Consider the following 57671-nt stretch of genomic DNA (forward strand, 5'->3'; position numbering starts at 1 on the left):
ATGACCGTAGATTTGGGTGGTGTCAAAGCTGGTGCCGCTACCGCCGCAGGCGTCGCCGGCAAGGCCGAACACGGCCCCCTCTAGCGTTGGGGGGCATGTTCCCGGTTGATGTACCCACGGCTGCCGGTTCGGAATCGTGGCTGAAACTGAGTTAGGTGGAACCAAACTGCCGATCAGCCAAAGTAGCGCTATCGTGCTAACCAGCGAACCAGCGATCCGGTCGAGTTTTGGCGAGATGTATCTTAACTGCACGGATGATCCCCTCCCCTGCGTAAGTGACGCATATAGTGTAAGGGGAGGAGTTTAATAGCTTTTGAATCTTTTCCAAACTTTGGTGAAGATTATGTCATTGTTAAGCGCCTCGTCATGGCTGATTCGGCGCCAAGGCTACGATTGCGCCGTCAACACTGCGCCAGTACAACACGCCATCATGAAAGATGGGGCCGCGCACCGGGGGATGCCAGAATTGATCGTAGACGTTTCGGTTGTGATAGTACAAATAAAATCCCGGATCCAGCAGATAGGTGTCTTCTGGCGCTTGATGCGCTTCCGGGCAATAGCGCAGCACGCTGTTACGCTTTGGACATTGCCCTTGGGCAAGGGTATTGGTCATCAACAGGTATTCAGTGGTGGGAATCGGATTGGCAAACGTATCGCCGCCAATTGTGCGATCGGTAATCCGCAGCGCGGCGAGAGCCATCCAATGTGAGTGGAACAGGACATTTCCCACCATGGTGATCGCGCTTTGTTCATCGGTGGGCAGCCGGATCATCCCCTCATCCTTGTGGTCTTGCACGTAGCGAATAACGCCGGTTGTGAGATTCATTTCGCCGAAGGTCGTGTCATCTAATCTAACACAACTCGGTGGCGAGCACGCCGATCGGTTCCTCCAGTGCAGATACGCTACGTCACTTCCATCGGGCAAACGTTTGACGACGACGGCTGGTGGTGATGAATAGAAATAACCGCCATTGCCGATCCCGCCGCCGAACACGGGTGCCGTGAATCGGCGAGCACCATCATCGAGATCAAGCACAAACAACGATTGATGGTTCGGATTCTGCTCAAGGAATCGCCGGATTTCGTTTTGATCCACCGGCGCACCTTCTCTGATTGTCCACTGGAGGTGCCAATCGAAATATGAGCGAACAATCACCACGTCAGCTTGTTCAGCAACGACTGGGTAGACATCGGGAAAGCGCCGCGCTGGCCGTTCTGGCGTAGTTGCTGATGCAGCCCGGTATGGACGGAGCGCTGCGTTTACCGCTACCCGCCATACTCGTTGGCCATCGACGGCGCGCACCGCATGGACAAACCCATCTTCTGATGGAAAGATGATCAGGCCGCCGTTTTTACTGGCATAGGCCGCAGAAGCGCTAATCGCAGCCCCGGCGTTGTACATCCAGCGCTGCTGCAAGGTTTGGCTATGAAGCGCGTACAGCCGTCCAATCATGTTACCGATATAGACTGTGTCATTGACGAGGAGCACCGCCTGCTCGATCGAACCGCCGGTGTCAAATTGATTGAGGATTTCGCCGGTTGTAGCGCGCAGCCGTGCAATCCGGCCATTGGTCGAGGCAAAAAAGACAGAGTCGGTTAGCGGATCATACGCGCCGGTATCGCGGATGATCCCGCCGATCGTGGTGCTCCATACCACTTGGCCATTCGCGATATTAATGGCCCGTACAATGCCATCGCTATGACCAACGTATAGCCGGCCGTTACCAGCCACCGGCGCGACGCCATCGGGAAGGCTTAGATGATCTGGCGTTGCGCCACTGTCGCCATTCGGGCCGTTCCAAATCCAGCGGATGCTCCAGTCTTGATACATTGCGCCCCGCCGTGGGGGTAAGGTGGCTTCGACGTATCCGGTGCGTTGGGGATTGCCGCCAAGCTGATTCCAACCACTTGCGCGCGAAGGGCTAAAAATGATCGGAATGTTGACGACGATAGGTGTTGGGGTTGATGCAACGTTGATCGTAGGTGTTGGTGAAGAAGTAACTAACGCGGCTGGCGCAGTGACGCCGAGGCCGCAAGCGCTACTGAGCATAGCCAATGCGATTAGGAGGCTCAAAATGCGTCCCATATATATCCCTCCTCGGTCGGGCAATTATGGTCTTGCTAGAATCTCAAAGCTTAGAACCGGCACTGGGTCTGATCCAGCCATTCTAACAAACTCGCCATCGCCCCCCGATGATAGCGCTGCACCCAGTTCGGGTTGCTCCAGTCGATCGGGCCATCACGAATATCGAAGAGGGTATGCTCGGCGCCTTCGGCAATGTAGAGACTTGCCCCGTAGGGCCAGCGCGCGTTGTGGGCGACGACGGCGTCTGGGCCGATGTGTTGCAGATCGGGTTCGCTGTCGGCCACGATCACGTGAATAGGTGCAGCAATGGCAGTAATCTCATCGGGGCCGAGCAAATTTGAGAGCAGTGCTACCCCGCAAGGCGACGTCGCGGCGACATACTCAGCGAACGAGGCCGCGACATAGCGCGTGCCAATACTCTGCGCCACAAGAAACACCCGCCGCTGGTTGATGCCGGGTTGGGCCACCGCTGCGCGATAGGCGGCTAGCGCGTCTGCTGCTTCACAACAGCCATACGCGCCACCGCTCGCACCTGTGCCGCGTTTGTCGAAACGAAAGACGGCATAACCGCGCGCAACCAGCAGCTCGGCCAGATAGCCGTAAGCGTCACGATCAACCGGCCCGGAATGGTGAATGATCACCACCAATGGTGGCAGGGCGGGTTGGTGTGGTAGGGTCAACTCGCCGGCAAGGGTGATGCCGTCATCAGCACTGAAGCGCACTTCGCGCCGCTCGGCACTGATCGGGTCGAGGTGAGGGGTTGGCCGGGCCTCCGGGCGGGCGGTGGCGGTGCAGCCGGCAACGATCAACAGTGTGAACAGCCACCACACGACGCTACAGAATCGTTGTGCTCTGTGGGGCCAAAGCGATAATCGCGCTATCAACACGCTTTCGAGCGATACCGTCGCGCTCATTCATTGCTAGGCGGTAATGAGCGGAATTGATGCATGTTCATAACAGCAACGCCTATTTCGTAAGAGCTTCGGTTGAGAATGGCAATAGCGAGTTGGGAAGAGAGAAGTATGCTTATAATAACCGCCTATGTGTGATATTTGAAATAGTACTATAGTACTTATTTGATGTTGCTAGAGGATGAGATTGATAACGAGTTGGTAGTTTATATAAACGATACTCGTTCCATTCCTGTCGTCTTATCACTGCAATGCTATTGCCAATACTGATATTCATCGTTTTCGCTGATAGATAGCTACTGATCCTTGATTAAAAACGAGTGTTAATTCTGAGTTAGTTGCTGCGTTAAATTGTTCGCGGTTAACGTCCTGCTCGCGGACAATAATGTATCGTACATTGTACATACTCAAAATCGTATTACGTTCCGCAGATGGTGTATTTGGATCGAGTACTTTAGCTACCATGTCAATCTTAGCATAGTAATCAAGACTGCCGGCCCAATGAGCGAGAAACGCATGGGCATCCGTCCATGGTGGTACATGTTGGTTAATTTCGAGCACACCTAGTACCACATCGTCTTTAGTGGTATGGTTGGCCAGCCATTCTAGCGCTGCAACCTCGTCGCTACTCAGAAAGTAGGGTTGCTGATACCGGCCAAGATCAATGATCCGCCATGCGACAAGGTATATATTTGTGATCATAGCGAGCGTGAGAATCGCCGTTGTTGTAGTGATGACCCCCATCTTGCCAAACCGTTGTCGTGCCCAAGGCCAAAGGTTGGTGTGGATGAATCGAGCGGCTAACGCTGCAATCGGTACTTGCCAACCAAGGAGAAGGTGGATCTGAAAACTAACCGGTAAATAGGCCAATACAAAATGAACTAAAAACCAAGCAGTAAACAGTAATTCAGCGTTGTCTTGACTGCGCAGCATCCGTGGACGAAAGCTGGCAAGGGCCAGCAGGAACGGTACTCCTAACAAAATGGGTAGATGCAACAGGTTTGGCGTCCACGCGCCGGCATTATCAAATTGGGCTAGCTTACCGCCCCACGTGACATCGTTAAGCACCAGCCACGATAGATAGGCGCCCGGCGGAACTGTGAACATAGCGATGATGATCCCGCATTGAAAGAGAAACGTGGGAAACCGGCGGTCTCGCCACCAAATGAGTATGCCAAATGTGCCGAGCACGGTAGCAATGGTCAGTATGTCGTAGGCATGTTGTAATCCGATGAGGAAGCCGCAGATACCGGCAGCGACTGCGTAGCGTAGTTGCTGCCGTTGGTAAGCAAGCAATGTGAAACCTATTACCCCTATGATCAGCGATAATGCAATGGCAAAGTGGGGAAACGCTAGGGCTAAAAAGAAACTATTGGGTTCTGATGTGTATATGTCAAACGGAAACGGCGCTTCTTCTAGCTGTTGGATGTATTTGATAACAACCCAAATCATACCTAGCCCACCGCCAGTGGCAAAGAGTATGAATGCAAGTTTACGTTGAACTGGATGGGTTATGGTGAAACGAAAAAAGAGGTATCCGGTTATAAGTAAGGTGATCCCGCCTATAATGCGGAGAATATTGAACATTACACTAAAAGATAAATTGAATAGAGCGCTGAATTTACCACTTACCCACCATAACAGATGGAATAGAGCTGGTTCATTTGGTTCAGCCGTTAATCGATTGGCGGCTAAATGTTGGTGTTGAAAATCGCGCAGCCATGCAAAATATTGATTGTGGTCGGGAATGTTATAGACAACACCGGTGAAAAACCGATCATCCGGTGTGGTCATATAGGCGAAGATCGTTGGAAGTGCAGCGATGATGATAATGCATGTGATAAACATCGTAATATACGTAATTTCTTGATCCCAGAATCGTACTTTCACGACGGTGTGTATATCTGATTGGAGCGGTTTGCTCTGCATGCTCATAGTGTTTCCCTGTCAGTTACTGTCTGGTTAATCGCCAGCGGACAAATACGATGAGGCTAATGAGTGCAATCGGTATCAGCAGTGAGCTGCCAATCACGATAAGCGCCGCGCTTTCCCAGATGGGCCTGCTTGTCATAGGTGGCGCTTGCGTAATGTTGGCCGGCAATGGTGTCGCAGTCGGTGCGGGGGTTGGTGTAGCTGTGATGGGGATTTGGTTGAAAATCGTTGCAGTCGGTGTAAAGGTCGGCAGCGCCGTCGCTGCTGGTATGTTCAAACTACGCTGGCTGTACCAAACGCGGTACTTTGACCGTTCGCTGGTGAAGATATCGTCTCGGTTGCGCGTAAACCAAACGACGTGCAACTGATTGCCGTTGCTCGTGATGATCTTTGGGTATTCAGGGTATAGCTCATTCTGCATAATGACTTCACGCATGCTCCAGCGCTGACTGCTCCAGACCAGATGCCATAAGGTGGGTGGCGTGAAGGTGTCGATTTGTTCGTTCGCTTGGTAGGCGCACGCCGCAAGGTGGATATTGCCGGCGTTATCAGTAGTCAGCGAATAATTGTCATACGTGGTTGCTCGTGCCACAAGACCGATCAGTTCTTGCGCCGGTAGCCAGTTGCGTCCGCCGTCTGGTGAGAATTGGCTGAAGATACGGTCGTAATGCGCGCCACGGAAGACGACCAGCGGGTTGCCTTGGTTGTCGACACCGAGTGCAGTTTGTACGACTGCTTTAGGATAAGCTAAGGTCGTTGGTGATATGCCGGCGCTTGCCATTTGTCGGAGCAGCGCATTGTATGCCGACGATGGCAGCTCGAAGTAGTATCGATCAACCCACGAGTTGCCGCCGTCATCAGATCGGATGTACACGCCGCGATGGGGTTGGCCGCTACCTACAAACGTATCTATTCCTTCGTTCCAAACGATGTGAATCCGATCGAATGCGTCAATCTTGATTTGCGGATGTGTGATCCCATCGGGTGATTGAGATAGGTTGATAGGGGTTGACCATGTTTGCCCACCGTCAACCGATCGCCGGTAGAAAAGATCACTGCATCCGCTACATGCCGTGTTTGGCTTGCTAGGATCGTCCGGGACATTTTCCGAGTAGATGACATGTAACCCTCCCTTACTATCCGTCGCCGCCGCAACATAGTAGGTTGGGTCGCTCCCGCTGATCCGTTTTGGTTCGCTCCACGATTGGGGGAAGCGGGCCATGGCAAATGGCGCATTGGTGTACACAATCGCCATCCCTAGCCGGTAGAAGAGATGTAATTTGCCATCCCGCCCAGCAAGGATGCTGTGACGCACGGTGAGTCCACCGGTAGCTGGGGCAAACAGTTCTATTGGGGCTGTCCATTGCCCATTCCTGTATTCCCGATACATCAAGAGATCGAGCACGCCCCCTTCTTTGGGATCAATCGCGATGCCACTGTACCACGTGACCGCCAGCCGGCCATTATGGTCGGTGGTAATGTCAGGAAACCACGATGAGCCATAGCTCCGCGTTTGGTCCGTGTTGGCGGCTGAATGAGGCGGCGACAGCTCGATAGGTGTGCTCCAGTTGCTACGCTGAGCGGCCACGGAATGTGTTATCCAGAGTATGAGTGTGAAGCATGTTATACACAGGGTTTGAAAAATGTTTTTATTCATGATTGCTCAAGAGACAACTTGTCGATTTTCTGCCTTATACTGATCAAAAGTCCGACAAAGACCCAGCTATGCATCGTGTATTTGAAGCCGCCTACCGTTTGGTTGTAGAGGAATGGGAGTACCCAATCACCTAGCATCATTGAGAATTGAGCGGCGGCCCAGCCGGAAGTTGCTACGATCGCAGTCGTGCGCAAGATACCCGGCGGTGCAAGCTGAATCGTGCGCCAGCCGTACCAGAGGCTGGCGATGGCGAACCAGATCCAGATGCTAAAGCCAACCACACCAAATTGCGCCAAAATATCGAAGTAGTTGTTGTGGGTTGAACGAGCATCTTCCCGATAATAGGTCATATTGTAGGGGGCATAGCCGGCAACACCGGTGCCGAATAGCCAATGCTGCTTTACAATCGAAAGGTTTCGCTCCCAAATTTCGAGCCGGCCTAACCCTCCCTCCTCAATGTTATCGTTGATCACTTGATCAATATAGACTTGGCCCGGTCCAATCGCTACATTCAAGATAACAATCGCTACTAAGATGAAGAAGATGCGGCGAGAGGCAAAGAAGGCCATCGCCAATAAGCCCACGATTGTCGGCAACCAGCCTGAGATCCAGAGCGAATTGCGCACTGCTGCTAGCCAGAGATGCCACATTAGGAAGGCGCTGCCAGCTAGTCGCCAACCCCAGTGGACGTTGGGTTGCAAGTAGATGATGCCGGCGAGCGACAGGGCAAACCATAATCCCCAAAGACCTTGGGCGACGAGGAGGTATTCATTGATCCCAAAAATGAGGAATATGGTCATTAATCCGCCACAGACGATAAACATGCCCAAATAGGCTTTGATTTGCCATTCATGCTGGATAAAGCGACCAACCAAGAGCGGTATGCTCAGTAGGCCGAGAAATGATAACAACGATGCGATCTGGGCAAAGCGAAAGTTGCCCATAATCCGCCAGTTGAGAATAGGGTCGGCCCATAAGATGCCCCATAGTACAGAGAAGATGCAGATGAACATGAAAGCCAGAAGTGGTTTGTTGAGCGGCGACGGCGCAAGTAGCCACGTCCGCCGTGTGATCATGGCTAAGATCCAGATACCGCTGAGGGCAAGTGTTAGCAACATACTGATCGGTAGCTCACTACCGTTGCCTGCCGGTACAGAGATTGGCCGCATGGCGAGGCCAGTGAGCGGTAAGATCAACACAAACCATTCAAACCGGTAGAGGAGGAGGGTGAGGCCGATCAGTCCAAGCGGTAGCGCCAACAACGCTAACCCAATCAGTTGCCGATTGGTACCGAACATCGCACCGATGGCGAGGCTGTACACGGCTAATCCGCTGACCACGCCGCCGATGATCAGCGGGCGCGGCAGGCGTTCGAGCCAAGGCGGGGTTTCGATATGACGGAGGAAAGAAAGCATAGCTATTAGGTACGGTCTTAATTTACTATGTTGTCCTTGAGCGCCACCGGATGTGCCAAAGACATCTTCTACGCTCCCAATTGTCATTGCGCGCCGAGCAATCGATCCCCGTTCCCCAGCGGTGAGTGGCACCCCCTCCTAGCAGGGGAAGGCTGGAGCGAGGGCTATGCGACAATGCCCTTAAAACTGCTCCGGTGCAACCGGTTGCTGCACTCGCCGCCCAATCGCAGCCCACAGCAGGCCGCCATCGCGCACAAATTGCTCGCCGGTACGATGGTGGCCGCCGCCGGTAGCAACCAAGACGCTGCCAATCGCGACTTTGCCGAAAAAGATGATTTGCAATCCTATTCCTAACAGCAACGCCGCAGTTTGGCCGTAGTGTTTGGCGAAGAAGCGCAGTTTGCTGAAGTACAGCTCGGCTTTCATGCGCGTGACCGCTTGTTTGCTGCTCTGGCCGCCGAAATGGATGATCGAGGATGAAGGAAGGTAGCAGATCTGCCAGCCGGCCCGCTTGATCCGGTAGCACCAGTCTACCTCCTCAGTATACATAAAATAGGCTTCGTCCAGCAAGCCGACCTGTTTCACGACCTCGCGCCGCAAGAGCAAAGCCGCACCGTCAAGCCAGTCGGTTGCGTATGCCGTCGCGCCGTCTTTAGTGGGGTACCGCCGCCGCCACCGGATCTTTTTGCCAGTCAGTTCGGTGAGGAGGTTCGGGAACATGGCCCATGACGGCTGCAATGATCCATCAGCGTTGAGTAATTGCGGCCCAACCACGCCAACTTCGGGGTGAGCGTCGAGGAAGTGTACCAGCCGGGTGATCGATTCAGGTTGGGCAATGGTGTCGCTGTTGAGTAGGAAGACGTACCGCCCGCTGCTAGCCCGGATGGCCTGATTGTTGGCGGTGGCGAAGCCACGGTTGTCGGGGTTGGCAATGATGAAAACGTCGGGGAAGGCAGCGGCCACCGCTGCAACGCTGCCATCACGCGAGCCGTTGTCAACCACCCAGACCTCGCTCTCGATGCCGGCGGTAGCCGCCGGTAGCACTGCTAGACAGTCGAGTAGAAGTTGGCGGGTATTCCAGTTGACAATAATGATGCTGATATCAGGCACGGGCCATGTCATAGCGGAGCTTCCTTGGTTGGGCAACTTCTTCCAGCATATCGTTTAAGCGTGGCACAATCACCCGCCAATCGTAGCGCACTGCTACCGCCTGCCGTCCAGTTTCGCCGAGCCGGCGGGCGAGCGGCGGGTCGGTGAGCAAGCGGCTCGTAGCGCGGGCAAAATCCATCGGTGTATCGGCCAGCAGCAGGTGTTTGCCGTCAATCAGCTCTAGCCCTTCCGCCCCTTTGCTCGTACTCACCACTGGTACCCCTAACGCTAGCGCCTCGAGGATCTTGAGCCGTGTGCCGCCGCCCTCCCGGATTGGTGTCACTTCCACCGCATGGCGCGCAATCACGTCACGGATGTTGTCCACGTAGCCGGTATACTCAACCCCCGGCATGTTCGGCAGTGCTGCGCGCTGCTCATCGGTGACTCTGCCGGTGATGCGGAAGCGCGCTTGCGGATGACGGGCACGGATCAATGGCCAGATAGAGCGCAGGAAATAATCGACTGCGTCGAAATTGGCGCTGTACGAGAGCGCGCCGGGGTAGATCAGCGTGTCAGGTTCGGGCCGGTAGCCGTAAGCGGCACAAGCGGCGCTATCAACCCCGTTGGGAATGACCGTGATGACCGGACGTTGTGATCCGACAATCCGGCGGGCAAGTTCTGCTTCTCGTTCGGAAACGGTAGTAACAGCCGCAAACGCCGGCAAGATGGTTGATACGTAGCGGCGATGCTGGGTAGCCGTCAGCAGACTGCGCAACCGGTCCAAGCCCGATTGGTGGCGATAACTTTCGAGGATGGAAGCAAGTTCCAATTCCTCCAGCACTAGCGGAGTATTAGGTACGAGGCAGGCATATGCGGCGACATCAATCTGCATCGCTAACACCACATCCGGTTGCCAGCGCTTTGCCGCTGCTACCACTGCCTCGGCAAAGGCTGTGCTCCAGCGTACCCGCACCGACGCCGGCTTCGAGCTGGTGATGCTGCCTAACCGATCGCTCAAGGTCAAGGGTCGATCGGGCCGCTCAAAGGCTTGCCATGATCGGCACAGCCGGCTGATTTCGGTTGTTTGCACCTTAGTGGCTGGCCCTTGGCTGAAGGCTAGCAGATGCAGTTCGTGCCGAGCGGCTAGTCCGCGCAGAATTGCCATCGCCCGCAAGCGCGAGCCGTTGTCGTCCGGTTCAGGCCACCACGTTGAAAGGATGAGGATGCGCATGGGATTGTCCTCGATATCGATCTGACGCTAGCTGCGGGTGACACCACCTTAGAGAGAACCTTCTTTGGGCAAACGTGCGCTGGGTTGACTTGGGCGGGCTGTGAGCAATGAATGGTATAGTTCGATGACACGCTGAGCGTTTTGTGTCCAAGAAAATTGCTTAACTCGTGCAAATCCTCGTTGGCGTAAGGTTTCAGCGGCCTCAGGATTAGTCAAGAGTTCAACCAGCAAGTGGGCAAGTGCCTGATCGTCTTCTGCATCGATAATGTATCCCGCTTGATCGACTACCTCAGGAATTGATCCTCGATTGGAGGCAATAATGGGTGTGCCACAGGTCATTGCCTCTACGAGTGGGATGCCAAAACCTTCGATCCACGATGGAAAGACAAAGACTGTAGCCATGGTGTAGAGCGCACTGAGATCGGAATATTGTGGTCGAACGAACATGCGTGCAAATCCAGCCCGGATGGCTTTATGCACGATTGGTAATACATCTGGCGAGCGAGAAAAGAAGATGATTTCATATTGGTCTCGGATAGGTTGTGGCAGTCGTTGCCAAGCTCGGATTAAGACCCCCGGATTTTTGAAAGCATCTGCGACAACGAATGGTTTGTTGAGATTCAATCGTTGCCGGACATCACGTAAGACTACGGGATCTTCAATTCGTTGAATGTCACGCGGACAGGCATGATGGACGACTGTGATTCGTTGCGGTGAGATGCCAGAATAACGAATAATTTGTTGGCGCGAATATTCTGATGCCGTAATGATGAGATCGGCTTTTTGCACCGCTGCCCGTGTCATGAGATGGAGATACGTCATCATGGCGATGACCCGCGGTGTTTTTCTATGCCCGGCAATAATTTCTCTCAGTGGCAAGAGGTTAATCTCATCGTGGAGCGTAATCACACAATAGCTTCCTTGTGGACCGAAACCGTAATTGCTGGTAAAATGTACGATATCTAGATGGTCTTGCTGCATGTACTTTTTGAGAAAAAGATCGTAATAAATACTCGATTGCGGCCCATGCCAAGGCAACAAACGAACTGTTACATTATTTGGTAGATTTTGTAACTCAAAAGGCGCTTTTGTGTCAGCATAAAGTACAATATCATGCTCAGATGCCACATGGACGAGCGTTTCCGTGAATTGTGCTACATAGTTACGCACGCCACCCACTAATCTATGGGACAAGTACCGTACATCAAGTCCGATTCGCATAGAGCGTATCCTTTGGCGATGATCGCGTGTCTGATCGATGATTGCCCAATTCGAGGTACCGGTGATATGCTGTTGGTGCCGGCCCAAACCTTCCTCGCCAGAAATCGAACCACCCCAACCCCATCCCGATCCGGCCTTTGCGTGTCCGCCACTTGGGACGGAGCCACAGACTGAAGTAGGTGCGTAGGTCTTGCAGCATGAGCGCATCCAGCCACGTGCGCCAGTTGGCCCGCGTGGCTCGCAAGAAGAGCAGCCGGTTGCGCGTCATGTAGTAAGCGAGATATTCGCGGTCAAAGCGGGCGTTGAGCGGGATCTTGTGCCAGACCTTGGCTGCTGGGGTGAAGGAGCAAGCGTACCCGGCCCGCGTGGCTCGTACACACCATTCGGTCTCTTCAAAGTACATAAAAAAGCGTTCGTCGAGCAGGCCAACCTTTCCTAGCACCGCCACCCGGATCAACATCGCGCAGCCGGTGATGAAATCAACCGTGCGAGCCGGATATTGGCCGCGATCCTCCTCTTCGCCAGCCATGCGGCAAATGCCGCGCCGCCAGTCGATGTAGCCACCCGCCGACCAGACCCGCTGCGGCGCGTCGTAGTAGTAGATGATTGGCCCCACTGCGGCTATCGCTGGATCAGCCTCAGCGGTTGCTACCAGATGTTCGAGCATGTCCGGTGCCGCTTCGGTATCGTTGTTGAGCAGCAGTGCGTAGTCGTACCCATGCGTTTGCGCGTAGCGTAAGCCAACGTTGTTGCCGGCGGCAAAGCCAAGGTTCGCGCCGTTTTCGATCACGATCGCTTGTGGGAACGCGCTACGTACCTGTGCTGGAGTGCTATCGCGTGACGCATTATCAACCACTACTACTTCGTACCGCTCAGAGGGATAATTCAAGCGGTAGAGCGAAGCGAGGCAGGCTAAGGTGTCGGCGATGCCGTTGTAGGTCAGCACAATAATGGCGACACGCGGCTTCATCAGACTCTTCCTCGCTCTACGCCGCGCCGCTCGAATAGCGCGGTGTAACGCTCCAACAACGCATGCATTTCGTCGTCAATCGATGGCGGGGGCTGGATGCCATCCCGCAATCGCTGTAACAAGCCCTTTTCTGTCCGCAATCGCTGTAACTGGCGGGCCAAATCGCGGCTGTCGTTCGGCGTGAAGTGCAAACCATCAACGCCATCGCGCACCAGTTCGGCCATGCCGCCTAATCGCGACGTAACCACCGGTCGTCCGGCGGCATGCGCTTCAATAATGCTGAGCGGGCTGTTCTCGTACCAGATCGATGGCACGACTACCACATCAACGCTACTCAAGACTGTTGGTAATTGATCGTGACGAAACTTGCCGGCCAGATGGATGTGCGGGTTGTCGCCGATCAGTCGGCGCAGATAGCGGGTATACGCTGGGTGTTGCTCAGGATTGCCAAAGATGGTCAATTCAGCGGTCACATCATTGTATGGTAGGCTATTCAATGCGGTAATGAGCAAATGCACGCCTTTATGCGGCGCGATCTGGCCGATATAGCCTAGTCGCAATCTGTTTCCCGTTTGTATTGGCGAAACGAGCGCAAAACGCGAAGTGTCAAAGCCATAGCGTAAGATGGTTAACCGCTCTGGTGCTATTATCTCACTAAATAAGCCGGCCAAAAAACGCGAAGGCGCGATGATCATATCCACCTTGGCCAGCGCAGATCGTAATGTATCGCGCCGCGCCTGTTGTTCATCCCTGCCATCCTTGCCGGCCAGTTTGATCCACGCCCTCCCAGCCCAGCCCCCGCTGATCTGTTCCGGCAAGCGGTAGCGTCGCCGGTCGAGTTGCAAACACCATGCGCATGCGGCAGGGTCGTCCGGCGGTTGCTGGCAGAGCGAACCATCGCCGCGCAGCAGGGTGATGCGCGGGCAGAGAAACCAGTAGTCGTGGAGGGTTACGACAGTAGCGATGCCCAACGCATGCGCCGCCGTGATTGCGCCGGTGCCAATGAGATAACCGCCGTGCAGGTGCATAATGTCTGGCTGCCAAATGCGCATCCGTTCGCGCAACCATGCCTCAATCGCCGGGTTGGCGTAGCTCCAGTTGGCCGGTGCGTCGCGCAGGCCAAGGTGTAAGCGCCATACCGGAATCCCTTCGTAGCGATCCGGTTCGGCTCGCACCCCGAAGGGTTGGGTGGTCGCGAGCGTCTCGACACAAACTACTTCGGCCTCGTGACCACGCCGCAACAGCTCGCGCGCCAATTGCATTGTGTACAACTCGGCGCCGGCGCTGTACTTGGGAGGGAAGTGATGAACAGCTAACAAAATACGCACAGACCCTCCTTGCTTACGAAACGGTTGTTCTGCCGACAGCGGTTGTTTGTTTCAGCGCCGATCGCTCCTGCTGAACAAGATCCATCAAGGCCCAAAATTGGTGCGAGCTGAGATTCCAATCAAACAATTTCATTAACAATGGATGATCCCAACGCTGGCGATCGGCTATGTCGAGCAAGCGATCAATAAATTGCTCGGTGACAAAACGTTTGATCATTGTGCGAATCCGTGGTTTTGATGAGTGAGCTATGACGCTCAGGTCAACAAGTTCAGGATGTTTACGCGCCATTATCAGTGTGATTTGACTTGATAAGATCGCTCGTCGCCGCGCACTAACGTAGCTGGTTGGATGGTAGTGACGCGCGAGCAACTCGCGTCGAAAGATGATGCGTAGGCCGTGACGGCTAAGACGGTAGGCAAGTTCCGTGTCTTCGCCATATGCATACGGAAATTCTTCATCGAATAAGCCGTAGCGAAGTAAGAACTGGCGGCTTAATGAGATATTGCTCGTATAGAAAAACTCGTATGAGACATTGTTTGGGTCGTGAATGTCATAATATCGAAATTGTTGAAAGGTGCCGCCACTTATGAGATAGCGCATTAAGGGTGTGATCTCTTCATCTTCCCCCCACGGCGTATACCCAAGCACCGCAATATGTTCTCCCTGTACTTCTTGATGAACCTGTAGATGCTGTTCAAGTAGGTTGGGTGTCGCCACAATATCATCGCCCAACAGCACAATCCAATCTCCCTGCGCTGCTTGTATCCCTACGTTGCGCGCTGCGCTTGGCCCGGCATTACGCGGTTGGCGAAAGAAGCGAATACCCGGTCGCTGGCTCATAACCACTGGTGTCTGATCGGTCGAATGGTCATCGATCACGATCAATTCGTACTGTGCTCGGGGTAGGGTTTGTTGTTCAAGCGCTGCAAGGCAACGCTCAAGGGTTGATAGCCGGTTGTAAGTGGGGATGACCACGCTTATTGCAATCATAACACCCTCTACGTAATGGTTACTTTGTGCTTGCTACTGCCCGTTTACGCAGCGCTTGCGCAATCGTATTGACGATAATCTGCACTTCGGCGATTCGTAATCCACCGGTAAGAAAAGTGATGCCGAGATAGGTCACTGCGGCCAGTGGTATGGTCAGGAAGATGTCGAGATGGTGGTTAAGCCAGAGCACAAGGATCATCGACCCCGCTGGAATGATGGTATTGCTGAAGGTGGAAATGATATTTTTGATCGGGATCTTGTCATGTAATAACCACGTATACTGGACAAATCCAACAAATTCAGTGATAACTGTCGTGATAGCTGCACCAATTACTCCGAAATGCGGAATAATGAGGAGATTAAGAGTAATGTTGAATAAAGCGTTGATGAGATTGATGCGAGCAGTTGCGCGTTCAAGGTGAAGAACCGTGGTGATGGAACCGCAGAGTGCGGTGATGTTGAGAATCGGTAATACCCAAATCAGAATGTGTAGAATGCGTGCAGCATTTAAATATTCACTGCCGTATAGGAGTAGAACAATCTTTTCGCTTTCCATCGTGACGCCCACTGATATGGGCAACGAGATAATCCATAGGATTTTGACAGTTTGTAGAAAGAATTGTTGAACGGCTTGCACATCTTGTTGATAGTGGCGCGATAACGATGGCACTAGCGCGCCGATGAAGCTGGCAGAAAGGCTGATGAGGGCAAAAATAAGGTTATACGCGGCGTTGTACCAACCTATCTCGGTGCTTGGTCGCCATAATGAGAGTAATACGGTGTCAACTTTAAATGATAACATGGTTGCAAAGATCGTGACCGCGAACGGAAAGCCAGCCAACAGCAGTGCATACCATTGCTTTTTATCTATATTGATTGATAGCTTGGTTAGTTTTGTGGTTTTATTCCATGCGATAACTGTCACAATGATGGTGGCAATGTATGATGCTATGAAGACGCCAACCACCCCCCAACCTTGCCAGAGTAAGACGCTGCCAATCAAAATAATGATAACTTGGTTGATGATCGTAAGCTGAACAGATAGATCAATTCGCTCAAGACCTTGCAAGATTGCATCGAGCGGGCCATAAAGCGCATAAAGAAATAGCCCAATACTGCCGAGTGCGATGTAGAAAATGATCGTTGAATTATAACCAAGTATATAACCGGCAAGGATGTTGATAAAAAAGACGGCTGACCCAAGGATTAAGCGGAGCACAATCATATTGCCGAACAACTTGCTGATGGCGTTGCGATCCTTGGCTACTTCGCGCACAACGTAGTTGGCCATGCCAAGATCAGCGAGGATAGTTAAAATCCCGATGAGCGCCAGTGCGGTGGAATACTCGCCAAAATTCTCATCGCCTAATTGCCGTACAATTGCAATGGTGTAGCCAAATGAGATAAAACGCAGCGTAATCTGGCCGATAACGCCAGCGATGGAATTTCGTGCAATCTGTTGCCCAATGCTCTGCTGCATAAAACGGCGCTTCCTATCGTGTGCTATAGCGTAATGGTCACATTACTGAATTGTGAATATGGCTTCGGATACGCCACCATCCACTGCACCAATGTTTCCACTCGCATCAACCACTGATCAAGCGTAAACCGCTCCTCCATTAACTGGCGTCCGGCCTGCCCCATTGCCTCGGCACGCACTGGATCGTCCCAGAGGGTGGTAATCGCAGTAACCATCTGTTCAACGCTGCCCGGTTCAACAAGCAGGGCGGTCTCACCCTCAACCACATATTCGCGCAGCCCCGGACGGCGCGTGGCGATGACTGGTCGTCCCATTGCCTGCGCCGCTTGCACCGAGGTGCAGCCGGCGCTCCATTGCGTGCTGGCCTTGATCGGCACCACCACGATCCGGCTTTCTATGTAACAATTGCGTAACCTTTCCGGTGGCACAAATGGTTGTAGGCTGATGTTGGTCGGTAGCGTCTCGTTTTCGTATCCTGCTTTCCCGCTCACCCAGCTACTCCCCACCCGCAGGTGGCAAGGAATGTGTGGCAGCCGCCGCATCGCCTGAATCAAGGTTGGGTAGTCGCGATGCGAGAGACCAAGGCTCTGCACAACACTGGCCGGCGACGTAGCCGGTTGTGGCCGGTAAAAATTGGTGTCAACCGGGGTATGCAAGGCTACTACTCGTTCCGCCGGCATCTTCAGCGCCTGTCGCATCCCTTCTGCCTCGGCTTGGCTAATCGCTGCTATCACATCCCAGCGTCGTTGTAAGCCCAATCCCTTGATCAAACGCAATTTATGCTCCGACATGCCGTGGTGGAAGATGACCAGATGGCGCACGTTCCTAGGTAGTAAGAGTGCCAACGGTATCCCTACTCGCTCGGAAAGACTAATGACCGCTTGGTATCGTTCACGTCGCACCCGTTGCAAAACCTGCCATGCCAACCGCAAATCCATTCGTAGCCACGCCTCTAGCCGTTGTAGTATCGGGTTGGCGCGGACGATGCCGTAATCGATGTGCCGACTGCCAAAGCGAGTTGATAGTTCGAGGTAGTCAACCCGCTGGTGTTTACCATCGCGCACTGCTGCCGCTAGCTCTGGCATCGACGTATTGGTTGCGATAATTAATGTACGTGGCAGTTGATCGCTCATCGTTTATACCCTATCACTATCGGCTGACAGCCTGCTAAACGAAAAGCAGTGGCCAGATGACGCCATTGTCATATCAGCCTGTAAACCTCCTTCTATAGCGTATGGATAAGAGCTGGACTGTGACTATCAAGCTATAGCAATCCACGTGTGGTACCGCCAGTCATCGCTGCTCAGAACGGCTACAATCGCTTTGTGTGTTAGCGAGCAGTAAAGTGCTTCTTTACAGGTAGCTTAACACCCGTGGATACCGCTTGCGCTGCCGGCGGTACCAGTAGCCAAGCGGCACCAGCACGGCTAGCCCAACCAACCACGCGCTGTAGCCCCAGATGATGCGCGGCCCGCTCAGCGGTAGTTGGTTCATAACGAGGGCGACGAGGTGGTAGATGATGATGTGGGTGACGTAGAAGAAGAGCGAGACTTGACCTACCATCGGCAGCCAGCGCAGCCAGCCGGTGGTGAAGAGGCGCGGGGTGGCATACATCCAAGCGAGGATCAGGGCCGCAATGCCAAGGTTGAAGGCGAAGTAGCTCAGGCTAGGGGGCGCTTTGCTCATGATCAACCAGTGAGCGGGGGTGCCGCCAATCGTAGCAACCGTGCCGAGATCGCCAAACCCGCCGATGAGTCGCAGCACGAGCCAGAGGATGAGCAACCCTACCCCAATCTGCGCCCAACGTTGCGGCTGGCGCAAGGCTGGCTGTTCTTGTCCATGCCCCAGCGCATAGCCCAACCAGAGCAGCGGCCCCCACCCTAAGACGGCAAAGCCGATCGCTGGGTTGGTGTCGTAGCTATAGGTCAGCCAGAACGCTTGCCAAAAGGGTTGCGGCGCATTCGCCGTGAGGTCGCTCGCCATTAAGCCAATCCATGCTTGATGAATCAGCAAGGTGATGATGGCGACGAGGCCGATTTGGCGTGGCGTTAAGAAGTGCCGCAAGCCGGCGAGGATGAACATCGCCGCGGCGATGCTGGTCAACACATGCACGTAGGGCGTGGCGCCGCTCCAGAACCACGCGCAGACCGTCAGATCGAGGGCGAGAATGACTAGCGCCCGGATGAGCATAAATCTGGTGGTAGCTTGCGGCGGTTGTCCGCGCCGGGTCTGGGCCGCAGCGTAGAGCGCTAAACTATACCCCCCCAGAAAGAAGAAGATTGGCGAGGCGAGATTGGTAAGCAACCCGCTCAACCAGTAAGCGGGACTTTGCAACACTACCGGTAGGCCACCATACGACTCGGCCTGTAGCCCGGCCCCCACAAAGAAGGCGCTATGGTCGAGCGCCATCAAGATCAGCGCCACGCCGCGCAGTGCATCGATCGCGACTATGCGCGCACTGCTGGCGCTGCGCTCGGCAACGGTTGGCTGCGCTTCGGCGACAAGACTGACAGTGCGCATAGGTGTCCTCCTGAGGAGAGTGGAGTTGCTCAACTGATGCGGTAACGACCGTTATGGAGTGCGGCAGTTCCACCGCCGTGTGCTATCTATAATTTATGGAGCGCGGCAGAAAAACTGCCGCACCTTATCAACACACGATCCGACCAGTGTTGTTTAGCGTGAAAAGCTCCGTCCCCGACTGCGATTATCTTGTGACTGGCTGCACCGGTGTGTCAGCGGTAACTTTAGCTGTTGCGCTGACACTGGCTGAATCGCGCACTGCTACCTTCCACAGCGTGCCGCTAACCATAGCCGCTAGCGCATAGCCGGCGGCGCCGCTTAGCATCGCGGTGGTGAAGTTGCTCGCCATGCTGACCACGATCACCAATACTGAGCCGAGCACCGAGAAGACGCCGTTCATACCCCATGCCCAGACCACAAGCCCCGGCGCGCGCGCATTGAGTTGGCATAAACCTGCCGGGAAAGGGATGCCGAGCATAGTGGCTAGCGGCGCGATGATGAAGATGCTGGCGACGATCCGTGCCAAATCAGGCCAGTGCATCCACCCTGCGAAGATCGGCGGCAGCGCAACGATATAGATCACCGTTAGCGCCGCAATGCCGATCAATGCCAGCCGTAGCCCATTGGCGGTTCTAATGCGTTTGCTGCCCAACAGGCTGCCCAATGCGGCAAAGGCCAGCATACTAGCAATGGTCGTGGTTGTCGCATGGATCGGGTAGCCGATAAAGAGCGTAAAGCGCTGGATCAGCACAATCTGAATGAACATATAGGCGGCGCCAAGCAAACTGAAGTAGGCCAACGTCGAGATGGCGCCGGTCATACGCAGGCCATCGCGCTGGTAGCGCGCCAACGGTAACACAATAAACGCTGCCGCTGCGCCAAGCGCGAAGATAGCCATGGTCAACAAGATCAGGTTGCCGATCGGGAAACGGTTGAGCCGCCCTTCATAACTGCGATCGAAGTGCAGGTTTTCCCAGCGGAAGTAGTTGTAGAAGAAGGGGTTGTCATCGGTCACTGGAAAGATTTGGAATGGATAGGCTTGCTCAAAAGCTCGTGGATCGGTAGCGTGCAAGTAATCGGCAAAGGGAGTATTCAACCGTACCAACGGGTCGTGCAGCATCGTGAAGTTGTTCGCCGCACCCCACGCGCGCAACTGTTCGATCTGTTCCGGCTGGAACGGCGACCGGCTGACCAGCAACGTGGCATTGACCCCGCTCTCGTTGGCGATGATCGCGATATGGGCTGCCGGATCACTCACCCCCATCCGGCGCAACGCTTCCGCCGCCAGTCCGGTTAAGCGCAGCATCTCGCGCGGCGGACTGTTGACATCGCGTGTCCACGAGAAGATGCCGTTTGGGGTGAGCGCGTTCAACGCTTGTTCGAGCGCATCAACCGTGTAGAGGTATGACTCGGCGAGTACGTAGGCCCCGCCCGACAATGCGGCCAAGTTGTCGAGGCCAATCCCTTGAATGATGTCGTATTGCTCGGTGGTACGACTGAGAAAGCTCCGTCCTTCGGCAACGATCAACTCGGTTGAGGGGTGCTCAGCGAGCCGGCCGGTGTAGTCGGCGTAACGATCGCGTAAGAGGCTGACAATGGTGGGGTTGAGTTCAATCGCGGTGATCTGCTTAGCCTGATAGAGACGGGCCAGCAGAATATCGAGACCACCGCCAACCCCGATCAGCAAGGTGCGCGGGCGTTCATTGCCGAGTTGGTACACGGCACTGATCACTGCGTGGTTGAGGAAGCGGAAACGTTCGAGATCGGCATCGCTGCCATCAAACCGGTACATCCCAGTCATCGACGTGCCGTCAATCGTCACCAGTTTCAGCGGCAGCTCTGGCCGATTGTCTAACGGGTAGCTTGAACTGACCGCACCGACGATCATCGGTTCAGTGACGGTAATCTCTGGCATCACATCCACCCGTCCAACCGGATCCCAGCGGGTGAATTCGGGGCTGGTTCCTTGCGCCTGTATCGCCCAACCCAGCTCTTTTGAGCCGGGTATGGCGAGTGTGGGCGGGCGGGCGATCAATGCCGCTAACATGAGCGCTTCCGCGCCAATAATGGCCGGCAAGAGCCAACGCTGGCGTGGTTTGGCTTCGTAGCCGAGCAGCACTGCCGCCAACGCACCGATCAAGCCGATCAAGGCAATGACCGCCGGGCCGCCGATCGTCTGGATCACGAACAAGACGGTCATTGTGGCGATGCCTGCCCCCAGCATATCGGCAAAATAGAGCCGGTGGGCAGCGCCGGCCCAGCGTCCAAAGATGGCGGCAATCACCAGCCCGCCGGAAAAGAACGTGCCGAGGAGACATGTAAAGTAGATGCCAAGACCGATGATTGTCCAGCCGAGCTGCGCTGCGCGCAGTGGATCGATGGCGATGGTCGTAATCGCAATCAGATTGCTCAGACTAGCAAGGCTGAAAAGCAAAGCCAACCCGCCGAGACGCTGCTGGAGCTTGTCAGGTCCCCAACGGCGCACAGCGAGAAAGGTTCCGGCTGCCCCACCGCCGAGTAAGGCGATGCCGATCACCATATAGGTGAAGTGGTGCCAGATCATTAACGAAAAGATGCGGGTGAAGGTGATTTGGAGGGCGAGAATACTGCCGCTCAGCAGCGTAAGTCCGAGGTACTTGCCGATCGATTGTAGAGGTGGAAATGTCATGCCGTAGCTCTCTTTACTGATGAACGTATTACGAGGCGTAGTCGGCGATCAACTGCTGTTGTCCGCTGGTTAGCCTGATCACCCGATATAATCTGCCGGCAATCTCACGCCGTTGCGTAGCCGCTTCGCCATCCGCGAACGTGACCGTGCGCAACCGCGCGTTGCGGTGTTTATCTGGGAGCAAGACTGTGAGCGGCAAGGGTGTTGATGGTGTGGTGATCGTCCCGCGCAGTCGTTGCCCATTCCATTCGATATTGCAGAGATCGCTGGTATTGCGCGCTTCAATGAAGCGCAGCCACCGTTCGGCGGCGATGATAGGCATGTTGGCGCCGGCGGCGTAGCTCAGCGTCGTGTCAAGCCAGTGCGCCACTTCGCCAGCGATTGGATCGCCGATCAAGAACGGATCGACATGGCATTGGAGACCTAATGCTGCTGGGTAGCGATCGATGCTGGCCGCAATTTGTCCAATCGTCTGATTGGCTGCGGTTGCGCCGTCAAGCCCCACATCGTAGCCGGTTTGAAATACCGGCATCAGATGTTCATCAACCAAATGGGTGGCTTGCTGATACACATCGATGATCGTGCCGTCTTCGGCGACAAACCGCATCGGCAAGCCACTCCCATTCAAATATCCCATTGTCCACGTACCGTCGGGTTTACGCACTGCCGGGCCGCTGTGGTAATGATCGAGATTCATGCGAATACCGTACCGCGCTTGCACAATCGCATTGTCTACCCAGCCGTGCCAAAGAATGCGGTGGGTACGCACGGTTGGCGGTAGCGGCCCGTAGCCAAGCTTGAGAAATTCACTCCAGTGCCGGTAATAGCCTTCTTCCAATCCATCTTCGATATACGGATGCATGCCGAATTCGTGGCCGCGGTCTCGCCAAGCAGCAACGTGATGCGGCCCCGGCAGCGAATCGGCTCCGCCGAGCGCCGAGCCGATCAGTGGTGTTCGGCTGAGCGTCCAGCGCAACTTGCGCGCTAGTCGTCCGCTGGCGTTCGCTGGCGGCGGTGTGTAGTAGATCGAAGCGGTGCCGCCGTGTTGTTCGACGATCGCTAACAACTGTTCGATATGGTTCACCCGGCTGCCATGCGCGTCGCCGGTGGCGATGATCGCACTGGGGGCATTGTCGGGTAGATACCAGAGCCGAGGGAGTGGCAGCGGGCTGATCTCGTCAATGACCCGGCTCAGCAAGCGTTGATGCTCATCGGCTTGCGGGATGGCGATGCGTTCAAGATTGATCCATCCTACAAAGAGATCGCTGGCGCGCAGACCCTCCATCAGGTCACGTTCCTGATTGGCCCACGCCGGATTGCCTTGCCGGATGAGGGCAATGGTCTGCGCCAGATCGAACGTCCAGAGCGCGGCTGTACCCAGCCCAAAGCGATGGATGGTTACCAGCGGATCGCCATTGCTCGCAGTTGCAAGTGCCTCTGCCCCACGCAATTCAACCCGGTCATATACGGCATGGATCTGAAGCGGCCCAGCAATGCCGGTTATTGGCGCTGGATTGCATGTATCATCAATCTGACTGGCGCCGAGATACCTGACGCCCAACACCTCTGCTAACGCCGGATCGGGGCGAATCGCCACTAAGCCACCGCCGGCGCTGACAAATTGGCGCAACCATCCTTGGCTGTCCAAACTGAGGGGTGTCGATCCTAACACAATAACGGCGGCTGCGATAGGGCGATCCAGTTGGCGTAGGCTGATCTGGCGCAGACCCAAAAACCCTTCTGCGCGCAGGATCTCGCCGAGGTATGCCGTGAAATCAGGGTGCGGCGCCGGATCGGTGACCAACGCCAATGGCGCAAAACCGTTGGCAGGCGCTAGTGAAACAGGTGGCGACGGCGATATGGTTGGCGCAGGCAGTGGCCATTGTTCGGCGCCATAGGCTACAATGCCTCCGAGACCTGCAGCGGCGAGGGTGCTGGTCAGAAACGCTCGTCGAGTGACAGGTCGCTGCAAGTAGTGCATAGCGCGTTACTTGCGCCGGCGGCGACCGGCGATTGCGCGTCGCCGGGCCGGCGGCGGTGTTGTAGCTGGCGGGTTAGCGGTGAGTGTCCCTTCCTGTTGTTGCTCTGCTGGCCATACCGTCTCGCCTAAGGCGCGTTCCTTCAGCCCATTACTGTGCTGTGTATTGCTAGACGGCGCCACCACGACGGCCTGATGTTCAGTCACTGGTGGGGTCACGATCACGCGCGATGGTTCAGTGGGCGGAGTCACAATCACGTGCCCAGCGACCGGTTCGGCGTTAACAAAGCCGTCATGATCCGCCACTGGATCAGGCGTGGGCACAGACACGTTGTTGGCAGGCTGCCCCGTTTCTGGTTGCCCCTTGCCGGGATTGAGCAGCCGCAACGGCATATCGCTCAATAACTGGCGGAGGTTAGGCAATGGCAAACGTGGTCGATCAGTTTGCCTAGCCAACGTATGTTCATCAGTTAACATCACCGCGCCAAGTACACTATCGCTACGTTTCAGCGTCAGCCGCTTGAGGCTTTGTTGAATGTCGCGACTGCTATCTTCGGCGGGTTTGAGCGCCAGCACCACGCCATCAACCATCGGTGCCAGCAACGCAGCTTCAACACCGCTGAGCGTTGATGGGCCATCAAAAATGAGGATATCAGCAGCGTGTCGCAGTCCCTCGACTAATGCCGGCCATGGTTGCGATGGCGGCAAGGGGTGGCCATCTTCGCCGATATTGCGGGCCAACAACAACACATTCTTCATTGGCGTAACCCGCAAACTCGACCAAACTTGTGCTTCGCCATCGATCATAATCGGTTGTAGCACTGACTCGGAATTGCCAAACAGTTCGCTCAAAGCAGCTTGCTCAGTTTCGGCATCAACCAGCAATACCCGATAGCCCGATAGCGTATAGCAATGCGCCAGATCAATGACTAACGCACTTCGTTCATGCGACGGGCGCGGCCCGCTGACCATCAAAATGCGGGCATTGCGAGGCAAGCCAGCTAGCACAATTTGGGTGTGCGCTTCTTTCACGGCCCCGACGCGCATGCGCGCTTCATCTTCGCTCAAGCCAATTAATGGCCGCTTGCCGGGCACTGCGCCGAGGAAGTTGAGGCCAAACCGGCTGCGCAAATCGTTATGGTTGCGCCAGCGGGTGTCAATCGCTTCGAGCACGAATGACGCCATCAGGCCCACCAGCAGCCCGGCCAATCCAGCAACGGCAACCGTCAGGTTGCGTTTGTTCGGCAAGGGAGTTCCCGGTACCTTCGCAGATTCAAAGACCGAGAGACTGTTAACCATGCTGGTATTTTGCAGCCGCAACAACTGGGTATATGCATTCTGCGCCGTATCGCGGGCCAGTTCCAATTCTTGCAGCCGGTTGCGCGCCTCGCGGAGATCGGTGGCGCTGGTGGCTTGTGCTAGCAGTTCGCGAGTCTGGTCGATCTGGCGATCGAGCGTTGTAATCTCGCGTTGCGCGCGATCAATCTGCTCGTTTAGCAGGCTTCGCTGCGCCGCGACATTTTCAGGTGAGTTCGGGCCGAATTGGATCAATTCAGTCGCAATCGCATCGGCGATGGCTGCTGCACGCTGCGGATTCGTGTCTGTAATGGTAATCTCTAGTAAACTCGCTTGTCGGTTGACACTCGTTGCCAGCATGTAATCTCTGATCACTGGCCATGGGAAGGGTAAGCCAAGCTTTTCAACCACTGGGGCTAAAATGATCTCGCGCTTGGCCATTTCACCGTAGAAGCTGGCTACGGTATTGGTCAGACCGATCATCTGCGGATCAGGCGCGGCAGTCGAGAGCGTATCGCCGACACGCAGGGTCGTCCGGCTAATGTAGTAATCAGGCTGGCGCATGGCAAAGATCAGCGCACCACTGGCGGCGAGGAGAGCGGCGAGCAGGGCAACCCACCACCAGCGAAGCATAATGCGAATGTATGACCAGATGTCGCTCCATGTGAGCATGAATGTCGCTCCTTCTTAACTGGATGCCGGCAAGATAACCAGATCGCCCGCTTCCAGCCCGCTCACAATCTCTACTTTGCCATCGACAATCAGCCCAAGTTGCACATCAACCCGTTGAGAGCCGTTTTCGGTTGGCACTAAAACATGCGGGCCGCCATCGCGCCGGATGGCTTCGATTGGTAGCCAGCGCACTCCTTCACGTTGGCCAAAATCGATCGTTACTAGCGCCGGGTCGCCAACCACGAGGGCGAGATCGCCGGCGTTGTACGTAATATGCAGTTCGGGCGCTTGCAGCGGGTTGTTCATCGTCGTCGCTTTGCGCACCACGCCGGTAAAGGTGCGGCCGGGATAGCGCACAAACGTGATGCTCACCGTGGCGCCATTCGGAATCCGTTCGATATCCTCGGCGCTTAATCCGCTGACGGTAATCTGCAACCCGGAGTTGTCCATCAGCCGTAATACCGGAACTTCGGCTTGCACCGGAAAGCCTACCAAGGCATCAACCGCCGTGATCGCGCCGTCGAAGGGCGCATAGATCCGGCGCGCCTCGATTTGACGTTCAATCTCTTTGATGGCCAGTTCCGAAGCGGCTAAGCCCTTGACCAGCATTGGATCGGGGTTAAGACGCTGGCGAGCGGCATCGAGTTGGATCTGCGCCTGTTGCACAGCTCGCTGGGCGGCAGTTACCTCAAACTGATCGGGCCCGTTAATCAAGCGATCAAGCCGGGTGCGGGCTAACTCTACATCGGCTTCGGCGGCTTGTACGGCGGCAATTTCGTTGCCGCGGGCGGTGTCGTATTCAATCTGGGCGAGTGCGACCGCACTTTCTGCGACTCGCACTGCGGCAGCCAACTGGTCGACTAGCGCGCGCACTTCTGGCGTATCTTCAACTTCGAGCCGGGCGCGGGCCTGCTGATAAGCGTCTTGCGCCCGTTGCAATTCGGCTTGCCGGTCGAGCAGCGCCCGCTCGGCGCGCGTCTTTACCGCCGAAGCGTCATTGCGGGTGCGGGCCAGCGCAGCTTCGGCCCGTTGCAAGGCAGCGCGCGCTTCGGCGATCGCAGTTGCTGAAGGCGGGGTGGTCAGTGCATTCAGCCGGTCACGGGCCGAGGCAAGCGCCACTTCGGCGGCGCGCACATCAATTTGCGCCCGCGCGGTTGCTTGCTCGATTGCGCGTCGATCTTGTTCGGCATTGATCCGCGCTTGCCGGAGTTGATCTTCTAATGTGCCGAGATCGATCTCAGCCAGCAACTGGCCGGTGGTAACTTGCGCACCAACTTCAACGTACAGATTGCGCAAGATGCCGCTCTGCCGGAAAGCGAGATCGCGTTCGAGCACTGGTGTGACCTGCCCGCTCAGTTCGCGCTGGTCATTGAAGGTGCCGATTGCCACGGCGACCGTGCGGAGCTGTGGCGGCGCCGCAGTGGCGGTTGGCATCGCTACTACTGCGGTTGGAACCGCTGTTGGTGGTGTCCATGGCTCTGGCGTCGGCGTACCAATTAGTGAGCCAATGCTGCAGCCGCTCAGTCCAATAGCGAGGCTCATCGCCAATGCGCTGCGAACGGCAATCTGTACGTAACGCTCCATAGCTTCCTCTTAATTATTGTGGCAAGACAAATGCGCCGGGCAGCGGTAGCGTTGCAAACGGCGTGCTGACCGCCTCTTCGGCCAACATCCAGCGCACCGCCCCTAATAGGTCAGGTGCAATGAATGACGGCTGGTAGCGCCGCAATTCCGGCTTCTGCAATTCGCTAGCGCCACGTCCTGTCTTCACAAGGATGGTCTGGCATCCCATGCGCTGCCCTGCCGCAATATCGCTGAGTGCATCGCCGACAAGGTACGCCTCACGGCAATTGATCCGGTGACGGGCTGCCAGATCCTCCAACATCCCCGGTTGAGGTTTCCGGCAACGGCATTGCTCCTCGGGCCGGTGCGGGCAGTAGCGAATGTCATCGATCTGCGCGCCGTGGTAGCTGGCGATGTCGCGCAATCGGGCGTGAATCTGTTCAAGGGTTTCAACCGACATCAATCCACGCCCGACGGCTGCTTGATTGGTGACAATAAAGATGCGAAAACCGGCGTTGGTCAGTAGGCGGAGTGCAGTGAGCGCGCCCGGTATAAATTGGAATTCTGACCAATCTTTGACGTGGTCTGGCCGGTTGTGATTAATGACACCATCGCGGTCGAGAAAGACAGCGCGCATGAAGCCCCCCTCCTAGCGCTGCAACTAGATCATAGCACGTAGTAGGTCGCAGGCTACGATCACAATGCTACAGTACACCTTGTGGCTGAAGATCGGCTAACAGCGGAGCGAAGAAATTGTGACAATGCTTTCATATAACCTCTCGACAGGTGACTAGTTTGGGCGCTTGGCTAACGTGCCAATCCTTTCCTGTTTGCTTGCTGCTTGCGTTCCGGCTGTTGGGATGCAGGCAGTAGCCGTGCTTGATATGTGAATATCTCTGTAGATTGTGCAACTTGCGAAGGTTTTTTCGGTTTCTTTTTCGGGATGATGAGTAGTTATTTGCCGATTTAATCTGTTCAGTGTGGCTTATATGATCTTGGTGAAGTTTGTTTTTATGCAATAGTTCTTTTGTCCGAGCGAAGAATAAAAGGTACTATGGTACTACTGCTTTATCAGCAAGAAAGACTCGCGCAGATAATTGCTACGCAAGAGCCACCATCCTCGCTTGTATTGCCACTGTCCCAAGCGGTTGAGGGTGAGGTTCTCAAATACCATCGGTATGTAGCTAATTTCCAGCGCGGATGACCAACAGAGGCCGTGACCAGCGTTGGAACATTGGTAAACTCTTCCTCAGCAGCCGCAGTGTTCCGGCGAGTACGATCTGATTGATAACGACCCATACCTTGTAAGTGAGCGGGTATGGTAAGGCGCTGAGCGGGGCGAGAACGATCACTCAGAGAGGCGAGTAAAAGTAGTGTGGTACTTCAGGATAAGCGACTGACGGGTGGGCTGCGGTGAATTGCAGCGCTCTCCTATGGTCATGTATGTCCTCGCCGGCGCGCGGCATCGTCGCGGCAATGTAGTAGGTCTGAAAATCCCCGTCTGCTCGAACTGACGGTTGGCGCAAGCGAATGCCGGTTGCTGGCGGAAGCTGTGCAATGTGGTGTGCGATACGCTGGTGTGGGTGAAAACCATGCTTGCTAAGCTGGCTCGTAAGAATCCAGATCTGCAATGAAGACCCGGCCACCGCTTGTTTGCCGCTCACGGGTCACCTCTGCGATGGCTGCAACGAGGGCGTTGTTGCCGTTGACCCGCGCCGAGAGTTCGATCAAACGTACAGTGTCGCATTCGTAGAAATAGCTGAGATATCCGCCAAACGACCAGTCGGTTTCCAGAAAAACATCGCCTGCGCCCAGATACTGGGCCACGCATGTCGCCGGTTTGATATGGGGATTTGGCACGGTCGCGCTTGACCAAATAGCGGCTTGAACGTTTCCCAGCCCAATCAAGAGAATGCATGCGCCTGCAAGAATGGTCGTTGGCGCGGCAGTGTTGGCGAATCCCAATCGACGACAATAGCAGCAGCGAGAAACAGATTCAGCGCTACAAACCATTTTGGTTCGGAGGGATCCCACCAAATAATGAAGGGTAGAAAAAGCGCGTAGCTTGCGCCGATCCACCTGAGTTGACGGTACGGCGGGTGACGCCAGCGCACTGCGTACCAGATCGATATCCCTGCTCATCCCAGTAGCGCCAGCAGGCGCAACCGGGCAGGCATCTTATCTGCAACGAACCCCTGAGCGGATACCGCAATCCGATCCTGTTCCACAGGGGAATGATGCAGACGATCGCACTGATACCCGACGGCAAGATGCGATCCGGCGACCATAGGACCCAGACCGGCAGGCGCGCACTGCCATTATTTAGTCAACCAGCTTATGATCGCAGGTAGATCGCGATAGCCGTAGACGAAGAACGCAACTGGCAAATAGTACAAGCTAAGAATAACGCTCATGGGCCGTCGATGTTTCCAACCGCGCTGAGCCAATCGCAGAACGATTGATGATGATGGGTTACTAGTGAGCTGATTGCGTTCATTGCCCGAGAAACACGCATGCTTGCCCCGTGAGAAACGGCGAGCGCTCAGCAGAGACTGGCGAGCAGGCTGGTGGCAATTCGTGGCGGATACAAGCTGCTGGCGAAGGCGCTTACGCTAAACGCTTCTGCCAATGGAACGTAAGAGATGTCGGTGCTAAAACTCCACTGCGCCCAAGAGAGGGCTAGAAACGCGCTACCGAGTGGCACACAGCTTGAAGACGCCGATCGTCGCCGCTGAGGTTGGAGTCTGCCGATTGCAGCAGCGGAGCCTGATAAGCTCCCCGCCAATCGTTAAACCGGACGCGCAGCACGTCGCGCCGCAGGTTTCGCCATGAGTAGCGCACCAGATCAACCTTCGTTTCGGTACCATCGTGCCACGAGACCGGCACTTCAGTGATGCGATAACCGCGCTGGTGCGCCAGAAAGAGGATTTGGCCATCGTAGGTGGTGATGACGGCTCCTTGTATAATCGGCGCATCATCACCGTATATGGTATATGCGCACGTGCCGGAAGAGATCGTGAGCTGCCAATAGCCGCAACGCTTTAAACCCGCATTGGGTGTCATGGATTACCGGCAGGGCGGTCATCTGGACTAGCAAGTTTTAAAGATGCGCCCCATCAGATACCGGTGAAATGGCTCATTGTACCGTTGCGCGCCGATTCCTTCCCGCGATCTGATCACGACATCGAATCCTGCGCTGAAATGTGGCCCTTGTTGTTCCCACTCCTCGATCGGTGTGGCCAAATCGGCATCGCACAACAGCACATCCTCGCTGCGGACAGGGAGTGCGCCGACACGCACGGCAACCCCTTTGCTGCGATGCTTGCAGCGGAGCATATAGACGCCGGCATAGCTTGCGGCGAGGCCGGCAGTGCCATCGGTGCTGCTATCGTCAACCACGATGATCACAGCGGGGAAGGATTGCTGGACGAGGGAGGCGCTGATCGTTGCTACAGTGGTTGGCAAGCGGTGGATGTCATTGTAGGTGGTGATGACGACCGATAGAAAAGGTGTTGCGGCCATTTCATCACTCCTGTGAGTGAACGGGAAGAGTGCTTGCGCCGTAGCCCAATGACCGTTGCCGCGCTGGGGCTTTACAATGCCTTCCGCCGCCGGCGATCGCGCGACGTAAACAAATTGCTATCTTCTTTGCACTTATTAATGAAGTTTTTGTCATTCGCTTGCGGTACGCTCAGATTATACTGATGGCAGTGTGGAATGAGTAGGTCACACTGTGGTGTTTAGTTATGCGTTTACCATCAGTCGATCAAGCTCTGCGATGCGGTGTTCGTAGTTTCAATCTGATGCAGCGAGTGGTTCGATCTGAACCACAAGGGGCAATGCTATGATTATCTCGCGCACGCCGTTGCGAATTAGTTTTGCCGGTGGCGGCAGTGATTTGCCGGCCTTCTACCGCCATGAACCGGGGGCGGTGGTGAGTACAGCGATCAACAAGTATATCTACATCACCGTCAACGAGAAGTTTGACCATCAGATCCGGGCCAGCTATTCAGTGACCGAAATTGTTGATCAGGTTGATGACCTCAAACATCAACTGATCCGGGAAGCGTTACGTTTGGTGGGGCGGCATCATTCAATTGAGATCACCTCGATCTCGGATATTCCCTCGCAGGGCACTGGTCTCGGCTCATCGAGCACCTATACCGTGGGTCTTTTGAATGCGCTCTACGCCTTTATTGGCCGTTTTGCCGGCGCCGAACGGCTGGCCCGCGAGGCATGCATTATTGAGATTGAGCGTTGTGGCGCGCCGATCGGGAAGCAAGATCAATATATTGCTGCCTATGGCGGGTTGCAATTCATTCAATTTAACCCTGATGAGACGGTGTTTGTTGATCCGATCATCTGCCACACTGAAACGAAGCAACGCTTGCAGCAGCGATTGATGATGCTGTATACCGGCACTACCCGCAAGACGAGCGATGTGTTGCGCGAGCAGCGCGAGAATACGGAGCGTGATAAGTCGCGCCGCCAGCATTTGCGCCGCATGGTGGAGTTGGCGCATGATCTGCGCCTTGCGCTGCACCACAATGACCTCGATGCGTTCGGCGAGATTTTGCATGAAGGTTGGATGCGGAAGCGTGAGTTGGCGAGCGGCATTTCAACGCCGCAGATTGATGATTGGTACGAGCGGGCGCGGGCTGCCGGCGCGATCGGTGGCAAGATTCTCGGTGCTGGTGGGGGCGGCTTTTTGCTGGTCTATGCGCCCGAAGAGCGCCACGACGCCATCCGGGCGGCTTTGCCCGAATTACGTCATGTGCCCATGCAATTTGAGCCGCAAGGTAGTAAAATAATTTACGTGGAAGAGCGGTCGTTGGCTTCGTGATTCGTCACGTGACCAACCCTCACTTCTAATGACCGGGGGGGGCGAGAAGTGCGTTGAGCTTCTCGGTGGGCTTCTATACTCAGGAGGTACTCCCTTGGTTCATCGCTTCTTACGCTTCGGTCTGATTTCCCTCATCGTTCTGGCCCTCATTCTTCCTCTCGCTATCACCACCGCTAACAATCCACCCTTCCGTCAGTGGCTGCCGGCTGTCTTTGGCCCATCCGCCACCGCACAGTATCAGATCAACGCACCCTTCTTTTCGGTTACTGATGTCACCCGCGACCGATTCGACGAAATGGCGATCTTCTGGTTTGGGCAAGTCAGCCGTACTAGTAACTATACTGATGTGCGGGTGGGTTATAACAACGATGCCCTCTATCTCTATCTCGCCGTATTTGATCGGCAACTCTGGTATGATACTACGCCTTCTACTGCCGATCTCACTGCGTGGGATGCAGCGACGGTGTTGCTTGATACGAGCAATGGAACCCAACTTGGCGCTGCTAGCTATCGGCTGGTTGCGCAATTTCGTGGCCCGCCTGAGCCGGACTCGCGTTACCAGTTGAGCCAGCGCGCCACCGGTGGGAGCTGGGCTGCCGCTGATGTGCCGTTCACTACCATCCCCGGTTGGCGCGGCGATGCGCTTAACAACGATAACGATGAAGATCGGGGTTGGGCAATGACCTTCCGTATCCCCTTTACCAGTCTCGGCCTCGCTGGCCGGCCCGCTGATGGCACGCAATGGCGGTTGGGGGTGATCGTGCATGACCGTGATAACGCTGCCGGTACGCCGATCGCCGATCAGGTATGGCCGCCAAGCCTCAACCCGAATCAGCCGCGCACGTGGGGCGGTCTTCGCTTTAGCTTGCCGGTCTACACCCCGCCGCCGGTCAGCGCTACTCAAGAGTTCCGCCTCCGCCATGGTCTGAATGGCGTGACGGTGGCCGATGCCGGCGTTGGTGGTCAAGATAGCAATATGTGTAATGCCGACGGCAATTTCTGGGATCGCTGGGGTAATTGGTCGCAGCCAATTGACAAAGCCGACATCAGTGTCCAAAATCAGGCTGATATTGCCGACTGGCCGTGTTTTGCCAAGTATTACCTCACCTTCCCGCTAAACAGCTTGCCCGCTGGGCGAACCGTGGTTTCGGCGAAGCTGATTCTGAGCCAGATGGGTAATGCGCAACCCCAAGCCGCCAAGCCATCGCTGATCCAAGCAATGGTGGTGGGTGAAGATTGGAACCCCAATGCGCTGACATGGAATAATGCGCCGCTCGCGCGCGAGAATATCGGCAGCGGTTGGGTCGATGTGATGTTCGGGTCGCCCGATTGGAATAATCTCCCTAAGCGTGAAATTGACGTAACGCGCGGGGTTGTGCAGGCGTATGCCAATGGTCAGCCGCTGCGGTTGGCCCTTTACTCGGCGGATGGCGCTTACCACAGCGGCAAATATTTTGTTACCAGCCGCACCGGAGATTGGAATGCGCAGAATCGCCCGGTGTTGGTCGTGGTGTTATCAAAGCCGTAACCCGGCGGTTATGGCATCGGATGCAAGACCAATGTTTCTCCGTCGATCGCGCTGCTGAAGCGCATCGGGATGTCTTCAACCTGCTGCCACCGGTCAAGGAAGTCGCTGTAGCGGCTGCTAAGCACGTTGCCTGATTGGCCGGTGGTGTGCATAAAGCGCGAGTTGTCGAGGTCGCTCAGATCGATGATCTGGCGGTACGAGGGCGCGTTGTATTGCAGGTACGGCTCGGTTATACGCACCGGTGCCACATTGATGGTGAAGGTATCGCCGCCGTTGGGGGTGCGTCGCTCAAACAGGCCGCGCAAAGCCCCCACTTGGCTAAACGGGTTGTGCGGGAAGACCGCTTGGTGGACGCGATCCCAGCGCCAGCGCGCTGGATCGCTCTCGCCTTGCACCGCCGCCATCGTGGTCAGGCCGTTGCTCAGCGCCTTGGCTAACGTCGCGGGACAATCCTCCTTTACCCCAATGGTTGTTACATCGTCGCACCATTCGCGCTGGCCATCGAGCAACACCGCCCGCAGCGCTAACGCTGGGAAGTCGCGCCGGTTGCGATAAGTGGTGGAAAAAAGGTCGCGCAGCTCGTCGGCGAAGATCGCTTCGAGGGCAGCGTAATAGTACCCTTGATAGACAGCAGCGGCGGCGCTGTCACCGTGCATTGCCCCATCCCAACTGCGCAGCAACTCCAGTGCAGCGGCTTCACGCTCGCCGGCAGGGGTCACGTTGCGGAAGATCGGCAACAGCTCGCGGGCTTGCGCCGAAACGACATCCCCCAACATTGCCCGCATATCATCCACCGTCAGCTTGTTGCCCTGCTCGATCAGCTCGATGATGCGTTGGGCGCGGAACGGGGCAGCCCACGATGTGCCGAGCAGGTAGGGGTAGTCGTCGCCAACCACCTTGTTGTTGGCGGTAGCGACATAATCTTTCGGCGGGTTGTAGATATGGGGCAACTCCTCGAACGGAATGTAGCCAATCCACTCGTACTCATCTGTCCACCCCGGCACCGGTGCTCTGCCGTCGCCGTTGCGCCGGATCGGTACTGCTCCCGGCGCGTAGTAGCCGATATTCCCGTCCACATCGGCATATACGAAATTCTGCATCGGCGTCTTGTAATCGCGTAACGCCGCAACAAACTCCTCCCAGTTCTGTGCGCGGTTGATGTTGAGAAACGCGCGCATGGTCAGATCATCATCGTCGAGTGCCGTCCACCGGAAGGCAAGCGTATCGGGCAGATCGCTTTGCACATCGCTGATGATCGGGCCATGGCGAGTGATGCGCACCGTGAGCGTGATCGGGTCAGCGCCTTTGACCCGAATCACTTCGTTGATCAATGTTGCCGGTTCGCGCTGTCCGTTATATTCGACATCATTTTGAGCGTCGATCCGCTCGATGTACAAATCTTGCACATCAGGGCCGGTGTTAGTCACGCCCCATGCGATCCGCTCATTGTGACCAATCACAATCGCCGGCAAGCCGGGGAAGGTCGCGCCGATCGCGTTGATCCGGCCACCCTGCATGTGGGCCAGATACCAAATCGAGGGGATACGGTTGCCGAGGTGGGGATCATTAACCAGCAGCGGCTTGCCGCTGGCCGTGCGCGAGCCGCCGATCACCCAATTGTTCGAGCCAGAAAGCAGATCGCCGAGACCGGTCGTTAGGTGAATGGTCTCCCACAGATCAAGCAGCGCCTGCGCGGTGGCGGGTTGGATCGGCGGATTTGGGTGGCCAGCCGTTTCGAGCGTCGACACCCCTTCGGGTAAGATCAGTGGCCCGTCAGCGGTATAGGTTTGCATCAGAACGTTGGCATCCTCGGGGCCGACCTTAGCGATCAGCAGGGCGCGCAGCACCTCATCGCTCCAGTTGCCGCCAAGATCCCATGCCATCATCTTAGCCCACACCAGTGAATCGATCGGCTGCCACGGTTCGGGTTGTACACCAAGGATCAAAAATTCGGGTGGCAACACCGGATTAGTGGCGAGAAACGCATTCACGCCAGCGGCATAGGCTTCAAGAATGGCGAGCGTCTCGTTATCGAACTTCGCCAGCGTGCTGCGGGCGGCGCGGGCCACGCCGAGCGTGCGCAAGAATTTATCGGTGCGCAGCGTTGTTTCGCCAAACACTTCAGACAGGCGGGCATGGCCGATCCGGCGCTGTACCTCCATTTGCCAGAGCCGTTCTTGGGCATGGACAAAGCCCAAGCCAAAGGCGACATCGGTTTCGGTTGTGCCACTAATGTGGGCCACGCCATCACTATCGCGCACAATCGTCACCGGCCCGCCGATCCCGCGCACCTGAATCTCGCCGGTGGTTTGCGGCAATGACCGCCGCAGCCAGAGATACCCGCCCCCACCGCCAACCACCACGACCAATAGCACTAATGCTAACACCCAGCCGGCAATGCGCATCAGCAACCGCATTGTTGCCCCTCTTCACTTCAATGCACTTCAGTTGTGGCGGTGATTATAGCATAAGTGGAAAGTAGAATTACTTCAAAGAGTTTAACGATAGCTTCGGCTATGTTGCCGGCGATGAGACGTGGCGGATTGTGTGCAGGCGTTGAATGAAGGCAGCCGCAAGCACGACATGATTGCCTGCTATGGCGGTGAGGAGTTGGCCGTAATTCTCCCAGTCACCGGTAGCGACGGCGCCTATTGCTGGTCGAGCGGCTGCGCCGGCTGGTGCAGCAAGCGGCATAGCCGCTTCGTCCGGTGACGATCAGTGTGAGGATCGCAAGCCTAACAGATGATATGTGTCTGCGATCTGATCGATTGGATCCAAGCCTTGTATGCCGCAAAGCGGAGCGGGTGCAATATGCGCGTGGTACGGTAAAGGCGATGGGATTGAGGGCGGCAGGGCAACTGCCGCCCCTTTGGCTTACAGCACTACTGAAACCACTGCGCCAAAGTGCAACACACTGCCTAGCAACACAAAGCCATGCCAGATGTTGTGCATATAGCGACGTTGCGAGAGCATATAAAATGGTGTTCCGGCAGTGTACGCCACGCCGCCGGCAACCAGCAAACCGATGGTCGGTGGATTGAGCGCGGTGAAGACTTGATCGGCGGCAATCACCACCAGCCAGCCGAGCGCAACGTAGATCAGGGTCGAGAGCAAACGAAACCGTCCGGTCAGAAAGAGCTTCATCACCACCCCAGCTAACGCTAGCCCCCAAACGAGGCCAAAGATCGTCCAGCCCAACGTGCCGCGTAAGCTCACGAGCGTGAATGGGGTGTACGTGCCGGCAATCAGGAAAAAGATCGCGCTGTGGTCAAAGATTTCGAGGATTGCTCGCCGGCGTGGTTCGCGGCTGGCGTGATAGAGTGTAGAAGCGAGGTAGAGCAACGTCAACGTTACGCAAAAGATCGTCGCGCCGGCAATTTGCCAGCCGTCGCCGCGTTGCCAGACCGCGCCAAGCAAGATCGCGCCGGCCAGCGTACTGAGCGCCGCGCCAGCGCCGTGTGTGATCACGTTGATCAACTCTTCATGCGGTGAGAAGTGTTCGGTTGGTTGGAGTGTCGTCATAGAAGCACCTGTAATTATGAGATTTATGCAGTCAGTTTGTTGTTTGTCGTGCTCGACACTCGCTTGCTCCTAAGCAGGTGGGGAAATCGCTCAACGTTCATCTCTCTCTGTCCTTGCTTGCCCCTGTTCCCCGGTGTCATTACGCGCCGAGCGCAGCGAGGCAAAGCAATCCCCCGCGAGCGCGGAAAGAACGGTATACAAACAAAAATACACGATGAACTACTAAGCAATCCCCCGCGAGCGCGGGAAGAACCTTTCAATGCTCGCTCTCGCTCAAGCCGGCGATGGCTTCGGAGCTGCTCTCCCTCGCACTGACAACAGCGTACCTGTTATTGCGCACCACCGTTAGGCGGCGACGCCATCCCCTTACCCTTTTAAGTATGTAATGGCAGAGGGTTCTCGCCTAGTGCTGTGCGTCCTGAAGTGGTTATGACTGTAGTCACAGAGAGAATACAGAGTGCGGCAGTTGAACTGCCGCACTCCACAATGTTGCTCATCGTCCCTTACCCTACCTTCCTACCAACTCATTACCGAGCAAGCCCAGCAACACCTTCCCATCTGGATGCAGCTCGAAACGCGCCCGTTCAAACCACTGCACGATCACCACTGTTCCGGGCCGCGTCTCTTCAATCTGCGGCTTCGAGAGTGGCAAGCCAAACAGAGCCAGACTCTCGGCGTAGCTCTTGCCGGGCCGGCCATCGAATTCGAGGCCGTTGCGTTGCCAGTAGCTGAGGAAGGGTTCGCACAGCGCCTGATTCGTCTCGGCAAAATAGAGACAACCGGCAATCGGCCCGCTGCGCTCAAAAGTGTACCAATCACGCCCCTGCCGGCGCAGCAGATCGTCTCCCATCCGCGAGAGCAAGACATGGTAGGGCGGCGGGTTTTCCGGGCGCCACTCAAAGCGGTGGCGCTCGAAGTATTGCACCGTGACCGGGCGGCCATCGCTGCCAATTTCGGTAAACTCTTCGCTGATCGGAAAGCCGAAGATTGGCAGGCCGCCGTTTTGTTCCCAGTACGCGCGGAAGCCGCCACCGAGGGTGTGACCGGTTTCGGGGAAGAACAGCCGGCCATCGGACGGTGGATCAACGCGGTTGAAGGGGTCGAAGCCGGGGTTGGCAACCGGAGTCGGTGTACCCAATGGGCAGCCGCCGTAGGTGGTGGCCGTTTGCACTGCATTCAAAACGTTCAACCGGCCATACCCATACTCACCGTCGCGCCCCGGTGGGCCGCGATCTTCGGCGGAAATCACCAACACGCAGCGCACGTCATTGCTGCTCAGATCGGGTCGTATAGTCATTACCAGCGCCGCTGCGCCCGTCACAAAGGGGCTGGCGAACGAGGTACCAGTAGCAGTGGCGTAGCTATTGCCCGGCAGCGTGGTCGCAATATCAATCCCTGGCGCTACAAGATCGAGATAATCGCCAGTATTGGAAAAACCGGTGACTTCATCGCTGTAGCCGGTTGCCCCTACGGCGATCGTTTCCGGGTATGCAGCCGGATAGTTGGGCACATTGCCTTCAGCCCGTTCGTTGCCGCTAGCGGCAATGATCAACACCCCGCGTTCGGTGGCGTAACGCACGGCATCTTGTAACGCAGGAGAACTCATCGCCCCACCCAAGCTCAGGTTAATGATGCGCGCGCCATTGTCAGTGGCCCAGCGAATCGCGCTAATCACGCTCGAGTCGCGGCAGCGGCCATTGTTGAAACACGCTTTCACCGGCAAGATCTGGCATCCCCAGCAAATGCCGGCAATGCCTGTACCATTGTCGCCGGCGGCGGCGATCAAACCCGCTACTGCTGTACCATGGCCATTATCATCGCTCGTGTTCGTGCTGCCAGTTATCGTGTTGAGGCCGCTCAGCACTCTTCCGCTTAGATCAGGATGGCTAGCATCAACCCCGGTGTCAATTACTGCTACGATGATCGGCCCGCCGGTCGTGATATTCCAAGCGTCGTAAGCACCGATCGTGCCTAATGCCCATTGCTGTTGAATGAAGGGATCATTAGGTGTGCGGGTTATGGCCCGTTCGTAATCAGGCACGGCGTAAATGACCCCAGCGAGATTACGAATGCGTTCGTCGGCTATGATGTCCGGCATCCCGGCAGGTAAGCGAATGAGATAGGTTTGATCGCCGATCAGGGTCATATGTTGGATACGCAACCGCTGGCTGAGGGTAACGGCTTGCTGCGCATCGGCCAGTTTGATGATCCAATCAGTGGTAGGAGCGGCCTGTGCAGGTGGCGCCGGCACAAGACTGATCAGGAGGATCAGCAGGCCGCAGAGGGCAAAACGGGCAGGCATAAAGTTTCCTCACGTTGTAGATGCCATACCTGCCGGTATTGTACCTGATCGCTAAGTCTGCCGCTATAGGAGTCTAGTCCCCTTCATAGTTGACTTAGGTGATCTGTCATAAAAATGCCACCGGTACTGCTATGCTATAATTGAGCTGTTATGAAGCAATACAAACCGACAACCTCCCTACGCGCCGGGTTGCGCAAATCAATCCTCACCTCGCTCGTGATCGGTTTGGCGGTGGTGATTGTGATCAGCTTGTTCAGCGATCTCCGCGCCGTTGGCAACGATTTACGCACCTTCGATTGGTTGCTGCTGCCGCTCATCCTGATTGGCACCGTCATCAATTACTGGCTGCGCTGGCTCAAATGGGATTATTATCTGCGCTACCTGCGTCTTGACCGTAACATTGACTATCCAACAAGCGGCCTCATCTTTACCGCTGGATTAGTCATGTCGGTTACGCCGGGCAAGATGGGTGAAGTACTGAAGTCGTTTCTCTTGCGCCAACGCAATGGCGTGCCGATCAGCCGTTCGGCACCGATCGTGTTGGCCGAGCGGTTGACCGATGGCATTGCAATGCTGTTGCTGATGGGATTGGGCTTGACCCTTTACCCGCCGGCGCGCCCGTTGTTTGTGACGCTGGTCGTGGCGACGATCGCCGGGATTGTGGTGGTGCAACGGCAAGATCTAGCATTCGCCCTGCTCCGGCTTATCGCGCGCCTACCGTTTGGCAGGCGCATTGCGCCGCGACTCGAGACGGTGTATACCACGACCGCGCAATTGTTGCACTGGCGCATTTTGCTCGTCTCGACGCTGATCAGCGTGATTTCGTGGGGTTTTGAGTGTCTGGCCTTCTTCGTGGTGCTCATGGGGGTCGGCAGTGAGCCGTCATGGTTGTTGCTCTTGCAGGCGACGTTTATCTTCGCGGCAAGCACCCTGTTTGGCTTGGTCTCATTTTTGCCCGGCGGGCTAGGCGCTTCAGAAGTGAGTAGTGTCGGTTTGCTGATTGCGCTGGTTGGGGTGAGCGCCAGCGCGGCAACAACAGCGACGATCGTGATCCGTTTTTGCACGCTCTGGTTTGGTGTTTTGCTCGGGGTGATCGCGCTGGCGTGGCTTGGCCAGCGTACAGGGACAGAAGACGATCTAGCTGCGCTGGATACTTCGGAGGTGGTATGACGTCGGTGTTTACCCGAATTGTGCGTGGTGAGCTGCCCGCATTTAAGTTGTACGAAGACGATCTAACTCTTGCCTTTCTCGATATTAATCCGGCGGCACGTGGCCATACGCTGGTCATTGCCAAGCCAGAATTGCCCGGTTTGCTCGATCTGCCGCCCGAACTGGTTACAGCTACGGCGCTCACGACCCAGCGGGTGGCGCGGGCCATCGTCGCAGCGTTACAACCCGATGGCTTTAATATTATTCAGAACAACGGCGCCGCTGCTGGGCAAGTGGTGTTTCACTTCCACATCCATATTATTCCTCGTTGGGATGGTGATCGTTCAGTGAAGCTATGGCGCCCCGGTACTGCCACTACCGATGATTTGCGGGTGGTAGCAAGTGAGATTATCGCTCATATCTAGGAGCGGCCAATGAGCGGAACCGTCTCTTCCCCTTCTAGCCAACCACCACCAACTGTGCCATCAGGTCCGGATCAGGGTCGCCAATCGGTTCCGCCGGTCTCTGCCGAGACTCGCCCGATCCGCCAGCGTCCGGCGCGCAATAACCGTCTGCGGGTTGGGATGGTTGTGCTGATCGGGGTGTTGCTCTTGATTGTGCTGGCGCTCGTGATTGCCGGGATTGACGGGATGCGTTGGCCGGTCACGTCGCAAAACCGGGTGACGCCGCGTGAGCTTATTTTGCAGTCCCCTACCGTGGCTGCCGTTGCTGGCGGTCAGTCACCGGCTCCAGCCGTCAAGGTTGATATCGCGCCACGTTTTGCTGCTGCATACGAACAACTCGGCGGCTTGCGCCGGCTTGGTTTGCCAATTAGCCCGGCTTTGTTGCACAATGGCCGCGAGGTGCAGTGGTTTGAACGCGCGCGGGTTGAATATTGGCCGGAGCTTAGCGGGACGCCCTACGAATTTCAAATTGGGCTTGTCGGGGTAGAGTATGTCGCCGGGCGTACTTTTCTTCGCCCCGAACCATTCGCGTCACGCTCCGATCTCCGTTACTTCCCGGAAACCGGCTTTGGCGTCGGCGGTCTATTTTTGCAATATTGGGAAGAAAACGGTGGCTTGACATCGTTCGGCTATCCGATTAGCGCCGAATTTGATGAGGTGCAGCCTGATGGGCGAGCCTTCCGTGTGCAATATTTCGAGCGTGCCCGGTTTGAGTTGCACCCCGAAGCGGCGGGTACGCCGTATGTGGTGCAGTTGGGTTTGTTGGGATCAGCGCTCTACTTCGGTGAGCCACGCCCGCAAACTGTGCAACCCCGGCCAACGCCGGTGCCGTAGCATAACGTCGGGTAGAGGGGCTTGGTCGCTTGCAATAGGAAGACCGGAGATGCCTGCAACACACGATCCGCAGCCATAGGCGATGGGTATATGCGCGAAACGGAGTGGGTATGGCGGCAACGCAGGTTGATCTCGCAATCTTGGCCACAGCTGTGCGGCAGGCCGGCGGTGAACCGGCGCAAGTGGCGCATGTGCTAACATTGTTTCACCAGCGGCTCATTGCCGATGGTCAGCCTTCGCCCCGGACACTGTATGTCTATCGTACCGCTAGCACCGGTGCTAGCTCTGAACCGCCAGCGCCGGCGCCGTTCGTTCGTCCTCGCCTGTTACTCGCGTTTCTCAGCGCCGATGCTGCCGTGAGTTTCGCCCAACGCACCGGTTTGGCGCGCGTTCCGCGCTTGCAACCGCTCTCGCTGGCGCGCGCACTGGCGATCGTCTTGCAACAACCGGTGATGCGGGCGTTGCATATCGCGTATGATGACGTCCCGGCTGCCAACGGCTTACCGTCTGGTTGGCATTTGTCGCGCGCCGAGATGCTGGCGCTGTTTGCAATCGACTCAGGCGCTGTCTGAACTATGTCTCACTGGGTAAGGAGGAAAGAATGGGAAGCCGCTTCGACGAGATGCGGATCTTTGCCGGTAATGGGAACCCGATGCTTGCGCGGGCGATTAGCGAGCGTTTGGGCGTTCCGCTCGGTGATGTGACGATCGTGAAGTTTAGCAATGAGAATATCTTTGTTAAGCTCAATGAAAGTGTGCGCGAAAAAGATGTGTTTGTGATCCAGTCGCTGGCGATGCCCGATCTCAGTGATCGAATTATGGAGCTGTTGATTATGCTCGATGCCTGCAAACGGGCATCGGCAGGCCGGATCACTGCGGTGATTCCCTATTATGCCTATGGCCGCACCGACAAGAAGGATCAGCCGCGGGTGCCGATTACGGCTCGTCTGCTGGCCGATATGATCCAAGTGGCCGGCGCCCATCAGGTGATGACGATTGATCTGCACGCTGGGCAGATACAGGGCTTTTTCTCGATCCCGATGGATGAATTGACGGCAATGAACTTGCTGGTACGCTACTTTGCCGATAAAGGGTGGGACGATATGATCGTCGTGTCGCCCGATGTTGGCTTTGCTAAACGCGCGCGCAACTTTGCCGAGGCGTTGAATGCGCCATTGGCGATTGCCGAGAAGCGGCGCGTGCAGTACTTTGATCGCAAAGATGGCTCGCTCACTGCGCCCGAAGTCCTCAACCTGATTGGTGATGTGCGCGGCAAGCGTTGTATTGTGGTTGATGATGAAATCGCCACCGGCAGTTCCATCCTCGAAGTGGTGCAGTTGCTCGAACAGCAAGGGGCGCGTGAGATTTACGCCTGCTGCGTGCATCCGGTCTTCGCCGGCAATGCGGTTGAACGACTCCGCACCAGCTCGATTCGCGAGTTGGTCGTGACCGATACCCTTCCAATTCCTCCTGAACGGCGCTGGCCCGGTTTGACCATCCTCTCGGTCAGCACCTTGATCGCCGAAGTGATTCAGCGTATCCATAGTGGGGTCAGTGTAGATACCATCTTCCAACACCGCCGCCATCCGGCTCTCAGCTAGGGGCAACGGATGGGGGGGAATCCGTTCCCCTAACACACCCCTCGCCTCGGCGTATACGCCACCCCGGCGTATGCGCCGCTTCGCAGGTTATTCAAACCCTAAGCCCCGTTCGCGCAGGCTGACATAATGCCCGCGCCCAATAATGAGGTGGTCGAGCACCTCGATATCGAGCAAGCGACCGGCCGCCACCAATTGGCGCGTGACTTGGATGTCTTCCGGCGAAGGGGTGGCTTCGCCCGATGGGTGGTTGTGGACGACGATGATCGCGGCGCTATTGCGCCGCACGGCCTCTTTGAAGACTTCGCCAATGCGGATGGTGGCCGCATTGAGACTGCCGATGTAGATCGTGCTGATCTGCTGCACCCGATTCTTGGTGTCGAGCAAAACGGTGCGGAGATGTTCTTGATCGAGGTGGCTCATTTCAACCATCAATAGGGCCGCGACATCAGCCGGTGAGCGGATCGGGAATCGTTCGTCAACGCTAATCCGCGCCAGCCGGCGGCCAATTTCTAGCGCCGCCTTGATGCTGGCAGCTTTGCTTGCTCCAATGCCGCTCCGCCGGCAGAGATCATTGTATTCGGCGCGTTGCAAGCCGATCCATCCGCCATAATCGCTGAGGAGTTGTTGGGATAGTTGCAAGACGTTGGTGCCACTGACGCCAACCCGTAGCAAGATGGCCAATAGCTCGGCATCGCTGAGTGCGCCAGCGCCAAGCCGGGCTAGCCGCTCACGGGGTTGGTCGTTGGTTGGCAGTTCGTTCATGCGTAGTGACAGCATACCTTCCTCGCGCTACAATTTCGGTTCCTATATAGATACCGCTTGAACGCGTAAAAAGATGCGCTGTTTGTGATTGAGAGGAGGGGAATTGCTAGGCGCATAGAGCCGTTGCACTGCAACGGCTCTACTGATACCGGCCCTCAAAACTCGCTGCACTCTTTGCGCTCTTCGCGCCTTTGCGTTACAACCTTTGCGCCTTGCGCATACCCCTGACCCTACTGGCAAATCAGCGTTGGCAAGCGACGGGTGCGCAACAACGCTTCGGTCGTTGAACCAATCACCAGATCACGGAGCGGGTCGCGGTGGCCGTAGCCGCCCATGACCAGCAGGTCAGAACGGGTCTGCTCGGCGGCGTGGATGATGGCCGGCGCTGGTTCACCGCGTTCAAGGATATAACCGGCGGCGATGTTGTAGCGTGCGAGGTAGCGGAAGGCGCGCATACGCACCACTTCGGCGCTGGCTTTGCCGTCGAGCACGGTGACAACGTTGAGCGCCAGTTGCCAGCGTGCAGCCAGATAGGCGGCGAGATAGAGCGCCTCTTCGGCTTTGCGGCTGCCGTCATAGGCCAGCAAGAGCCGTTCAATCCGTTCAACCGCATGTGGCACGGTCAAGACGGGTCGCACCGAACAGCGCAAAATCGTGCGCAAGCCGGAGGTGAGCCGGGCTAGTGGCGATGTTCCGGGAGGGTGATTGATCTGGATTGCGACTAGATCGACGAGACGAGTGCGTTCGCGAATAGCGCGGTCGATCGCGCCTACCTCAATAGCGCACTCGCCGGTGACACCCGCTGCGGCGCAACGCTCGCCAAATTCGCGTACCACTGCCTGTGTCGCCGCCGAGTTGCGCTGGTGGGTGCTGCGCACGACATGAAGGCCAAGCGGACGTACCGTTTCCCGTTTGGCCCATGCCAGCACTTGATCAAGCACCTGCCAGCCATCAGCCTTGCCATTTACCGGCACTAGCACCTCACGAAAAAGCCAATGCGCTGGATCGAGGGTACGGTTGCGCCGCCACACGCCAGCCGGCATAGCTGGTTCGAGATTGTCGGGAATGACCCGTTCGATCAACTGCTCAGCCCGGCTCGGCGTTTCAGCGACATCATCGATTGCTTGGGCAAGGCTGATGTCCCAGCCGAGATGCTTGCTCAACTCATTGCGATGGTTGCACAACCAGAGGTAGAGATCAGTTTCGGTGCGGTTGGGGAAGTCGCGCAGTAATCCGCGTTCGTGGATTAGGTCGGCGATCGGGCGATAGATGTGGTCATACCACAGCGCAGCCGCTTCCGGCAACGATGGTGTCTGATCAGTAGTGGCCAGCCGTTGCTGCATATGCTCGATCTGGTGGCGTAATTGCTCATACTGGCCGGCTACCGTGACCCGCAGATCGCAGCCGGGCCGTAATTCGTCGAGACGGGTGGCTTCGAGAAAAGCGGCGTATTCCCCGGCAATCACGATCTCTTCGAGAGTCATCGATGGATCGATCGGCGCGCGTGAGACGAGCGGTGTGACATACGCCTGAATATGATCCATTCCCAATTGGCGCGCAACCGATACCCGGTGATTGCCATCAATGACAAAGTAGGCTTCACCAATTTGATACACCTCGATCGGTGGCCAGCCATGCATACTATCAACGGCGGCCATCACCCGTGACCAGCGTTGCCAGTCTTCATCGCGTCGGGGCAAGAAGCTGCGGTTAAAGTCGTGATAGCGGCCAACACTGCCCACAATCGCCGCCAGCGGGATTTCACGTAACTGGCGCTCGCCAGCCATGCGTGCATTGACCCGTTGCCGCACCTCCTCAAACGGCAACAAATCATCAGACTGGCCGCGCAAACGGGCCAGCAGATGTTCCAGATCGGCGCGCCAACGCAGCCGTTGAAAGTCATGCAACGCCGCCACCATGCGGCCATCAGTTGGTTCATCCATCATGGAGATACTATATCATAATCGTAGGGGCGACAGTTGCTTCGCCCCTACGATGATCAGCGGTATCTCGGTTAAGAAGCAAACCTCATTTACCGCCATCCGTTCAACTGTGTCGCCGCCTGTACCGCCGGCGTGAGCGCATCGACCAAACCTTGCACCGAGCCAGTGGTGCCGCTCAGCAGCAGATTGGGGAACAGACCCAGCACAATCATCACCGCCGCCAGCGTGCCAAGCGCCAACAGTTCACGCCGCTTCAGATCGGGCAAATCGAGGTTCGCCGTATTCCGCACTTCACCCATAAAGCCCAAGTGGAACAGGCGCAACGCATACACGGCAGCCAGAATGATCCCGATAACCGCGCCCAAGGCGAAAGGCCAACCCAGCAACGGCGAGGTGAAGATGCCTTGCAACATCGTAAACTCACCGACGAAACCGCTCAGGCCGGGCAAACCCGCCAGCGCCAGCAAGGTCAGCAGCGTCAGTCCGGCGTACACCGGCGTCACGCTCCACAATCCGCCGAATGAGCCAAGCTCGCGACTCTCGCGACGCTCTTCGATGACAGCCACGATGAGCAGCAACGCTGCCATAATCACGCCGTGACCCACCATCTGCAACAACGCGCCATTGATACCCATCGTATTGAGGGTCATCACCCCGAGCGCAATAAAGTTCATGTGGCTGATCGAAGCATACGCGATCATGCGCTGCATATCTCGTTGGGTAAAGGCGATCAACGCACCGTAGATGATGCCGATCACGGCCAGCACAGCGATGGCCGGTGCAGCCCATGAGGCCACTTCGGGGAAGAGCGTCAGGTTGAAGCGGATCAGGCCATACACGCCAAATTTGGCCATCAACCCGGCTAGCACAATCGCGACCGGCGTGGGGGCGACGCTATAAGCATCAGGCAACCACGTGTGGAACGGCCAGAGCGCCAATTTGATCGCGAAGGCGGCGAAGAAAGCGCCGAACAGCAGACGGGCCACGAGCGGATCGAGCGTAAAGATGCCGGACCGCATATCGGCAACAATTTGATTGAGCGCAAAGGTCCCGACAAAGCCCGGCTCGATGGTGGCAACAGCATTACGGTGCAGAATATGCAGCCCGATCATGGCGAACAGCATTAACAGCGAACCGCCAAAAGTGTAGAGGAAGAGCTTCGAGGCTGCTGATGCACGCCCATGGCTGCCCCACATCCCGACGAGGAAGACCATTGGCAGCAACGCCAACTCGTAGAAGACGTAGAAGAGCAGCATGTCTTGGGCTAGAAAGACGCCGAGGAACGCTGTCTCGGCTAGCAGCAACAGCGCCAACAAGAGACGCGGATTGCGCGTCTGCCGCTGCCATGTCGCTGCAATGGCAAATGGAGCGAGAAATGTCGTCAAACCCACCAGCCACAAATTGATGCCATCAACGCCAATCAGGTAGCTAGCGCCAACAGCAGGCAACCACGCTCCTGAGTCGACAAATTGCAGCGGCGGGCCAATCACTAGTCCAGAAGTAGGGCCGTAGGGGCCTGTGTAGAACAGACCGATGACTGTTCCAGCAATGATTAATGTCGCCATCGCCACACCCATCGCCGTCCAGCGGTACAGCGCGGGGCGACCACGCGGCTGCAACAGAATAATGAGCGAGCCGAGCGCTGGCAGCCAGAGCATCAGTGAGAGGATGGGTAAGCCGAGCAGGTTCATGGCGCTAAACCTTCTTTCGTTTGCGGTAAAGACGACAACAGCCATCAACGTGACACATCGTGTCACTCGTTTCTAGCGAACGTGGCCTCGTTAACTCTGTGACGACTTTGTCAGGATAGATACTGGTATGGCCGGCGGCAAGGTGATACGTTGTTCTAAGCAGTGTTTATTGGCCTGTTCTGTGGGCTTGTTCTTGCCGGGCCATCACAGCGTTCGGTGAGCGCTTACCTTTGTGATAAAACTCACGTTTCCATCACCTCTAATGTTATAGCCCGATTCCGTTTTCTTGTCAACTGCTAAATCTTCCAGTTTTTTACGGATGTTTGTGAAAAAAGTTACAAACCATCGCAAAAGGTTTCAACGGCTCAATCATTTGTGGGGTGTGTCACGAGATTTGTTGCGCTGTTATGCATGGTGGTCAAAGCCGGTGCTCTGCTCTGCGGTTCGGGCGAGGATATGCGTTGCGCCGGCATGCCGTATGTGCCGGCGTTTATTCTGTCAGCGCGGCTGATCTGGATTGTGATGCTTGCGCAGAGCGGGAATGTAAATGGCGCTCTTGTTTAGATTGGTTGATTGTCATCTTATGATTGACGTGGGTATAATACGCCTGACTCGATGAGGGCATCTGTGCTACAATGGGGTGGAATGCCTATGAATACTCCTGTTCGCCTAATTGATACTCATCTCCACCTCGCCTCGGTGCAATTCGATGGCGATCGCAGTGAAGTTGTTGCGCGTGCGTTTAATGCCGGAATTGTAGCGCTGATTGAAATTGGCTACGATTTGGCTTCCAGCCACGCTGCGGTCGCGTTAGCGAATGCCCATCCGGCCATCTTTGCGGTGGTTGGTATTCAGCCAAATCATTTGCACGATTTACCAGCCGATTGGATCGAACAGGTTCGCGCCTTAGCCTCCCATCCGAAGGTGGTGGCGATCGGCGAGATTGGGCTTGATTACTACTGGATGAAGTCACCGCCGAGCGAACAAGAAGCGGCGTTTCGCACCCAACTGGCGTTGGCCGATGAGCTTGGCTTGCCGGTAGTCATCCATTCCCGCGATGCGATGGCCGAGACGATTGCCGTGCTCCGTGATGCAGCGCGCAGGCCGGGAGTGATGCACTCGTTTTCCGCCGATTGGGCGGCAGCGCAGGCATGTCTTGAATTGGGATTTTACCTCTCGTTTTCAGGGCCGCTCACCTTTCCAAAATCCACTGCCTTACACGAGGTCGCCCGCAAAGCGCCGTCTGATCGCATACTGATCGAGACCGACAGCCCATATCTCAGCCCGCATCCACACCGTGGCCAACGCAATGAACCAAGCCGTCTGATCTATATCGGGCAGAAGCTGGCCGAGTTGCGCGCGCAGTCATTGGCCGAGCTGGCCCCTCGGCTTTGGCAGAATGCGCTCAATGCCTTCCCTCGTTTAGCCGCGGCGCTAGGAGAAGGGAAATAAGCGTCTAATCGGGCAGCGCGAGGCTCTGTGGCTGGCGCGGGGGCGGGTTCGGCTCGCTGCTCTAACGCGGTAAGTATCTGACCGGGCAGCGCGAGGCTCTGCCCGTACATGGGGTAAAGGCTTGTTTATGGCCAAGTCTTCATTTGCAGAGTCGTCGTCTCGTTTCCCGAATCTTTGGTGGTTAGCGCCGGGGGTCATACTGGTCTTCCTGATGACCGGCGCGGTGGTCCGCAGCTTGGCCGAGTCGGGCTGGGCGAGCGGATTGTCGATCTTGCCGGCAGTGTCTGGTATGGCGATGGTAGTTGGCGTGGCGCTGGCCATTTGGCCACGTTTGAACCGTTGGGCGGCCCATGGGTTGTCGCTAGTGCTGGCGTGGGTATGGATCGTGCAGCAGATTGGGCCATTGCTGGACAACCGGCTGCTGAGCTGGCGCGATTGGGCGGTCGAGTTGACGATCCGCGCGCTCGCGTGGGTGCGGGTGCTGGCGAGCGGCGGGCGTGGTGAAGATATTGTGTTGTTTGTGTTGGCGTTGGCAGCCCTGTGTTGGTGGCTCGCTTATGCGACGGTATGGGCGGTGGTTCGCCAGCATCAGCCATGGCTGATGATGATTGCCAATGGCTCGGTCTTGCTGGTCAATTACACTTACGTCCTTCCCAAGCCTGATCTCGAAGCGATGGTGTTTATTGCCAGCGCCTTACTGTTGTTAGTCTATCATCACGTGATGCAACGCCGGGCAGCGTGGGAAACGCAGCAAATCAGTTACCCTGATCTTTTACCGTTGCGCGCAATGTGGGCCGCCACTGTGGTAGGGGTAGCGCTAATCGCGATTACAGCCTTCTTACCTGCACAGATAACCGCCGAACGCGCCTTGCAGACGTGGGAAGCGTTGCGGGCGCCGTTTCGGGCGGCGCGGGCAGCGTGGGAAGATGCCTTTAGTACGATTAATGCCCCTCCCGGTGCCGGCAGTATCTCGTTTACGGCACGGGTGGCACCCCTAGGCGGTTCGCGTTCGCTCGGTTTTGATGAGGTGATGAGGGTGCGTTCGGCGCATCTTGATTATTGGCGCGCTGTCGCTTTCGATCGCTATGATGGTTCTGGTTGGCTTAATACAACCGGTGAACTGGCACGGGCGGCGTTGGGGGTAGCAGTGGCCGAACAGGCACGTACTCCGCTGGCCGCCGGGGAAACGATCCCGCTGACCGACCGGCGGGCGCGGCAGGTGATGACTCAGACGATCACCTTAGCCCAAGATCGGAACGATAATCTGCTGATCGTGGGGGGGGCGCCAATCCAGTTTAGCCTCCCAGCTAATCTCGAACACGTTATGATCCGTGCTGACACTGGCGGTATTTTGCCGATCTACGATGATTTGGCGTTGGTCACTGCCACAACCCCATTACTAGCCGGCACGACCTATACAGTAACGGCATTAGTCTCGTTAGCTGATGTGCAGACATTGCGCAATGCCGGAACCGATTATCCGCAGTGGGTGCGCGAACGTTACCTGCAATTGCCGGCCAATCTACCGGCGCGAGTGCGGGCGGAAGCGGCGCGGGTGATCGCGGCTGCGAATGCTGAAACTCCGTACGATCAGGCGATTGCTATCCAAGAGTATCTCCGCCGGCTGACCTATAGTGAAGATATTCCGCCACCACCGAGCAATGCCGACCTAGTTGATTGGTTCTTGTTTGAACAACAAGCTGGTTATTGCGATTATTTCGCGTCAGCGATGGTTGTGATGCTGCGTTCGGTAGGGGTGCCGGCGCGGTGGGTGCGCGGTTATGCTAGCGGCGATTTCGATCCCGAAGAGGGTGTCTACGTCGTGCGTGAACATGTAGCCCATAGCTGGCCGGAAGTCTATTTTCCCGGCGTCGGCTGGGAACGGTTCGAGCCGACGGCGGCGAGTTATACGTCGGCACCGCAGCGGCCGTTGCAAGCGGTCTTCGGCGAAGAGTTAGAGGATGCTGCCAGTAGTGCGAGCGGCGGGGGGCTCAATCCCGGCCGGTTTGAAGAGCTAGAAGATGAGTTGTCGGCAAGTGGCGTCAGCAGCGGTGCGGCAAGCGTGCCATCAGCAGCGGTGCGTAATCCGGGGGGGAGCAGTGGTGAATGGTTCGGCTGGTTGCTGGCAGTGCTCGCCGTTCCGGCTAGTGTCGGGCTAGCGTTGCTCGGTGGCTATTGGTGGCTTGGGCGTGAATTGCGGGGGTTGCGATTGGCTGCGGCAGCGTATGCCGAAATGAGCTGGCTGGCGGCGCTCGCCGGTCTTGCCCAGCAGAGTTGGGAAACGCCGCTCGAATATGCCCATCGCTTGGTGGCGGCTTTGCCGGAGCATGCCGTAACGATTCACGGCATCACTGCGGCCTATGTTGGTGAACGCTACCGGCGTGGGGCAGTCGTGCGGGTACCGCCGGAAGCGGCGCGCCAATTGTTGCGGCGAGCATTGCTGCGCTATGCGGTGCGCCAAGCGGTACAGCGCGTATGGTCGCCAGTGCGAGTGCGCTAGGGTTGGCAGGTAGGGATGTATGAGTGGGTGAAGTTGCGCGCGATCCGTGTCTCATACCGAGCTGAGCGAAGCAATCCCCTGCTTCCCGATGTTCATTGTGAGTCGCCGGAAGCGGTGAAGTAAGCTCGCATGAGCGTAAGGAAATTGTTGCGGGCGGTTAAACTGCCAAACGTGGTGGTCGTCTGCGTTCTCGTAATAACAAACAGGCAACACCCCTTTTGCCCATTGCGTGAGGTGTTGCCTTTGCCATAATATCGGGTGCTACCCTCTCGGCTTAGCCTTCATCCCTACAGTTCGATCACCGCTTCCCCAACTCTCCCTGTTGCCAGCGAATATTCCCGCGCAAGAGCAGATTTGACGACCGCAGTTTATAGGCGAGATCAGCGGCCATATTCCGCATCACCAAATAGCCGATGCGCGGATTGCGATCGCATAAAGCGGCAAAATCGCGCTCACGGATCACAAGGAGCACGCATGGATCAACACAACTGACTGTCGCTGAACGGGTTGCGCCACCGAGCAGTACCATCTCACCAAAACTCTGCCCACTGTAAAGCATATTAATGGTCGATGGCGCGAAGGAGCCATTGGAAGTGCGGGTATTGATGGCAATCCGGACGCATCCTTCGTGGATGATAAACAACTCGTCGCCTTCATCACCTTCGTTAAAGACGATTTGGCCGGCTCCTAGCCGGCGCACTTTACAGATAGTAGCGATCTGTAATAGTTCCTCGTCACTTAGACCGCCAAGCAGCTCAACTCGCCGCAAATTCTCGACGACACTCTTGTTCATAAGCCCCCCCGATTGTGTCGCGATACCACGTTAATCATGCGACGGTGCTTCGATCGGCCCAGTGCGAATCTTACTGCTGACGAGGGGGGTAACGTGCTCGTGCATCAGCCAATGGTAGCATACTGCCGCCACTGGTGCAGCTAACCAGTAATTGAAGAGCCGGAAGATAATAGCTGCCGGTACCGCTGCCGGCCCTACCCCCATTTGGCTCAAGACTGCCACCAGCGCCGCTTCAACGGTTCCCCCGCCGCCGGGCAAGACGTTGAAGGTTGATGTTACGAGCGCTACGCCAAATGCCGCCAATACCACCGCAAAGCTCACATCGGTTCCTAGCGCGTGCAACACCAGCAACATTGCCAAGCTATGGCCGCTCAGCGCTGCCAACTGAATCAGTACCAACAAAATAACATCGCGCCGGCGATGGACTAGCAGGCTACGACCGCGCGCTAAATCGGTAACAATGCGATCAATCCAAGCACTGCTTAATTGTCGCTTGAACAGACGGTTAGTAAAGCGATGGATCTTTCCCAGCCAGCGACGCAACGTCTCTTCGGGGCGGGTCAGTACAAAGATGGCAATGCCGATCACCGAAAGGCCAATCAATCCAGCAATATAGCTCGCGCCGGTTGCTTTCAACCCGTGCCAAGCAAAGTAGGCAAGGCTGAATGAGAATATGAGCAACATTGCCACAACATAACTCAGCGTTTCGAGTGAAGCGAGAAGCGCTGACTCGCCGGCGCGAATGCCACGGCGGTTGAAATTGCTCATCAGAAAGGCATAGCTCCCAACACCGCCGGCTGGCACCGATTGGCTAATAATAATCGCGGTGAGCGCAGTCGCCCACAGACGGAGAAGATTCATCCGGTAGCCAAGTGAATGGAGCACAACATTGAAGACCTGCGCGCTCGTCAGATAGCTGAGAGCAATCAGAGCCAACGCAGCCAATAACCAGCCCGGCTTGGCATCATTCAGTAGGCTGAATGCCTCAGCGATCCAATGTCGGTTGAGAATTGCCAATATGATAATACCGATACTGATGACAGCACTGGTGATCAGTTTCCAGCGTTTGACGCCCATAAACGTCCTCTCGCGACGAGGCGAATCGGTTGGCTGGCCAACAGAAGGTGAAGGGGGCGGTGGCAAGTAAGCGGGATGGTGCGATTTTTTCGTCGCAGATCCTCGCTTACTTGCGTGGTGGCGCTCTTTACCAGACAATAGAGAAGATCCCTTCTTTGCCGGTTGGTTCTTCCCAGTGAACCTCGACCCGTTCGACCTGCGCTTGGCTAGGGCCGCTGTAGCACCAACTGATAAGTTTTTGAACGGCTGGCCGACTCCCTTCAAAGACTGCCTCCACGCGACCGTCGTTCAGATTGCGTACCCACCCTTTAACTTGTGCTTCACGAGCTCGATCACGGGTGTAGGCGCGGAAGCTTACCCCCTGTACGCGACCCGAAATAAAGACATGAGCACGAACAAGATCCACACGCCACCTGTCTTTAGCATTATCTCTTATTATAGCATTGTCCTGAAGCTACTCTTTGAGTATAGCGCACGGATGCTGGCTCTGCAACCGCAGAACATAAAAGGTTTGTCAGAAAACCATGAGGGCTACATAGGCATGCAATAGAGTATAGGGCGGTGTTTTTCGCCAAGCGAGAGTGGGGTATCTGGCGTATCTGTTTCTCATAGCGGGTAAGTTGTGGTATGCTACACCCTTGGCGGCGCACGCCGACTTAGCGCGGAGCGGGTATGATTTCCGTGGCATCGAATCTCCGTCTTTCTCTGGCCCGGATCCCGGCGGCAGTCTGGCGTATTCTGGCTCATAGCTTTGTCTATGGCTTTGCACTGAGTATTGCCGATATTCTCTTCAATTTCTATCTGGTTAGCCAAGGGTATACCGTCAACGATGTCGGTTTGCTGTCGATGGTGAGCCGGGCAGCCGGGATGCTGATGGGGCTGCCGATTGGTTGGCTGATTGACCGGCAAGGGCCGCAGCGGGCAATGATCGCCGGCGTCATTGGTTATGCGTTGGGTTGGGTGGCGTTGTTGCAGGCGCCGGCGCTGCCATGGCTGATCGCAGCTCAGTTCGTGGTTGGGGCTTGCTATCTGTTAGCATCAACTGCGGTGACGCCTTTGCTGGCGCTGGTGACAAAGGAGGAGCAGCGCCCGTTGGTGTTTGGCATGAATGCCTCAGCCACGCTGGTGGTTGGGTTGCTCGGCAGTGCCGTTGGCGGTGTTTTGCCGACGGTGGCCGCCAGTGTGATTGCAAGCGATCCACAATCAACCGCAGCGTACCGATTGGCGTTAACCACTGTGATCGGGCTGAGCATCATCGCTCTTTTGCCGGTGTTGGTGCGGTTGCCGGCAGTTGTTGAGGCGAGCGATAGCAGTGGGAGTAGTGCTGAGGCGCCGGCCCGGTGCTCGTGGCTGATGCTGATCTGGTTTGCGACGCCGTCGTTTTTGCTTGGCGTCGGCGGCGGCGCCATTCTTCCGTTCCAAAACCTATTCTTCCGTGATCAATTTGGCCTCAGTGATGCGAGCGTCGGTTTGGCGTTGGCGCTAGCTTCACTAGGAGCCGGCATCGGCGCGCTGGTTGGCGCGCCGGTGGTGCGCCGGATCGGTTTGCAACGCGGCGCAGCTTTGCTGCGGCTTGGTGCTACGCCGGCGATGCTGTTGATGCTATCGCCGTGGTTGCCGTTGGCCATCGTTGGCTTCTTTGCCCGCGGTTTCTTTATCGCCGCCAGTTATCCGATGAACGATGCGCTGGTGATGGGAGCCACGCCGCCGGTGCAACGCGGCTTGGCGATGAGCCTGATGAGTCTGCTGTGGGCTGGTGGTTGGGCGGTGTCGGCGGTGATTTGGGGGTGGGTGACGCCGGTGTTTGGCTATGGGCCGCAGATCGTAGCGGCTGCGGTTGCGTATGCCCTCTCGGCGCTGGTGATTTGGAGTTTGCGCCTACAACGACATGTAGGACAACCGACTGCATAGGAGCAGGGTATGGTCTGGGATCCGAACTGGCTCGAACGGCCAATTGCATTGATTGGTCTCAGCGGGTGCGGGAAATCGACGGTAGCGCGCCTCTTGGCACGCGCGTTGTGTTGGCCGTGGTACGACACTGATGCCGCAGTAGCAGCAGCGGCTGGGATGAGTGTGGCCGATCTGTTTCAGACCTACGGTGAGGAGGAGTTCCGCCTTCGTGAGTCGGCGGCGCTGACCGAGGCGCTGCGCGAGGCGCAGGTAATCGCAACCGGCGGTGGGATTGTGTTGCAGCCGGAAAACCGGCAGATGCTGCACGATCTGGCGACCGTGATCTGGCTCGATGCGAGCGATGCTACGATTCTGGCCCGTCTGGCCGCCGATGCCGAAGAACGTCCGTTGTTGCGCGGTGATGCTGCCTCGCGTTTAGCCGCATTGCGCGCGGCTCGCGCGCCGCTCTATGCCGAGTTAGCCGATCTGACCGTGCAGACGGATGGGTTGATGCCGATCGATCTGGTGCAGCAGATCATCACAGCGTTGCGAAAAGGAAAAAAGGAACGAGCAGGGTAACTGTGCTGTATGTCGCTCGGTTGGGCAAGCCGGCGAAACCACCACAGACGATCGAAATCGGTGTCGAAACTGGCAAGCGCCGTGATGTTTCGTTCGCGGCATGCTAGCGCGATCAGAATTCGCCGCCAGAATGGCGCATAAGGTCAATACTTTCCGGGTAGAGGCGCGGTATGTCGGGAAGATCCATGTGATGGTATGTACCCCAATCCGTTGTTCCAAAATACTGCTTCCGTATCGGCGAGTGCATCCCCTTCATACCCTTCGTCCAAGGCTTATGGCTAGCGCTGCAACCGTCAGATACCGCCACAGCGTGGGTTGGGCGAGTGCTGCTGCCTGTTGCGCTTGGACAAAACGGACGAACGCCTCAACGATTGGCAGGCTCTCGGCGGACAAGGTCTGCATGAGCGCGATAATCCGCTCGCGGGTTTCGTGACTGGCGAGGGTAGTTTCCACATCGCCTACAAACGTTGTTTCTCGCGTATGATACCCTACCGCAAACAGAAAAACCGGCACGACAGGGATGTGATCCCTGCCGCGCCGGTGGCAGGCGGCGTGAAGCTTAGCTGCGCCGGAAGACGAAGTTGCCGTTTTCGACATCGACAACGATCGTGCTTCCCTCTGGGAAGGCACCTTGCAGTAGTTGCAGCGCGAGCGGGTTTTGGATCCGTTGTTGGATCACCCGCTTGAGCGGGCGCGCACCGTAGACCGGGTCGTAACCCTCGGCAGCCAACTGCGCTCGCGCGGCAGCGGTCAGTTCGAGGTTGAGCTTGCGGTCGGCGAGCAGCTTGCGCAACCGGTTGAGTTGAATCTCGACGATCCGGTCAATGTGCTCGCGGGTGAGCGGTGCGAAGACGATCACTTCATCGATCCGGTTCAAGAACTCTGGCCGCAACGCGCTGCGCAGCTCTTCCATCACCGCGGCCCGGATCTCGCCTTGCGGCGCACCTTCACGGGCCAGCTCCTGAATCGTCGCGCTAGCGATGTTGCTGGTCATGATGATGACCGTGTTCTTGAAGTTGACCACCCGGCCTTGACCGTCGGTCAACCGCCCGTCGTCAAGCACTTGCAGTAAGACGTTGAAGACGTCGGGATGCGCCTTCTCGATCTCGTCGAACAGGACGACGCTGTAGGGCTTGCGCCGCACCGCTTCGGTCAACTGGCCGCCCTCATCGTAGCCGACGTAACCGGGAGGAGCACCGATTAGGCGAGCTACCGAGTGCTTCTCCATGTACTCCGACATGTCGATCCGCACCATAGCCTGCTCGTCGTCGAAGAGAAACTCGGCCAGTGCGCGAGCCAGCTCGGTCTTACCGACGCCGGTCGGGCCAAGGAACAGGAAGCTGCCCAAAGGCCGGTTGGGGTCTTGCAAGCCGGCGCGAGCGCGGCGCACCGCGTTCGATACCGCCGTGACCGCCTCGTCTTGGCCGACGACGCGCTGGTGCAGGCGCTCTTCCATATGGACAAGCTTCTCAAGTTCACCTTCGAGCAGCTTCGTCACCGGGATGCCCGTCCACTTCGAGATAATCTCGGCAATGTCGGTCTCGGTGACTTCTTGGCGCAACAGGCGGCTCTGGTTGCTCAGTTTCGCTTCTGCCTCTTGCAGCTCGCGCTCGAGACTAACCAGTGTACCGTACTGCAACTCCGCCGCCTTGTTATAGTCGTATTGGCGTTGGGCCTGCTCGATCGCGGCCCGGGTCTGCTCGATCTTCTCTTTCAGTTGCTGGATGCGCTCCA

At 56.6% G+C, this 57671-nt stretch carries 47 protein-coding genes (1 of these 47 running past the window's edge); 12 read left to right on the forward strand and 35 right to left on the reverse strand.

The genetic code is table 11. From position 1 onward, the window contains the following. From Q1A00_RS12360 to Q1A00_RS12470, 23 genes are all read right to left on the reverse strand, one after another. A partial coding sequence (locus Q1A00_RS12360; RefSeq protein ID WP_298490319.1) for a hypothetical protein occupies window positions 1–252 on the reverse strand: 252 nt, incomplete at its 3' end. A gap of 112 nt (window positions 253–364) precedes the next feature. Continuing rightward, window positions 365–2086: a PQQ-binding-like beta-propeller repeat protein gene (locus Q1A00_RS12365; RefSeq protein ID WP_299757096.1), complete on the reverse strand. Its 1722-nt coding sequence runs from the start codon at window positions 2084–2086 to the stop codon at window positions 365–367. A gap of 50 nt (window positions 2087–2136) precedes the next feature. Then, a complete protein-coding gene (locus Q1A00_RS12370; RefSeq protein ID WP_298402980.1) occupies window positions 2137–2916 on the reverse strand; it encodes an alpha/beta fold hydrolase in 780 nt (259 codons plus the stop codon). A 354-nt stretch (window positions 2917–3270) separates the two neighbouring features. Next, on the reverse strand, window positions 3271–4932 hold the full coding sequence (locus Q1A00_RS12375) for a hypothetical protein (protein WP_298402981.1): 1662 nt from the start codon (window positions 4930–4932) through the stop codon (window positions 3271–3273). Window positions 4933–4948: 16 nt separating this feature from the next. Continuing rightward, window positions 4949–6517 (reverse strand): sialidase family protein, encoded by a 1569-nt coding sequence (locus Q1A00_RS12380; protein WP_298402982.1) that lies wholly within the window; start codon window positions 6515–6517, stop codon window positions 4949–4951. Window positions 6518–6582: 65 nt separating this feature from the next. After that, complete coding sequence (locus Q1A00_RS12385) at window positions 6583–8001, reverse strand: O-antigen ligase (RefSeq protein WP_298402983.1); 1419 nt, start codon at window positions 7999–8001, stop codon at window positions 6583–6585. Window positions 8002–8181: 180 nt separating this feature from the next. Then, entirely contained in the window at window positions 8182–9123 is a 942-nt protein-coding gene (locus Q1A00_RS12390) for a glycosyltransferase family 2 protein (RefSeq protein WP_298402984.1), read from the reverse strand. Next, the gene (locus Q1A00_RS12395; RefSeq protein WP_298402986.1) at window positions 9104–10321 is read right to left on the reverse strand and encodes a glycosyltransferase family 4 protein; all 1218 of its coding nucleotides are present in this window, start codon (window positions 10319–10321) and stop codon (window positions 9104–9106) included. The genes Q1A00_RS12390 and Q1A00_RS12395 overlap by 20 nt, the downstream gene beginning before the upstream one ends. Before the next feature lie 48 nt (window positions 10322–10369). Next, a complete protein-coding gene (locus Q1A00_RS12400) occupies window positions 10370–11542 on the reverse strand; it encodes a glycosyltransferase family 1 protein (RefSeq protein WP_298402988.1) in 1173 nt (390 codons plus the stop codon). Next, window positions 11526–12512 carry a glycosyltransferase family 2 protein gene (locus Q1A00_RS12405; RefSeq protein ID WP_299757104.1) on the reverse strand — a complete coding sequence of 329 codons (987 nt, stop codon included), beginning with the start codon at window positions 12510–12512 and terminating at the stop codon, window positions 11526–11528. Before Q1A00_RS12405 ends, Q1A00_RS12400 begins: the two co-directional genes overlap by 17 nt. After that, on the reverse strand, window positions 12512–13840 hold the full coding sequence (locus tag Q1A00_RS12410) for a glycosyltransferase family 4 protein (RefSeq protein ID WP_298402992.1): 1329 nt from the start codon (window positions 13838–13840) through the stop codon (window positions 12512–12514). The genes Q1A00_RS12405 and Q1A00_RS12410 overlap by 1 nt, the downstream gene beginning before the upstream one ends. 13 nt (window positions 13841–13853) lie before the next feature. Continuing rightward, entirely contained in the window at window positions 13854–14831 is a 978-nt protein-coding gene (locus Q1A00_RS12415) for a glycosyltransferase family 2 protein (RefSeq protein WP_298402994.1), read from the reverse strand. 19 nt (window positions 14832–14850) lie between these two features. After that, a complete protein-coding gene (locus tag Q1A00_RS12420) occupies window positions 14851–16311 on the reverse strand; it encodes a flippase (protein WP_298402996.1) in 1461 nt (486 codons plus the stop codon). Window positions 16312–16334: 23 nt separating this feature from the next. Beyond that, the gene (locus Q1A00_RS12425; RefSeq protein WP_298402997.1) at window positions 16335–17444 is read right to left on the reverse strand and encodes a glycosyltransferase family 4 protein; all 1110 of its coding nucleotides are present in this window, start codon (window positions 17442–17444) and stop codon (window positions 16335–16337) included. Between the two features lie 220 nt (window positions 17445–17664). Continuing rightward, the gene (locus Q1A00_RS12430) at window positions 17665–18831 is read right to left on the reverse strand and encodes a heparan-alpha-glucosaminide N-acetyltransferase domain-containing protein (protein ID WP_298402998.1); all 1167 of its coding nucleotides are present in this window, start codon (window positions 18829–18831) and stop codon (window positions 17665–17667) included. A gap of 184 nt (window positions 18832–19015) precedes the next feature. Next, on the reverse strand, window positions 19016–21499 hold the full coding sequence (locus tag Q1A00_RS12435) for a hypothetical protein (RefSeq protein WP_299757110.1): 2484 nt from the start codon (window positions 21497–21499) through the stop codon (window positions 19016–19018). A gap of 28 nt (window positions 21500–21527) precedes the next feature. Continuing rightward, window positions 21528–23480 carry a hypothetical protein gene (locus Q1A00_RS12440; protein WP_298403001.1) on the reverse strand — a complete coding sequence of 651 codons (1953 nt, stop codon included), beginning with the start codon at window positions 23478–23480 and terminating at the stop codon, window positions 21528–21530. 6 nt (window positions 23481–23486) lie between these two features. After that, on the reverse strand, window positions 23487–25445 hold the full coding sequence (locus Q1A00_RS12445) for a tyrosine-protein kinase domain-containing protein (RefSeq protein ID WP_298483176.1): 1959 nt from the start codon (window positions 25443–25445) through the stop codon (window positions 23487–23489). 15 nt (window positions 25446–25460) lie between these two features. Then, complete coding sequence (locus Q1A00_RS12450; RefSeq protein WP_298403004.1) at window positions 25461–27029, reverse strand: efflux RND transporter periplasmic adaptor subunit; 1569 nt, start codon at window positions 27027–27029, stop codon at window positions 25461–25463. 13 nt (window positions 27030–27042) lie between these two features. After that, window positions 27043–27645, reverse strand: coding sequence for a D-glycero-beta-D-manno-heptose 1,7-bisphosphate 7-phosphatase (gene gmhB / locus Q1A00_RS12455; RefSeq protein ID WP_298483174.1), 603 nt, complete (start codon window positions 27643–27645; stop codon window positions 27043–27045). A gap of 962 nt (window positions 27646–28607) precedes the next feature. Next, complete coding sequence (locus Q1A00_RS12460) at window positions 28608–28835, reverse strand: hypothetical protein (RefSeq protein ID WP_299757115.1); 228 nt, start codon at window positions 28833–28835, stop codon at window positions 28608–28610. 852 nt (window positions 28836–29687) lie between these two features. Next, window positions 29688–30071 carry a hypothetical protein gene (locus Q1A00_RS12465; RefSeq protein ID WP_298403008.1) on the reverse strand — a complete coding sequence of 128 codons (384 nt, stop codon included), beginning with the start codon at window positions 30069–30071 and terminating at the stop codon, window positions 29688–29690. A gap of 27 nt (window positions 30072–30098) precedes the next feature. After that, on the reverse strand, window positions 30099–30530 hold the full coding sequence (locus tag Q1A00_RS12470; RefSeq protein ID WP_298403010.1) for a glycosyltransferase: 432 nt from the start codon (window positions 30528–30530) through the stop codon (window positions 30099–30101). A gap of 322 nt (window positions 30531–30852) precedes the next feature. On the opposite strand from Q1A00_RS12470, the gene Q1A00_RS12475 reads away from it, so the two are divergent. Next, window positions 30853–31851, forward strand: coding sequence for a GHMP kinase (locus Q1A00_RS12475; protein ID WP_298403012.1), 999 nt, complete (start codon window positions 30853–30855; stop codon window positions 31849–31851). A 94-nt stretch (window positions 31852–31945) separates the two neighbouring features. Continuing rightward, window positions 31946–33379: a DNRLRE domain-containing protein gene (locus Q1A00_RS12480; RefSeq protein ID WP_299757120.1), complete on the forward strand. Its 1434-nt coding sequence runs from the start codon at window positions 31946–31948 to the stop codon at window positions 33377–33379. Window positions 33380–33387: 8 nt separating this feature from the next. Here Q1A00_RS12480 and Q1A00_RS12485 read toward each other — a convergent pair whose 3' ends face one another. The 4 genes from Q1A00_RS12485 to Q1A00_RS12500 all read right to left on the reverse strand — a co-directional run bounded on the left by Q1A00_RS12485 (window position 33388) and on the right by Q1A00_RS12500 (window position 39203). After that, window positions 33388–35796, reverse strand: coding sequence for a penicillin acylase family protein (locus Q1A00_RS12485; protein ID WP_298403016.1), 2409 nt, complete (start codon window positions 35794–35796; stop codon window positions 33388–33390). A 97-nt stretch (window positions 35797–35893) separates the two neighbouring features. Beyond that, window positions 35894–36073: a hypothetical protein gene (locus tag Q1A00_RS12490; protein ID WP_298403018.1), complete on the reverse strand. Its 180-nt coding sequence runs from the start codon at window positions 36071–36073 to the stop codon at window positions 35894–35896. A gap of 180 nt (window positions 36074–36253) precedes the next feature. Continuing rightward, the gene (locus Q1A00_RS12495) at window positions 36254–36901 is read right to left on the reverse strand and encodes a hemolysin III family protein (protein ID WP_298403020.1); all 648 of its coding nucleotides are present in this window, start codon (window positions 36899–36901) and stop codon (window positions 36254–36256) included. 508 nt (window positions 36902–37409) lie between these two features. Next, the gene (locus Q1A00_RS12500) at window positions 37410–39203 is read right to left on the reverse strand and encodes a S8 family peptidase (RefSeq protein WP_298403021.1); all 1794 of its coding nucleotides are present in this window, start codon (window positions 39201–39203) and stop codon (window positions 37410–37412) included. A 150-nt stretch (window positions 39204–39353) separates the two neighbouring features. On the opposite strand from Q1A00_RS12500, the gene Q1A00_RS12505 reads away from it, so the two are divergent. The 5 genes from Q1A00_RS12505 (at window position 39354) to Q1A00_RS12525 (ending at window position 43250) form a co-directional block, all read left to right on the forward strand. Beyond that, window positions 39354–40373: a lysylphosphatidylglycerol synthase transmembrane domain-containing protein gene (locus Q1A00_RS12505; protein ID WP_298403024.1), complete on the forward strand. Its 1020-nt coding sequence runs from the start codon at window positions 39354–39356 to the stop codon at window positions 40371–40373. Beyond that, window positions 40370–40777 (forward strand): HIT family protein, encoded by a 408-nt coding sequence (locus tag Q1A00_RS12510; protein WP_298403026.1) that lies wholly within the window; start codon window positions 40370–40372, stop codon window positions 40775–40777. The genes Q1A00_RS12505 and Q1A00_RS12510 overlap by 4 nt, the downstream gene beginning before the upstream one ends. A 9-nt stretch (window positions 40778–40786) precedes the next feature. Continuing rightward, a complete protein-coding gene (locus Q1A00_RS12515) occupies window positions 40787–41650 on the forward strand; it encodes a hypothetical protein (RefSeq protein WP_298490314.1) in 864 nt (287 codons plus the stop codon). Between the two features lie 110 nt (window positions 41651–41760). Then, window positions 41761–42222 (forward strand): hypothetical protein, encoded by a 462-nt coding sequence (locus tag Q1A00_RS12520; RefSeq protein WP_298403028.1) that lies wholly within the window; start codon window positions 41761–41763, stop codon window positions 42220–42222. A gap of 29 nt (window positions 42223–42251) precedes the next feature. Continuing rightward, window positions 42252–43250: a ribose-phosphate pyrophosphokinase gene (locus Q1A00_RS12525; protein WP_298403030.1), complete on the forward strand. Its 999-nt coding sequence runs from the start codon at window positions 42252–42254 to the stop codon at window positions 43248–43250. Between the two features lie 87 nt (window positions 43251–43337). Here the strand turns inward: Q1A00_RS12525 and radC are convergent, their stop codons facing one another. The 3 genes from radC to Q1A00_RS12540 form a co-directional block, all read right to left on the reverse strand. After that, window positions 43338–44027, reverse strand: a complete 690-nt coding sequence (gene radC, locus Q1A00_RS12530; RefSeq protein WP_298403032.1) for a DNA repair protein RadC — start codon at window positions 44025–44027, stop codon at window positions 43338–43340. 215 nt (window positions 44028–44242) lie between these two features. Next, window positions 44243–45955 (reverse strand): universal stress protein, encoded by a 1713-nt coding sequence (locus tag Q1A00_RS12535; protein WP_298482448.1) that lies wholly within the window; start codon window positions 45953–45955, stop codon window positions 44243–44245. 89 nt (window positions 45956–46044) lie between these two features. Beyond that, window positions 46045–47646 carry a NuoM family protein gene (locus tag Q1A00_RS12540; RefSeq protein ID WP_298482450.1) on the reverse strand — a complete coding sequence of 534 codons (1602 nt, stop codon included), beginning with the start codon at window positions 47644–47646 and terminating at the stop codon, window positions 46045–46047. Between the two features lie 411 nt (window positions 47647–48057). Here Q1A00_RS12540 and Q1A00_RS12545 point away from each other — a divergent pair, with 411 nt between their 5' ends. The 3 genes from Q1A00_RS12545 to Q1A00_RS12555 all read left to right on the forward strand — a co-directional run bounded on the left by Q1A00_RS12545 (window position 48058) and on the right by Q1A00_RS12555 (window position 51598). After that, window positions 48058–48210, forward strand: a complete 153-nt coding sequence (locus Q1A00_RS12545) for a hypothetical protein (protein ID WP_298403053.1) — start codon at window positions 48058–48060, stop codon at window positions 48208–48210. Window positions 48211–48297: 87 nt separating this feature from the next. Continuing rightward, on the forward strand, window positions 48298–49098 hold the full coding sequence (locus tag Q1A00_RS12550) for a TatD family hydrolase (RefSeq protein WP_298403055.1): 801 nt from the start codon (window positions 48298–48300) through the stop codon (window positions 49096–49098). A 127-nt stretch (window positions 49099–49225) separates the two neighbouring features. Then, a complete protein-coding gene (locus tag Q1A00_RS12555) occupies window positions 49226–51598 on the forward strand; it encodes a transglutaminase domain-containing protein (RefSeq protein WP_298403057.1) in 2373 nt (790 codons plus the stop codon). 298 nt (window positions 51599–51896) lie between these two features. Here Q1A00_RS12555 and Q1A00_RS12560 read toward each other — a convergent pair whose 3' ends face one another. From Q1A00_RS12560 to Q1A00_RS12570, 3 genes are all read right to left on the reverse strand, one after another. Continuing rightward, window positions 51897–52391 (reverse strand): Crp/Fnr family transcriptional regulator, encoded by a 495-nt coding sequence (locus Q1A00_RS12560; protein WP_298403059.1) that lies wholly within the window; start codon window positions 52389–52391, stop codon window positions 51897–51899. Between the two features lie 30 nt (window positions 52392–52421). Then, entirely contained in the window at window positions 52422–53468 is a 1047-nt protein-coding gene (locus tag Q1A00_RS12565; protein ID WP_298403060.1) for a lysylphosphatidylglycerol synthase transmembrane domain-containing protein, read from the reverse strand. A gap of 127 nt (window positions 53469–53595) precedes the next feature. After that, window positions 53596–53874, reverse strand: coding sequence for an acylphosphatase (locus tag Q1A00_RS12570; protein ID WP_298403062.1), 279 nt, complete (start codon window positions 53872–53874; stop codon window positions 53596–53598). Between the two features lie 266 nt (window positions 53875–54140). Here Q1A00_RS12570 and Q1A00_RS12575 point away from each other — a divergent pair, with 266 nt between their 5' ends. Both Q1A00_RS12575 and Q1A00_RS12580 read left to right on the forward strand, forming a co-directional pair. Beyond that, window positions 54141–55379, forward strand: coding sequence for a sugar MFS transporter (locus Q1A00_RS12575; protein WP_298403064.1), 1239 nt, complete (start codon window positions 54141–54143; stop codon window positions 55377–55379). A 9-nt stretch (window positions 55380–55388) separates the two neighbouring features. Continuing rightward, a complete protein-coding gene (locus Q1A00_RS12580; RefSeq protein WP_298403067.1) occupies window positions 55389–55937 on the forward strand; it encodes a shikimate kinase in 549 nt (182 codons plus the stop codon). Window positions 55938–56189: 252 nt separating this feature from the next. Here the strand turns inward: Q1A00_RS12580 and Q1A00_RS12585 are convergent, their stop codons facing one another. Together Q1A00_RS12585 and clpB are read right to left on the reverse strand one after the other, a co-directional pair. Further along, window positions 56190–56390: a hypothetical protein gene (locus Q1A00_RS12585; RefSeq protein ID WP_298403069.1), complete on the reverse strand. Its 201-nt coding sequence runs from the start codon at window positions 56388–56390 to the stop codon at window positions 56190–56192. A 106-nt stretch (window positions 56391–56496) separates the two neighbouring features. Beyond that, window positions 56497–57671, reverse strand: partial view of an ATP-dependent chaperone ClpB gene (gene clpB, locus Q1A00_RS12590; RefSeq protein WP_298403071.1) — the end only. It continues 1411 nt past the right edge of the window; 1175 of the gene's 2586 nt are visible here — the last part of the coding sequence; the start codon falls outside the window, past its right edge; it ends in the stop codon at window positions 56497–56499.

Source organism: uncultured Chloroflexus sp. (assembly GCF_938091255.1).
In the GTDB taxonomy this organism is placed as follows: Bacteria; Chloroflexota; Chloroflexia; order Chloroflexales; family Chloroflexaceae; genus Chloroflexus.

What these genes read in the sequence shown, in the direction of transcription:
- Q1A00_RS12525 (WP_298403030.1), top strand. Translation starts at nt 42,252, where the DNA reads ATGGGAAGCCGCTTCGACGAGATGCGGATCTTTGCCGGTAATGGGAAC.
- Q1A00_RS12385 (WP_298402983.1), bottom strand. Translation starts at nt 8,001, where the DNA reads ATGCTTTCTTTCCTCCGTCATATCGAAACCCCGCCTTGGCTCGAACGC.
- Q1A00_RS12505 (WP_298403024.1), top strand. Translation starts at nt 39,354, where the DNA reads ATGAAGCAATACAAACCGACAACCTCCCTACGCGCCGGGTTGCGCAAA.
- Q1A00_RS12435 (WP_299757110.1), bottom strand. Translation starts at nt 21,499, where the DNA reads ATGACATTTCCACCTCTACAATCGATCGGCAAGTACCTCGGACTTACG.
- Q1A00_RS12450 (WP_298403004.1), bottom strand. Translation starts at nt 27,029, where the DNA reads ATGGAGCGTTACGTACAGATTGCCGTTCGCAGCGCATTGGCGATGAGC.
- Q1A00_RS12555 (WP_298403057.1), top strand. Translation starts at nt 49,226, where the DNA reads ATGGCCAAGTCTTCATTTGCAGAGTCGTCGTCTCGTTTCCCGAATCTT.
- Q1A00_RS12560 (WP_298403059.1), bottom strand. Translation starts at nt 52,391, where the DNA reads ATGAACAAGAGTGTCGTCGAGAATTTGCGGCGAGTTGAGCTGCTTGGC.
- Q1A00_RS12540 (WP_298482450.1), bottom strand. Translation starts at nt 47,646, where the DNA reads ATGAACCTGCTCGGCTTACCCATCCTCTCACTGATGCTCTGGCTGCCA.
- Q1A00_RS12550 (WP_298403055.1), top strand. Translation starts at nt 48,298, where the DNA reads ATGAATACTCCTGTTCGCCTAATTGATACTCATCTCCACCTCGCCTCG.
- Q1A00_RS12465 (WP_298403008.1), bottom strand. Translation starts at nt 30,071, where the DNA reads ATGACACCCAATGCGGGTTTAAAGCGTTGCGGCTATTGGCAGCTCACG.
- Q1A00_RS12445 (WP_298483176.1), bottom strand. Translation starts at nt 25,445, where the DNA reads ATGCTCACATGGAGCGACATCTGGTCATACATTCGCATTATGCTTCGC.
- Q1A00_RS12475 (WP_298403012.1), top strand. Translation starts at nt 30,853, where the DNA reads ATGATTATCTCGCGCACGCCGTTGCGAATTAGTTTTGCCGGTGGCGGC.
- Q1A00_RS12500 (WP_298403021.1), bottom strand. Translation starts at nt 39,203, where the DNA reads ATGCCTGCCCGTTTTGCCCTCTGCGGCCTGCTGATCCTCCTGATCAGT.
- Q1A00_RS12365 (WP_299757096.1), bottom strand. Translation starts at nt 2,086, where the DNA reads ATGGGACGCATTTTGAGCCTCCTAATCGCATTGGCTATGCTCAGTAGC.
- Q1A00_RS12405 (WP_299757104.1), bottom strand. Translation starts at nt 12,512, where the DNA reads ATGAAGCCGCGTGTCGCCATTATTGTGCTGACCTACAACGGCATCGCC.
- Q1A00_RS12395 (WP_298402986.1), bottom strand. Translation starts at nt 10,321, where the DNA reads ATGCGCATCCTCATCCTTTCAACGTGGTGGCCTGAACCGGACGACAAC.
- Q1A00_RS12485 (WP_298403016.1), bottom strand. Translation starts at nt 35,796, where the DNA reads ATGCGGTTGCTGATGCGCATTGCCGGCTGGGTGTTAGCATTAGTGCTA.
- gmhB (WP_298483174.1), bottom strand. Translation starts at nt 27,645, where the DNA reads ATGCGCGCTGTCTTTCTCGACCGCGATGGTGTCATTAATCACAACCGG.
- Q1A00_RS12430 (WP_298402998.1), bottom strand. Translation starts at nt 18,831, where the DNA reads ATGCGCACTGTCAGTCTTGTCGCCGAAGCGCAGCCAACCGTTGCCGAG.
- Q1A00_RS12510 (WP_298403026.1), top strand. Translation starts at nt 40,370, where the DNA reads ATGACGTCGGTGTTTACCCGAATTGTGCGTGGTGAGCTGCCCGCATTT.
- Q1A00_RS12535 (WP_298482448.1), bottom strand. Translation starts at nt 45,955, where the DNA reads ATGGATGAACCAACTGATGGCCGCATGGTGGCGGCGTTGCATGACTTT.
- Q1A00_RS12515 (WP_298490314.1), top strand. Translation starts at nt 40,787, where the DNA reads ATGAGCGGAACCGTCTCTTCCCCTTCTAGCCAACCACCACCAACTGTG.
- Q1A00_RS12470 (WP_298403010.1), bottom strand. Translation starts at nt 30,530, where the DNA reads ATGGCCGCAACACCTTTTCTATCGGTCGTCATCACCACCTACAATGAC.
- Q1A00_RS12375 (WP_298402981.1), bottom strand. Translation starts at nt 4,932, where the DNA reads ATGAGCATGCAGAGCAAACCGCTCCAATCAGATATACACACCGTCGTG.
- Q1A00_RS12495 (WP_298403020.1), bottom strand. Translation starts at nt 36,901, where the DNA reads ATGACGACACTCCAACCAACCGAACACTTCTCACCGCATGAAGAGTTG.
- Q1A00_RS12520 (WP_298403028.1), top strand. Translation starts at nt 41,761, where the DNA reads ATGGCGGCAACGCAGGTTGATCTCGCAATCTTGGCCACAGCTGTGCGG.
- Q1A00_RS12490 (WP_298403018.1), bottom strand. Translation starts at nt 36,073, where the DNA reads ATGCCGCTTGCTGCACCAGCCGGCGCAGCCGCTCGACCAGCAATAGGC.
- Q1A00_RS12400 (WP_298402988.1), bottom strand. Translation starts at nt 11,542, where the DNA reads ATGCGAATCGGACTTGATGTACGGTACTTGTCCCATAGATTAGTGGGT.
- Q1A00_RS12425 (WP_298402997.1), bottom strand. Translation starts at nt 17,444, where the DNA reads ATGAGCGATCAACTGCCACGTACATTAATTATCGCAACCAATACGTCG.
- Q1A00_RS12545 (WP_298403053.1), top strand. Translation starts at nt 48,058, where the DNA reads ATGGTGGTCAAAGCCGGTGCTCTGCTCTGCGGTTCGGGCGAGGATATG.
- radC (WP_298403032.1), bottom strand. Translation starts at nt 44,027, where the DNA reads ATGCTGTCACTACGCATGAACGAACTGCCAACCAACGACCAACCCCGT.
- Q1A00_RS12575 (WP_298403064.1), top strand. Translation starts at nt 54,141, where the DNA reads ATGATTTCCGTGGCATCGAATCTCCGTCTTTCTCTGGCCCGGATCCCG.
- Q1A00_RS12390 (WP_298402984.1), bottom strand. Translation starts at nt 9,123, where the DNA reads ATGACATGGCCCGTGCCTGATATCAGCATCATTATTGTCAACTGGAAT.
- Q1A00_RS12565 (WP_298403060.1), bottom strand. Translation starts at nt 53,468, where the DNA reads ATGGGCGTCAAACGCTGGAAACTGATCACCAGTGCTGTCATCAGTATC.
- Q1A00_RS12580 (WP_298403067.1), top strand. Translation starts at nt 55,389, where the DNA reads ATGGTCTGGGATCCGAACTGGCTCGAACGGCCAATTGCATTGATTGGT.
- Q1A00_RS12420 (WP_298402996.1), bottom strand. Translation starts at nt 16,311, where the DNA reads ATGCAGCAGAGCATTGGGCAACAGATTGCACGAAATTCCATCGCTGGC.
- Q1A00_RS12415 (WP_298402994.1), bottom strand. Translation starts at nt 14,831, where the DNA reads ATGATTGCAATAAGCGTGGTCATCCCCACTTACAACCGGCTATCAACC.
- Q1A00_RS12440 (WP_298403001.1), bottom strand. Translation starts at nt 23,480, where the DNA reads ATGCACTACTTGCAGCGACCTGTCACTCGACGAGCGTTTCTGACCAGC.